Here is a 42,234-nt window from a genome sequence, read left to right as displayed (position 1 = left end):
GGCGTCACCGACCAGACGACGTAGTAGCCGACGAAGATCGCCAGCACGAAGATGGCGAAGCGGAAGACGAAGGGATCGATCGCGCCGCCGGAGAGCGCATGCGCGGCATTGCCCGCCGCGTCGGCGCCGCCTGGAGCGTTTGCCAGGTTCTGCACCGCCAGCCGGACGGCAGCACTTGCCTGGTCGAGCTGGTCGAGGGCTTTCTGCAGGGTCTGATCCATCACGCTGTGCCTTTCGACTTGGGCGACTTGGACGCGGGCGATTTGGACGCGGGCGATTTGGATGCGGCGGTTTTCCTGGGTGCGGACTTTTTCGGCGATGCCGAAGCGTCGGCGACCATGGTTGTGGCGGGGATCGCGGCCGGCTCGACGTAAGGCTGCTGGTCGGCCTTGGCGAACGCCGCATGGACGACCTTGCCGCCATCGGTCAGCATCGTTGCCTTGACCAGTTCATCGTCGCGCCTGATGGCGAGTGTTTTGCTCGTCTTGTCAACCAGCGTCTCGAGAAAGGCGAACAGGTTCCTGGCATAAAGCAGCGAGGCGGAGGCGGCGACGCGGCCGGGCACATTGAGGTGTCCGACGATCTTGACCCCATTGGCCGTGGTCACAACCTTGCCGGCTTCGGCGCCCTCGACATTGCCGCCGCGCTCGACGGCGAGATCGACGAGCACCGAGCCCGGCTTCATCGAGGCGACCATCGCCGCCGACACCAGCTTGGGCGCAGGCCGGCCGGGGATGAGCGCCGTGGTGATGACGATGTCCTGCTTGGCGATGTGCTCGGCGGTGAGCGCGGCCTGCTTGGCCTGGTATTCCTTGGACATTTCCTTGGCATAGCCGCCGGCGGTTTCGGCGGCCTTGAACTCGTCATCCTCGACGGCCAGGAATTTTGCGCCGAGCGAGGCGACCTGTTCCTTGGCGGCGGGGCGCACATCGGTGGCGGTGACGACCGCACCGAGGCGGCGCGCCGTGGCGATCGCCTGCAGGCCGGCGACGCCGACACCCATGATGAAGACCTTGGCCGCCGGCACCGTGCCTGCCGCCGTCATCATCATCGGCAAGGCACGATCATATTCCGAGGCGCCGTCGATCACCGCCTGGTAGCCGGCAAGATTGGCCTGCGAGGACAAAACGTCCATCGATTGCGCCCGGGTGATGCGCGGCATGAACTCCATCGAGAAGGCTGTGACGCCGGCCTTGGCCAGGGCGGCGACAGCGGCATCATTGCCGTAGGGATCCATGATGGCGATGACGGCGGCGCCGGATTTGTAGCTCTTCAGCTCGGCATCCGTCGGCCGGCGAACCTTCAGCACGACATCGGCCCTGACGACATCCTCGGCCTTGCCGATGGCAGCCCCTGCCTTGGCAAACTCTTCGTCGGGGATGCGCGACCTGGTACCGGCGCCGGTTTCGACAACCACATCGAAGCCCAGCCCCGCAAGCCGTTTCACCGTATCGGGCGAGGCCGCGACACGCGGCTCGTTCGCATCGAGCTCACGAGGGATGAAAACCGTCTGTCCCACCGCATGATCCTTTCGGCTGGAACCTGTCTGCGCAAACTGTCGGCCGGAGCGTCCGGCGACGTTAAGGCAAGAGGGTTTTGGAAAGTCTACCGCAGAATGAAGGCGCCGACGGCCATGATCAGAATGAACAGGATGGTCGCCGAGAAGAAGCCGCCCGCGAAGAAGCCGAAAGCCATCGCGATGAGAAGGCCAAGGCAGAAAAGCGATCCGTATTTGGCCAGCATGAGAAAGCCCGCATAGGTGCGGTCATGCTCGGCATAGTCCATCTTCGCGCCCAGCTCTACAGGACCGGTCGGCGTGTGATCAGCCATAGGAATACCCCTTCGAAGACATCTTTCAGGCACATAGCGAAAAGCCGGGCGGAGAGCAATGGCGCTATTGCCGCATTGGGGCCGATAACTGCCTCAAGGGAAAGTTGAAGATCGCCGGCCGATCCGTTGCCTGGGCGCTCTGCCGTCACCGGTCATCAGCATCATGTGTGAATCCCGTTGAACCAGCTGTGAGAATTTGGCGGTTTCTGACGGCGTCGCGAGGGATTATCGTCGCCGGATGAACACCCCCAGGTTGAAGCGCCATGATCACGCCCAGACAGACATTTGACTGGAACGGCGCGACCATCGCGTGGGGGACTGCCGGCTCTGGTCCTCCGATCGTGCTCGTGCATGGTACGCCGTTCTCCTCGCATGTCTGGCATCGCATCGCACCGGAACTGGCGCGCGGCTATACGCTGTATTTCTACGATCTTCCGGGATATGGGCGATCCGAGAAACGGGAAGGCCAGGATGTTTCGCTGGGCATCCAGAACAAAGCGCTGACGGCGATGCTGGACTTCTGGAGGCTCGACCGGCCCAAAATCATCGCCCATGATTTCGGTGGCGCCACGGCGTTGCGCGCGCATCTGATCGACGGCCGCGACTATGACAGACTGCTGCTGATCGACCCGGTGGCGGTGCGGCCCTGGGGCTCGCCCTTTGTCCAGCATGTCCGGCAGCATGAGGCCGCCTTCGCCGGAGTGCCGGACTACATACAGGTGGCGATCCTGAAAGCGTATGTTTCGGGCGCCGCGGCCAAGCCTTTGCCGGACCTTGACCTGGAACCCTACATCGCACCGTGGAGAGGCCCGATTGGCCAGCCGGCCTTCTATCGTCAGATCGCGCAGATGGACCAGCGCTTCACCGATGAGGTCGAACCGCTTTACCAGAAGTTCCGCTGCCCGGTGAGCTTGCTGTGGGGAGAGGAAGACCGCTGGATATCACCGGATAGCGGCGCGAAGCTCGCGGCCATGCTGCCGGATTGCACGTTGACGCTTGTCCCAGGCTCCGGCCATCTCATGCAGGAAGACGCACCAGAGGCGATCGTCGGCGCAGCCCTGCGCTTCTTCGCCGGCTGACAGCTTGCTTCAGCTGGCAAGGTGCGGGAAAAGCCCGAGCAGTCCAACGACGATCAGGTAGAGCGCGACAATGTAGTTCAACAGCCGTGGCATGATGAGGATCAGCACGCCGGCGATCAGCGAGATAAGCGGCGTGAGCGCGAGCTGGGAAATATGCATGTCCTGGTCCTTTCCTGAGGCGATGGCCCCCAACTTGCGGTGGTGCCGCCACCTACAACGCTATCAGGCCTGGAAAGCTCCATCGTGATCCATACTGCCCAAAAAGCGGTCTGGTCCGGGCCGGCGAGATGGGGGAGGCAAGCGGCCCGAAGACCGCATCAGGCTGCTTCGAAATATTTGGCGGTGGGCAAGATGGTCAGCGGCGCCAATTCGCCTCTCTTGGGACGTTGGAACAGCATGCGTTGCTCGAATGCCGTGGAGTTGAAGAATGGAAAGCGATCCAGCGTCGCCTGCATGTTCTCGGAGCATTTCGACTGGAACAGATGCACGGGCACGGTAAGTCCGGGATAATTTCGCGGAGGCACCGCTTGCTCCGACCGGAAGATGCGATGATAGAAGGCGGAATGCTCTTCCTTGATCGCCGTCAGGCAATAGGTCGGCTTGAAATGGCTGCAGGCAACCACCGCCAGCCTGAGGGTGACATATGGCAGCACGCGCAGACTGCTGGACCACTCAAGATCGGCCGCGAACCGGCTTGGGTCGACGAAAGTCTCGCCAGCCGCCAGGCGCCGCGCCAGCACGTCGCCAAAAACATCGGTGCTGGGTGAGACAGGATATCTTGCGCTGGCGTAGTGGATTCTGATGGTGCTGACGAGCGCGCCATCGAAGAAAACGCCAAAGCGATAGGAATTGGGCAGGTCGTCGAAGTCGTCTTTCACCATGCGGGAGGCATCCGGCTTCACCATGCCGGCGTGAATGTAGGAGTTGTAGCGAAGCCTGTAGATCGCCTCAAGATCCTCGGCACCGTCGCAAAGGCGATACTCCACATGCTCCAGAACATCCATGATGTGATCTGAGAACACCGAGGGGCGATTCTTGTCCCTGCCCGCAGCCGCCGCAACGGGTGTACCCAACAACTTGTTTTCCATTTTGTCCTCGCACTGCCGCACAACGACAATAGCGAAGCACAGTGGAAACCAGAAGCAAAATTCCGAGCGTTTTCGTTTACCCTAAATTAACGTTAACAAATGGTAAATTGCACCTACGGGGAGAAGCTGAGCTCGATGGCTGGATTTCAGGTGGCGGCGCGCTTTGCAGCCGGCTGCAATTCCGCGGCGAAGGGCCAGGTCGCATTGGACATGGTTTCGATGCCCGACGCGCTGAGCGCCGCGCCGAACAGGAAGCCCTGGACAAGATCCGGCTTCACCGAATGCAGCAGGATCTTGAGCTGCTCAAATGTCTCCACGCCTTCGATGGTGACGGTGAGGCCCAGGATACGGGTCAGGTTGACGACGCCCTTCAACAGCTCGAGCGAGCGTGGATTCTGGGTGACGTCCATCACGAACGAGCGGTCGATCTTGATCTTGTCGAGGGGCAGCTTGTGGAGGTAGCTCAGGCTTGAATAGCCGGTGCCGAAATCGTCGAGGGCGATGCGCACGCCGAGGTGTTTCAGTTCCTCGATATATTGGCGCGTCTGGGACTTGTCGTCGAGCAGGGCGGTTTCGGTGACCTCGATTTCGAGCCGGCCGGCGGCGAGCCCGGAAGCGTCAAGCGCATCGCGGACCTTGCGGATGACGTCGCCGTTGCGGAAATCCCTGGCGGAAAGGTTGACCGAGACGCTGGTCTGGTCGGGCCATTTGGCGCATTCGGCGCAGGCCGCCTGGAGTACGAAGGTGCTGATCTCGGAGATGATGCCCATCTCCTCGGCCAGCGGAATGAAGACGCCGGGCGAAATCGGCCCAAGATCGGGATGGTCCCAGCGGCACAGCGCCTCGCAGCTGGCGATGCGCATGGTGCTCATCGCCACGATCGGCTGGTAGACGACCCGCAGGCCCTTGCTTTCCACGGCGGTGCGCAAATCCGCCTTCATCAGCTGACGGTTGCGGAACGCGGCATCCATGGCGGCCTCGAACAGCCGCCAGCCGTTCTTGCCGAGCTCCTTGGCCTTGTAAAGCGCCAAGTCCGCCTTGACGATCATGGCATCGACATCGGTTTCTTCGACTTTGGACAGCACCGCGCCGGCGCTGGCCTGGATCCGCAACCCATGGCCCGCAACGTCGACCTCGCCCTGCAGGTCGGCGAAAATCTGGTCGAGCAGGCTGGCCAGGTGGCTTTCGTCCTCGATACGGTCGAAGAACATCATGAATTCGTCACCGCCGAAACGGCTGACGGTGATGCCGCGCCCGGCGATGGCCGCGAGCCGCTCGGCGACGGCATAGATCAGGCCATCGCCGACGGGATGGCCGAGGGTGTCGTTGACGCTCTTGAAATCGTCAAGGTCGACCACGGCCAGGCCGCACAGGCGATCACGTTCGCCGGAGGCCATCGATTCACCGACCAGCTCGTGGAAATAGGCGCGGTTTGGCAGGCCGGTGAGGTTGTCGTAGCGCGCCATGAAACGGATCTTGTCCTCCGCCTCGACACGCGCCGTGACGTCTTCAAAGGTGATGACGCCCAATTCCTGGTTGCCTTCGCGGGCAGAGAACTCGAAGTGCTGACCATTGGAAAAGGAAACCAGCACCTTGCGGTCGCGGCCCTCGCGCAGCGCACGCGTCAGCTGCGCCTCGACATAGCGGCAGTCCTTCGGCGCCAGCATGCCGCCGGCAACGCCGCGCAGCAGCAGTGAATGAATCGACCGTCCCAGCAATTGGTCCGGCGATTTGAGCGACATCAGACGCGCGGCCTCGGCGTTGCCGACGACCACCTTGCCGTCGGGCCCGAGCATGACCAGGCCATGCGACATGGTGTTGAGGGCGCGGTTGAAGCGCTGCGCGATCTGCCGCGCCTGCTTGTGTCCGACGACGGCTGAAAACAACACATTGCGGACATGGTCGGCGCTGCCCTTGATGATGAACATGAAGGGGATGATCAGCAGGCCAAGCACGACGTAGGGGATGTCGAACCGGAGAATGAGCGCCGCGGCGATCGGCCCGACGAAGGTGACCGCGAAGATCATGACCATGCGAGGCGAGCCGTAGTTTCGGCCGACCACAGTCACCAGGGAGGCCAGCGTTACCGACAGCGCCCCGATCTCGGCATAGGAGTCCGAGTAGACATAGATGGAAATGAAGCAAAAGAACCCCAGCAACGACCCTTGAAGGCTGCCCTTCAGGATGTATTCGCGCTCCCACTTCGTTGCTTCGGCTGCGTCGCGCATCTCGCCGCCCGAGCGATGGAACCGCCGCAGGCTGAAGTAGCGCCAGACGCCGATGCCGAGCAGCGCCCCGGCCAGAGCCAGGAAAATAGGCTGGCCGTTGCGCCAGTAGACCATGAGGCTGATTACAGCATGGCAAAGCGCGCCGATGACCAGCATATGCGCGTTGTCGAACAACGAGCGCACAAACTGGATATAGACATCCACTGGGATGTTATCGGTTTTTGTTTTGCCCATTACTGGCGCCCAATGAGCCCCAGCCTTGGCATAGTCCCATTAAAAAATCTTTAGCCTGGGCTGAAACGCCTGATTTTAGGCGCTTTTTGGATCATTCGGCGGCCTGAAGCTCGGGCCTTGCCGGCGCCGTCGCCAAGCGTTCGAGTAGCCTTTGACGCTCGCCCGCGGCCTTTTCGGCACTGGCTTGCCGGACATGGCCGTAGCCTCGGATAAGCGCGGGGACCGAAACAAGGCCGACCGCCGCCTCGGCCTTGCCCGGCGTCAGCGACTTGGCGACCAATTCCAGGTCGGCCTCATACTGCGCCAGCAATTGCCGTTCCATGCGCCGTTCGCCGGTGTACCCGAACGGGTCGAAGGCGGTGCCACGCAGCCCCTTCATCGCCGCAAGCAGGCGAAAACCCTTCATCATCCACGGGCCGAAGCTCGATTTCCTCGGCTTGCCGTCATTGCCGCGACGTCCCATGATCGGTGGCGCGAGATGGAATTCGAGTTTCTCGTAGCTCTGGAACTGCTTTCCAAGCTCGGCGGCGAAGGTGCCGTCGGTATAGAGCCGCGCCACCTCGTATTCGTCCTTGATCGCCATCAGCTTGAACAGGCCTTTGGCGGCCGCCGCGGTCACAACGGTTGAACCCGGCATGGCCTTCATCTCCGCCGCCCGCAGTGCGGAAATCCTGTCGGCATAACGCTTGCCGTAGGCGGCGTTCTGATACGCAGTCAGGAAGGTGACACGGCGGGCAATGATCTCGTCCAGCGTCTCGGCAATCGCAGCTGCCTGCGTCGCCTTGCCGGGCTTGGTGATGAGACCGCGCACAAAATCCGGCTGGTGTGCGGCGCGGCGGCCCCAGCGGAAGGCGGAGATGTTCATCGCCACCGCTTCGCCATTCAATTCGATAGCTTTTTCAATGACTTCCGCCGACAACGGCAGGCCTCCATGCTGGAAGGCAAAGCCAAGCATGAACATGTTGGCGCCGAGCGAATTGCCGAACAGGGTGGTGGCGGTGCCGGTGGCGTCGAAGAAATGCGCCTTCTCGTCGCCGGCGGCGGCACGGATCGCCTTCTTCAGCCGTTCGACCGGCAAGGAGAAATCGGCCGACCGGGCAAACTCGCCAGGCATGATCTCGGCGGTGTTGGCGAGGAAGATCGTATGTCCCTCGCGGACAGCCGTCAGCACTTTCTTGGCGCCCGACACCACGAGGTCGCAGCCAAGCACGAGATCGGCCTTGCCCGCGGAGACGCGGATGGCATGGATGTCGCCCGGCGTGCGGGCGATGCGGACGTGGGTGAACACCGAGCCGCCCTTCTGGGCGAGGCCGGCCATGTCGATCATGCCGCAGCCCTTGTCCTCGAGATGGGCCGCCATGCCGAGCACGGCACCCACGGTGACGACGCCTGTGCCGCCGACGCCGTCGATGATCGCCGCCCAGCCCTCTCCGCCCAGCGGGAATTCGGTGGGCATGGGCACGCCGTCGAGCGGATCGGTCTTGCCGGCCAAGCCTTCGGCCTTGCGGATCTTGGCGCCGTGCACGGTGACGAAGGACGGGCAGAAGCCGTTGACGCAGGAAAAATCCTTGTTGCAGCTCGACTGGTCGATCTTGCGCTTGCGGCCGAATTCGGTCTCGACCGGCTGGATGGAGACGCAGTTCGACTGCACGCCGCAATCGCCGCAGCCTTCGCAGACCAGTTCGTTGATGAAGACGCGCTTGTCGGGATCGGGAAAGGTGCCGCGCTTGCGGCGGCGGCGTTTTTCGGCGGCACAGGTCTGGTCGTAGAGCAGGATCGATACGCCCTTGACGTCGCGCAGCTCGCGCTGGACGAGATCGAGGTCGTCGCGGTGGTGAATGGTGGCACCAGCCGGGAATTCGGCCTTGCCGGCATATTTGTCGGGCTCGTCGGTGACGATGGCGATGCGGTCGACGCCTTCGGCCCGCACCTGCCTGGCGATCATGTCCACCGTCAGGCCGCCCTCATGCGGCTGGCCGCCGGTCATGGCGACAGCGTCGTTATAGAGGATCTTGTAGGTGATGTTGGCTTCGCTCGACAGCGCAAAGCGGATCGCCAGCGTACCGGAATGGTTGTAGGTGCCGTCGCCGAGGTTCTGGAAGATGTGGTCGCGCTTGGAGAACGGCGCCTGACCGACCCATTGCGCGCCCTCGCCGCCCATGGCCGTGAAGCCGAGGGTGTTGCGGTCCATCCACAGCGCCATGAAATGGCAGCCGATGCCGGCGGCGGCGATCGAGCCGTCCGGCACCTTGGTCGAGGAATTGTGCGGACAGCCCGAACAGAAGAAAGGCGTGCGCGAACCGATATCGCTGGCGTCCGCCAGCATCGCCTGGAACTGGCGCAGCTTCGCCACCCGCGCCGAGATCTCCTCGGACGCACCGATGGTTTTGACGATCCTCTCGCCAAGGGCAATCGCAATCTCGTTGGGGTCGAGCGCGCCCTTGGCCGGGAACAGCCAGTCGCCGCGCTCGTCTTTCTTGCCGACGATAACCGGCTGCGAGGCGGTGCCGTAGAGGCCTTCGCGCAGTTGCACCTCGATCAGCGAGCGCTTCTCCTCGACGACGATGATGGTGTCGAGGCCGCGTGCAAACTCCGCGATATGATGCAGGTCGAGCGGCCAGGGGCAGCCGACCTTGAACAGCCGCACGCCGGTGCGGTTGGCGGCCGCCTCGTCGATACCGATATCCTCCAGCGCCTGGCGGACGTCGAGATAGCTCTTGCCCAGCGTGATGATGCCGAGCTTCGGGTTGCGGCCACCCGAATAGACGATGCGGTTCAACCCGTTGGCATGGATGAAGGCGGAGGCGGCTGCGCGCTTGTATTCGTGCAGCCGTTCCTCCTGGCCGAGCATGTCGATTTCGTGGCGGATGTTGAGGCCGCCCTGCGGCATGTCGAACTCCGGCACGACGATGTTCAACCGCTCGAGCGAGGCATCGACCGAGGCCGTCGATTCGATGTTGTCCTTGACGCATTTGATCGCCGCCCAGGTGCCGGCGAAACGCGACATGGCAAAGCCATAGAGGCCGTAATCGATGATCTCCTGGACGCCGGCCGGATTGAGGATCGGCACCATGGCGTCGACGAAAAGGAATTCGGTGGCATGCGCATTGGTCGAGGATTCTGCCATATGGTCGTCGCCCATGAGCGCGAGCACGCCGCCATGCTTCGACGAACCGGCGAGATTGGCGTGGCGGAACACGTCGCCCGAACGATCGACGCCCGGACCCTTGCCGTACCAGACGGAGAAGACGCCGTCATGGGTGCCCTCGCCCAGCAATTCCGCCTGCTGGGAGCCCCAGCAGGCGGTGGCGGCAAGCTCCTCGTTGAGGCCAGGCTGGAAGACGATATCGGCCCCGGCGAGTTGCTTCTTCGCCTTCCACAGCTGCATGTCGAGACCGCCGAGCGGCGAGCCGCGATAGCCGGAAACGAAGCCGGCGGTGTTGAGACCAGCGCGGCGGTCGCGCTCACGCTGCATCAGGAGCATGCGGATGACCGCCTGCGCGCCGGACAGGAAGATACGCTCCTTCCCGAGGTCGAACTTGTCGTCGAGCGCGACATCATGCAGCGTCATCAGGCATTTCCTCTGCGAAGGCCGCGCGGGGCAGCAGCCAACGTCGGGATCGGATGACGCATCCTTTCTTCCCTTGCAAGGCAGGTCAAACAAAATCGAAGAGGCCAGGCAACGCGCAACAAACGGTCCGCAAGGCGCTGGACCGCGCACGAAACCGCCCGCCGGCATGGCCACGGCGCACGAAAATTCCGGCGAAAATCGATGTTGTCAGAGGATATCAGCCGGCTTTCGAGCAATCCGGCTTCGGCTCACCCGGCAGTTTGCCGTCGGGATGACCGGCAAGGTCGGGATTGGCCGTATAGAGCTGGTCGATGACCAGCGGCCGGTCGGGCAGGATCGACTGGTCTTCCGTCGACATAAGCGTGGTGTCGATCTTCTGCAGGACCGTTCCGTCGGCACCCTTGATGGTGATGGCGATGGCATAGGGCTTGTTCTTGACGATACAGGTCAGCGCCGGGCTCTCCAGGCTGACCTTGTCGAGCTTCGGCCAGACCTTCTGCTCAACCACGAAAGGCGCGCCGCCGGCAGGATTCTGGAAGCTGGCAACCGCTACCTGGCCCTCGCCCATCGGCTGCAGGGGCCGCAGCATCACCACATAGGTGGCCCTGGCGAGACGGTAGTTGAAGACGAATATCTTGCCGGAAACCTCGAACAGCTTACCCTCGCCGCTGGTATCGCGACAGGCGCCGAGCGCAACGGCGGCAACCAGCATGGCGCCGGCAACGATCGCACGCGCAAATCCTCTAGGCATCCTTGACCTCATTGGCCGCCATGCGGCGACGGCGATAGTGACGACTTGCCTTCTGGCGGTTGCCGCACACCGCCATGTCGCACCAGAGGCGGCTGGAATTGCGGCTTCTGTCGACAAACAGCCAGGTGCAGTTGGGACAAATCCTGAGCCTCGCGATCGTATCGTCACGCAGCAGCGAAAGCGCTGAAACCGCCAGCGCCGCCTCGAAGGCGATCGGCGTCGCGGGATTCCCGAAGGGCCTTCCCGGCGCACCGATCTCGGTGTGGCTGCCGGCCAGCCCCTCGGCGCAGGCCCGCAGGAATTGGGGCAAGTCGACCGTAGCGACCGCGCCCTTCGACACCGCGCCGCGAAACAGCCGGTCGGTCGCCTCGCGGATCGACAGCACGACGGGCGCGATTGCCACCGGCGAGGACACCGCCAGCCGCCTGTCGCCAAGCTCGGTGCCGCGAAAGCCGCTGGCCGCGTCGGCGAACCGGGCGATTTCAACCGGATCTTCGAAGCGATCGAAGGTGCGCCGCGGATCGCCGCGCAGCACGACGGTGTTCGCGGTGTCGAGCGCGAGCAGGCCGCCGGCGAAGCGGTGCGGGGTCCAGGCAACAGTCATCCTCAAAATCTAACCGATAAATCGCATTTGACAAGTTAGATTCGCCGATGCAAACCTCTGGTGCGATGGTATCGTCGCCTTTGGCTTGAGCATGTCGTTGTCCCAAAACCGCTTCGCAGTTTTGGGCGACATGCGCCTGTTGTTGTTAAGCATGTCGTTGTCCCAGAACCGCTTCACACTTTTGGGCGACATGCTTTGAGGGTCTTGCATGCTCTATTTCTTCCAGCAGGTGCTGAACGGGCTGCATTCGGGCGCCCTCTATGCGCTGCTGGCCTTCGGCTATGTGCTGACCAACGGCATCCTGCACCGCACCAACCTCGCCTATGGCGCGCTGTTTGCTTTCTGTGGCCAGACGATGATCCTGACCGTCGCCTTCGGCTACCAGGTGCTGTGGCTGACGGTATTGGCGTCGGTGCTGCTCGGCATCCTCGCCGCATTTCTCTATGCCGCGCTCATCAGCCATGTGCTGTCGCGGAGCGTCTTCGAACCGCTGGCCGACCGCTCGCCCAATGCCATCGTGGTGACCACGCTCGGCATCCTGCTCGTCCTGTCGGAAGCGAGCCGCATCGCCGCCGACACGCATGATCTGTGGCTGCCGCCATTGTTGGCCCAGCCCATCGTCTTCGCCGAAGGCTCCGGCTTCAAGGCGACGCTGACGCTGGTCCAGGTGCTCGACTGCGCGGTGGTCCTAGCGACGGTCGCGTTGGCCACCTGGGCGTTTGCGCGCTCCAACTTCGGCCGCTCCTGGCGCGCCGTTTCCGACGACCCGAGGGCCGCCGCCATGTGCGGCATCGACGTACGCGGCGTGTTCCGGCGTGCCGTCCTGTTTGGCTGTTTCTGCGCCGCGCTGGCCGGTGTCATGGCCAGTCTCTACTACGGCAATGTCGGCTTCGGCTCCGGCCTCGTCTACGGCCTGAAAATCCTCTTCGTGACGGCGGTCGGCGGCTATCTTTCGCCGCCGCGCGCCGCTGTCGGCGCAGCCGCCTTCGGCATGGCCGAATCACTGTGGGCCGGCTATTTCCCGGTCGAATGGCGCGATGCGTGGATGTATCTGTTCCTGGTGGCCATGCTGATCCTGATCGGCGCCGGCCGAGACGCTGGCAAGGTCGTCTGAGCCCATCAGACTTTGGTTGCATGACGCGGCGGCAGATTGCCGTCATCCGGGCTTGCCTCTCGTCCGGCGCCGCTTTGCGGCTCCTATGCTTGTTGACCCGTCTGGCCACGCACGGCATACCGTTAGGCCACGGGGCGTGACGGCAAAAGGGGAAGCCGACACGCCGCCGGTACAAGGGAGGGACTGCATGGAAGGACCGCTCGCTCTGTCGCGGGGCATCGACCGCCTCAACGAATTCATCGGCAAATCGGTGTCCTGGCTGATCCTGCTGGCAATCCTGGTGAGCGCCGCCAACGCCGCCATCCGCAAGGTCTTCGACATCTCGTCGAATGCATGGCTGGAGTTGCAATGGTACCTGTTCGGCGCGGCGTTCATGCTGGCCGCCGCCTATACACTCAAGCAGAACGAACATATCCGCATCGACATCGTCTACGGCCTGTTCCCGCGCCGCGCGCAGCACTGGATCGATCTGTTCGGCCACGTCGTCTTCCTAATGCCGTTCGTGACGCTGATGGTGTTCTATTTCGTGCCCTACGTGTCGCTGTCGTTCCACAGCGGCGAAATGTCGACCAACGCCGGCGGCCTGATCATCTGGCCGGCCAAGGCCATCCTGCTGGTGGGTTTCTTCCTGCTGGCGCTGCAGGGTGTTTCCGAGATCATCAAGAAGATCGCCATCATGCGCGGCGACATGGATGATCCCAATCCGTTCATATCGGCGCATGAACAGGCGGAACTCGAAGCCAAGGCGCTCGTGGAAGAGACCAAGGCGCTTGGCGAGGTGCGCTCGTGATCGAGTTCATCGCCCAGAACATGGCGCCGATCATGTTCGCCTCGCTGATCATCTTCCTCTTGGTCGGCTATCCCGTCGCTTTCTCGCTCGCCGCCAACGGTCTCCTGTTCTTTTTCATCGGCGTGCTGGTCTCGCCCTATTCGGGCGGCTCGATCAACCTCGCCTGGCCGTTGCTGCATGCGCTGCCGGACAATTTCTACGGCAGCCGGGTGATGTCGAACGACACGCTGCTGGCCATTCCCTTCTTCACCTTCATGGGCATCGTGCTGGAACGATCGGGCATGGCGGAAGACCTGCTCGATACGATCGGCCAGCTGTTCGGCCCGATCCGCGGCGGCCTCGCCTACGCGGTCATCTTCGTCGGCGCGCTGCTCGCCGCCACGACCGGCGTGGTGGCGGCATCCGTCATCGCCATGGGGCTGATTTCGCTGCCGATCATGCTGCGCTATGGCTATGACCGCCGGCTGGCGTCGGGCGTCATCGCGGCTTCCGGCACGCTGGCCCAGATCATCCCGCCATCGCTGGTGCTGATCGTGCTCGCCGACCAGCTTGGCCGCTCGGTGGGCGACATGTATGCGGGCGCGCTGATCCCCGGCCTCGTGCTCACCGGCCTCTACATGCTCTACATACTGATCATGTCGATCGTCCGGCCGAATTCGATGCCGGCGCTTCCGCTCGAGGCCCGCACGCTCGGCCATGGCGTGCTGTCGCTGCTGGCGGCACTGGTGGCTGCAGGGGCGATTTCCTACGCGGCCTACCGCTATCTCGAGCCGACCCATGGCGGAAATGCCGACATCCTCGGTGCCAGCGTCGGCGTGATCGTGATCTATCTCGTGGCGATCGTCGACCAGCGGCTCAAGATCAACATGATGTCGCGACTGGCGCAGCAAGTGATCATCGTGCTCATCCCGCCGCTGGCGCTGATCTTCCTGGTGCTCGGCACCATCTTCCTCGGCATCGCCACGCCGACAGAGGGCGGCGCCATGGGGGCGGTCGGCGCGCTCGCAATGGCCGCGGTCAAGGGCCGCCTGTCGCTCGACGTCGTCAAGCAGGCACTGGCTTCGACGACCCGGCTGTCATCCTTCGTGCTGTTCATCCTGATCGGCGCGCGGGTGTTCTCGCTGACCTTCTACGGTGTCAATGGCCACATCTGGGTCGAACATCTGCTGACCTCGCTGCCGGGCGGCGAAACCGGCTTCCTGATCGGCGTCAACATACTGGTCTTCGTGCTCGCCTTCTTCCTCGATTTCTTCGAGCTCGCCTTCATCATCGTGCCGCTTCTGGCGCCGGCAGCCGACAAGCTCGGCATCGACCTGATCTGGTTCGGCGTGCTTCTGGGCGTCAACATGCAGACCAGCTTCATGCATCCGCCGTTCGGCTTCGCGCTGTTCTACCTGCGCTCGGTGGCCGCGCGGGTGCCGTATCTCGATCGCCTCACCGGCAAGCAGATCGCGCCGGTCACCACCGGCCAGATCTATTGGGGCGCGGCGCCCTTCGTCTGCATCCAGGTGATCATGATCGCGCTGACCATCACCTTCCCGCAGATGGTGATGCACTACAAGGGGATCACCATCGATCCCGGCACCATCGACTACAAGGTGCCCGAAGTGCCCGGTCTGTCGCCACTCGGCGCACCGGCCGGCGGTGAGGCGCCTGCCAATGGCGGTGGCGCGCCGGCCGCGCCCGGCACGCCCGACCTGTCGCAGCCACCAAGTTTCGGCGATGCGCCGCCGGCCAAACCGGCGACACCGGCGCCGGACCTTTCGCAACCGCCGAGCTTCAACTGATGGGGATGGCGTCATGAAAGCGGTGCGGCTGGAAGCTGTGGGCAGCATTTCACTGCGTGATGTCGCCAAGCCCGCCCCTGGACCGGATGACCTCCTGGTGCGGATCGAAGCCTGCGGCGTCTGCGGCACCGACCGGCATCTTTTCCACGGCGAATTTCCCTGCAGGCCGCCGGTAACGCCCGGCCATGAATTTTCGGGCATCATCGAGGCGGTCGGCGACGCCGTGTCCGGTTTTGCGATCGGCGACCGCGTCACCGGCGATCCCAATATAGCCTGCGGTCGATGTCCGCATTGCCATGCCGGCCGGGTCAATCTCTGCCGCAATCTCAACGCCATCGGCATCCACCGCGACGGCGGTTTCGCCGACTATGTCGTGCTGCCGCAGAAACAGGCCTTTGTCCTGCCCGCCTGTTTGCCGCCGACACATGGCGCGTTCTGCGAGCCGCTTGGCTGCTGCCTGCATGGCGTCGACCTTGCCGAGATCAAGCCGGGTGGCTCGGTGGTCGTGCTCGGCGGCGGCGTGATCGGCCTGCTCACCGTGCAACTGGCGCGGCTGGCAGGCGCCACGACGATCATCCTGTCGACAAGGCAGGCCTCACGGCGCGCGCTTGCCGAGAGGCTGGGCGCCACGGCGACGGTCGATCCCACCACCGCCGATGTCATCGATGCCATTGCCGGGCCGACGGGGCTGGTGCCAGGCGGCGCCGATGTGGTGTTCGAGTGCGCGGGCGTGCGCGAAACCGTCGAGCAGTCGATGCAACTGGCAAGGGCCGGCGGCACGGTCGTCATCGTCGGCGTCACGCCGCAAGGCACGAAGGCGCAATTCGAGCCCTTCGACCTCCTGTTCCGGGAACTGAAGGTGGTGGGCTCGTTCCTCAATCCCTACACGCACCGCCGTGCCGCCGAGCTTATCGCGTCCGGCGCGATCGAGATCGACCAGCTAATCTCCAGGCAAGTACCGCTCGAGGAGGCCGCGACGGTGATCGCCAACCCGCCCGCGCCGGGTGAGGTCAAGGTGCTGGTGGTGCCCGGTCGAGGGTGAGGCGCTGCACGTAGGAATTCGCCTTTTGGCCCTACGTCGCGCCGCCCCTCATCCCCCTGCCGGGACCTTCTCCCCGTATAGTGACGGGGAGAAGGGGCTGGTCGCGACCTACAGCTTGCCGTTGCGTTGCTGCACCATCATGAAGGTGTCGTAATTGTATTCCGCCACCTGCGCCCAGAGATAGTGCTCCTTGCGGAAGCCCTTGATCGATTCCCAGATCTTCTTGAACGGCGCGTTGGTGGCCTCCATCTCGGCATAGACCTCGTTCGCCTTCTCGAAACAGGCGGACATGATGTCCTGACTGAACGGACGCAGCTTCGCGCCGCCAGCCACCAGCCGCTTCACCGCCGGCGGATTCACATAATCGTATTTCTGCAGCATCTCGGCATCGGCGGCTTGTGCCGCCGTGCGCAGAAGCGATTTGTAAGCCGGCGAAAGCTCTTCATATTTCGCCTTGTTGAACATCAGGTGGACGGTCGGGCCGCCTTCCCACCAGCCGGGATAATAGTAATAGGGCGCGACCTTGTAGAAACCGAGCTTCTCGTCGTCATAGGGACCGACCCATTCGGCGGCGTCGATGGTGCCTTTTTCCAGCGCCGGGTAGATATCGCCGCCGGCGATCTGCTGCGGCACGACGCCGAGTTTCTGCACCACCTTGCCGGCAAAGCCGCCAATGCGCATCTTGAGGCCGGACAGGTCGGCGACGGTGTTGATCTCCTTGCGGAACCAGCCGCCCATCTGCACGCCGGTGTTGCCGCCCGGCAGGCCGAACAGGCCTTGCGTGGCGAGAAATTCGTTGAACAGGTCGATGCCGCCGCCATGGTAGTGCCAGGCGTTCATGCCGCGCGCGTTGAGCGAGAAGGGAACCGCCGCGCCGAGCGCCCAGGTCGGGTCCTTGCCCCAATAGTAATATGCCACCGTGTGGCAGGCCTCGACCGTGCCGGCCGTGGTGGCGTCGGCGGCCTGCAAGCCGGGTACGAGTTCGCCGGCGGCGAAGACCTGGATCTGGAAATTGCCATCGGTGGCTTCCGACAGCATCTTGGAAAACACTTCGGCGCCGCCATAGATGGTGTCGAGCGACTTCGGGAAGGACGACGCGAGCCGCCACGTCACCTTGGGATTGGACTGGGCTATAGCCGGTGCCGCCAGAGTTGCCGCCGCCGCAGCGGCGCCGACACCGGTCACGCCGGCCTTGCGAATGAATGAACGACGATCCATGAAGTCCTCCCTTTTGGATCAACAGACCGATGCCGAGGATAAGCTTCGTATCCGGATCGGCCGGAACGAGACAATACACGGGCAAGAAGTCGAGTCCAGCATAGCGGAGGGATTTGACAGCGCAGGCGCGCGACCTTGCCACTATAGTCTAACGGGCTGCCTGCTGGCCTATCCGACACGCTGAAACTTGGCATGGAAAAAGGCCAGGGGATCGCCTATTTTGAGGGCAGGACATTCCTTGCCAGATGGAAAACAGACCCAAAATGCATCAGCCGCTCGTCGCCATATCGACCGACGTCCGCCAGTTCGACAACTACACCTGGCATGCCGCCCCGCAGCAATACCTGGAGGCGGCGATCGCGGGTGCGGGTGTGTTTCCCGTGCTGGTGCCGTCGTTCGGCGACAGGCTCGACATCGACGAACTCCTGTCGTCGGTCGACGGCGTCATGCTGACCGGCTCGAAATCCAATGTGCACCCCTCGCTCTATGGCGGTGACACCAGCGAAGCCAACGGTCCCTACGACCCGGCGCGGGACGCCACCACGCTGCCGCTGATCCGCAGGGCGATCGAGCGCGGCGTGCCGCTGCTTGCCATCTGCCGCGGCATCCAGGAGATGAACGTGGCGCTGGGCGGCACGCTGGCGACCGAGATCCAGGAGCGCGACGGTTCGCTCGACCACCGCGCACCGGTGAGCGACAATCAGGACGAGCGCTTCGGCATCCGCCAGAAGGTGACGATCAAGGCCGGAAGCTGCCTGGCCGGCGTGTTCGGCGAGGGCGACATCATGGTCAATTCGGTGCACCGCCAGGCCGTCGACCGGCTCGGCCCGAAACTGCAGCTCGAAGCCGTCGCCGCCGACGGCACGGTCGAGGCGGTTTCGGTCAAGGATGCCCGCGCCTTCGCGGTCGGTGTCCAGTGGCACCCGGAATATTGGGTCAAATCGGACAGCATCTCGGTCAAGATCTTCCGTGCCTTCGGCGATGCGGTGCGCCTGCACGCCACCGCAAAAGCCGGTGCAAGGGCCGCTGCGGAATAATCAGTCTTCAATCTTCCGATCGCCCGCCAGCGACAGCAAAGGTGCGGTCGGGGCGTAGGATTCATAGCCGTCGCCATCAGCCACGGCGAAGGTTACGATCGGATCGATGCCGTTCGCGCTGAAGGCGACCGCTCCGTCCTGTCCTTCGCGCCAGAATTTTGCCTGTTCGATGCCTGGCAGGAGCCGCCGGCAATTGGGCGCCACCGTCAACAGCGACAGGCCATCCGAGACCGGGGCACCCCGCGTGACCGCGCAGGCCCCTTCGTCGCCATTGGCGACCAGCCTATAGGTGTTGCCGGGCGCCGAAGCCTCTTCGGCGACGCTTGCCCCATTGCCGGCGTGAAACAGCTGAATGCCGCCAAACAGCGCGGCGACGGCAATCAGTGCGGAAAACACTTTCATTCTTTCTTCACCATGCGAACTTCTGGATTCAGAATGATTTCAAAGAGTTAAGCCGGCGTTAATAAATGCGGCGGCTTTGCCGCTCAGTTGCGAGCCTTCACATGCACGGTCTCTGGCACCGGTGTCAGCGGCCGGCGCTCGCTGAACCAGGACACCAGATTGTCGACGCACAGATCCGCCATGGCGCGGCGCGTATGCTCCGAGGCGGAACCGACATGCGGTAACAGCGAGGTATTCGGCGCATCAAGCAACGCCTTGGGCACATTCGGTTCGTCGGCGAAGACATCGAGCCCGGCGGCGGCGATGGTGCCGTTGGCAAGAGCTGCCGCAAGGGCCGTCTCGTCGACCGTGCTGCCGCGGCCGATGTTGACGAAGACACCATTGGCGCCGAGCGCCGACAGGATTTCGGCGTTGACGGCCTTCTGTGTCGAGGCACTGCCGGGCGCCACCGAGATCAGCGTATCGACCGCTTCGGCAAGGCCCTTCAGCGTCGAATGATACTGATAGGCAAGGCCTTCGACACGACGCCGGTTGTGATAGGCGACCGGCAGGCCGAACGCTTCCAGCCGCCGGGCAATGGCTTGCCCGATACGGCCCATGCCGAAAATACCAACGCTGCGACCACGCAAGGTAAGCCGGCTCAGCGGATAGTTGCTCTTGCGCACCCAGCTGCCGTCGCGCAGCCATGTCTCGGCGCGCGGCAGGTCGCGGATCGTGTTGATGAGCAGGCCGATCGTGGTGTCCGCGACTTCTTCGGTGAGGACGTCGGGCGTGTTGGTGACCATGATGTCCTTCGCCGCCGCATGGCCGACATCGACCGAATCGTAGCCGACACCGAAGGAGGCGATGATTTCGAGATTGGGCAATGCGTCCATCATCGCCGCGTCGATGCCGGCAAAGGAGGCTATGCCACGCACCGTGCGGCGCATCTCCTCGGTGACCAGCGCCGGATCGGTGCGACCTATGCCGACCCGCCTGAACGTGCGGTCGATGCGCTCGGCGGCGTGGCCGCTGAAGTCGGCCGGTACCAGAATGGCAACGGTATTGAGCTGTTCGGCCATGGTCATGCACGCTCCACCGGCTTGCCGGTCGACTGGCGCACATGCAGCTCCGGCTTGATCAATTCCTGCGAGGGCCGCACCATCTGCCCGTTGAGCTTGTCGAGCAGCGCGCTGGCGGCGCGGCGGCCGACCTCGCGCTGGCCGTTCCAGACGGTGGTCAGTGCCGGCGTGGCGATCGCCGCCTCTTCGAGATCGTCATAACCGGTGACGGAGATGTCGATGCCCGGCACGAGGCCGGCACGCGCAATGCCGTTCATCAGGCCGATGGCGACGAGGTCGTTCCAGCAGCAGGCGGCGGTCGGCTTGTCCTTCAGCGCCAGGAATTGCCCGGCGGCTTCGAAGCCGGCCTGCTTGGTGCGCGGCCCAGCGATGCGCCAGGACGGCCTGACTTCGAGCCCTGCCGCCTCCATGGCGTTGACATAGCCCTGGTAGCGGTCGCGGCCGGTCGAGGTCTGGTCGGTGCCGCCGATCATGGCGATGCGCTTGTGGCCGAGCGAGATCAAATGGTTGGTGGCAAGGCCGGTGCCGTAAGCATCGTCGCCGCGAAACACCGGCACGTCGGCTCCCTCGACCGTGCGGGCGATCAGCACCGCCGGCAGACCGTTCTCCTCGGCCATCAGGATATCGGAAGCCGGGGTGCCGATGGCCGGCGACATGATGACGCCGTCGGCGCCGAGCTGCAGCAGCGTGTCGATGAAGGTGCGCTGCTTCTCGAGCTGGTCGTAGTGGTTGGACAGGATGAAAGTCTGCCGGCTGCGGTCGAGCTCGCTTTCGATCGAGCGCAGGATTTCGGCGAAGAACGGGTTCATGATGTCGTGGACGACGACGCCGACAATGCCCGAGCGCGAGGTGCGAAGGCTGGCGGCGCGGCGGTTGTAGATGTAGCCGATGGCGCGCGCATGTTCCTTGATGCGATCGCGCGTGCTGCCGGCAACCAGCGGGCTGTCGCGCAGTGCCAATGACACCGTGGCGGTGGACACGCCGAGCGCATCCGCGATCGTCGAAAGCTTGATCTTCTGTGCCAGTGACCTGTGCTCCCCGACCGGCTTCAGTCCCTATGCATGTGGTTGTCCCGGAACCGGTTCCCACCTTTTGGGCAACATGCATTAAACAGTTTAAAGGCGGCCTTATGCCATCGATTGGGGGCAAATCAAAGTTTTTTTGCCAGCGCTTCGGCTTCGACATCGGAGACCGCTCGGCTCTGCAGCCGGAGCCGGTGCTCGCGGTGGACGATGTAGAGGCCGCTGGCGACGATGATGGCGGCGCCGACCAGCGTCCAGCGGTCGGGGAATTGGTTAAAGACGATCCAGCCGGAGAGGATCATCCACACCATCTGCGAGTAGGGATAGGGCGCCAGTGCCGTGGTCGTCGCCAACCGATAGGCCTGCACCAGCAGCCAGTGCCCGACACCGCCGAAAACCCCGAGCATGAGCAGCACGAACCAGTGCCAGCCATCATGCGGCAGCGAGAATGAAAACGGCAGCATCGGCAAAAGCAGCACGGCCGGCGCCAATGCCGAGAACAGGATCAGGCTTTCCGGCGTTTCGGTGGCCGACATGCGGCGTGTCATGATGACATAGAAGCTGTTGGACAGCATCGAGCCCAGCGCGAAGAGATGCCCGATGCCGAAAACGCCGACACCCGGCCTCGTGATGATCAGAACCCCGGCGAAGGCTGCGAGGATGGCCAGCCAGCGCCGCCAGCCGGCCCATTCGCCGAGCAGCGGACCGGCAAGTGCGGTGATCACCATCGGTCCGAAGAAATAGATCGACGTCGTCTCGGCCAGTTGCAGGGAGCGCAGGGCCAGGATGTTGCACATGGTCGAGCCGAACAGGAACACACCGCGCAGCACATGCGCCGGCAGGTTGACCGGGCGAAACCGCACCGGCTCGCGCCAGCCGCGCAGCAGCGCGCCGACAAGCACGACATGCACGGCAAAGCGCACCCAGGCAACGATCAGCGCGGAAACGCCGGCGAGGACGAGATATTTGCTGCTTGTGTCGAGGAAGGTGAAGAAGACGTAGGTCGCAAGCATGCACAGGATCGCCACCGGCGGCGTCGCGCTTTCGACATATCTTTGGGGAGCACTCACTTGCAGGCCGGGGATGCTGGGGCTGAATCCACCTTTGCGGCAATTATCGCCGGCCGGCAAGCCATTTGTCGGTTGCCGCGCCTCCCAATGACGGCTGGCACAACTACAGCCCGCCGGCAGGCTTAGCCCATCGTCGCGGGGTATCAGGCGTGCATGCGGGCGCCCTTGGTGATCTTGTCGGCGATCTTCTTCTCGGCGCGCAATGCGATGCCCACCACCTTGGCGTCCTCGGGCGCGAATTCGGAGAAGACGGCGCGGTTGGCAGCGTCGAAGCCGGTCGAGAACATCTCCTCGACATAGAGCGAGGTGGTCACGCCGCGCTCCAGCGCGCGCCGGTGGATCGTGGCGAGCGTCGCCTGATCGGCCGACAGCACGATGACGGGCTGGATCGACAGAGGATTGTAGAGATTGCCGGCGCGGTCGCGATAAGGCTCGCCGATAATGTCTGGAAACTGCGCGACGACGCCGCTGGTCAGGAAGGCGGTGACGTTGAGTTTTTGCCAGACAGGCAAGTCTTCCCGCAGGACGATTGCAAACTTCGTATCGAACATGAGAAAATGGACCATTCGAGAATTAGGCCCCGATTGCGAGGCTGAAGGAGACGATGTCGTTCGAACTAGACCGCCAGGCCTTCGCGGGTCTTGGACGTTTGTGCGCCGGCGCGGCCGAAAACTGCATCATCTCCGCTCCCGACCCTGCCGGCATGGAGCGGATCGAGGCGCGGTTTCACGGCAGCGCCTTCGATCTGCACCGTCACGACACTTACGCGATCGGGGTGACGCTGCAGGGTGTGCAGACCTTTCGCTATCGCGGTGCGACGCGACTAAGCCTGCCCGGCCAGATCATCGTGCTGCATCCCGACGAATTGCATGATGGCGGCGCCGGCACCGAGGACGGGTTGCGCTACAGAATGCTCTATCTGGAACCGTCACTGATGCTTGATTGCCTTGGCGGGCTATCCCTGCCCTTCGTCAGGGATGCAGTGGTGAGGGACGATGCCTTCTGCGCGACGCTGCTTTCGGCGCTGGGGCCGTTGCAGCAGGAACTCGACGAGTTGTTCGTTGACGATTTCCTTGCACAGCTGATGCACAGCCTGTCGCGCCATGCCGGCCAGCCGGCTAAGCCGATGGCCAGAACGGCGTGGCGGGCTGCAGCGCTGGCGCGCGACTATCTCAGGGAGAACGCCACTCGCCCCGTGACCTCCGGCGAACTGGAAGCTGTCACCGGGCTCGACCGCTATGCCCTATCGAGGCATTTCCGCACCGCCTTCTCGACCAGCCCGCATCGTTTCCTGGTGATGCGTCGGCTCCAGCGCGCGCGGCGGATGATCGCCGCCGGCGAACCCCTGGCGCAGATCGCAGTCGAAGCGGGCTTCACCGACCAGAGCCACTTCAACAGGCAGTTCAAAAAGGCGTTCGGCATGACGCCGGGACGCTGGTCGTCGCTGATCCGGGACTCGATACCGGCGGCAGCCTGATCGCTAGAATCAGTCGTCCGACTCGGCGTCGTCGTCGATCAAGACCAATTCCGCGTTGGAGAGATTGGCCTCGATGCGGGCAAGCAGCTTGAACAGCGACTTCTGGTCCTTCTTGTCGAGGCCCTTCAGCGCCTGCTTTTCGGTCTTCTTCACCGACTTCTCGATGGCGCGAATGGTTTCGCGGCCGGTATCGGTGAGGAAGATATGCGCCTGACGGGCATCGGACTCGGAGGCGCGCTTTTCCAGAAAGCCCTGGGCCTGCAGCCGGTTGATGGTCTTGGTGATGGTGGGCGGGCGCACGCCGAGGCGACCGGCGAGGTTGCCCGGCGTCTGGCCGTCCTCGCGGTCGAGCGCCAGCATGATCTGATCCTGGCCGGCATAGAAGCCATGCGCCAAAAGCCGCGCCGCAAGTGCCGTTCTTGCCAGCCTTGCCGCCGAATGCAGCCGGCTCATTGTAGCAGTCTTGTCCGCCTTGGCCATGGTCATCCCTCTTCGGCCGTACCGGCGCGCATAGCATAGACGCAGCCGGCCGGTTGGCAATCGACGATCGAAAAAGATTCCGGCGCCCCAACAGCTTTGCCGGCAAGCATTGCGGTGTCCGCCGTGGCTAATGCCAGATGTTTATTTCAGTTAGATGACAAACGAGTTTCCGGAGCCTCGGATCCACGGCGACGACGACGATGAGGACGAGGACGGCGGCCGCTGCGACGATCGGCGACTCCTGCCAAGATGCCCTCTTTGCCGTCCTATCGCAGAAGCGGCGACACTTTCCGCCACCATCACCACAGGACAATCCCGGCCGGCCGCTTTGGCCCATTGGTTTGCCCCGTGCAAAAGCCCGGCACACATCCTATATGGAACCGACAATCCCTTTATTCGGCCTGGATTTCCAGGGCCCAGTCATTTCGAGGCAAGCCATGAGCGACGCACAGACGCAGATTCCCGTAACCGTTCTCACCGGCTATCTCGGCGCCGGCAAGACGACGCTGCTCAATCGCATCCTGTCGGAAAACCACGGCAAGCGTTACGCGGTCATTGTCAATGAATTCGGCGAGATCGGCATCGACAACGACCTCATCGTGGAGTCGGACGAAGAAATCTACGAGATGAACAATGGCTGCGTCTGCTGCACGGTGCGCGGCGACCTGATCCGCGTTGTCGAAGGCCTGATGCGCCGGCCCGGCCGCTTCGACGCCATCGTGGTCGAGACCACCGGCCTCGCCGATCCGGTGCCGGTGGCGCAGACCTTCTTCATGGACGATGACGTGCGCTCCAAGACCAAGCTGGACGCGGTGGTGGCGCTGGTCGACGCCAAGCATCTGCCGCTCAGGCTCAAGGATTCCAAGGAAGCCGAGGACCAGATCGCCTTTGCCGACGTCGTCGTGCTCAACAAGACCGACCTTGTCACCCCCGAAGAACTCGCCAAGGTCGAGGCGACGATCCGCGCCATCAATCCGGCGGCGAGGATCCACCGCACGACGCGCGCCGGCGTCGCCCTGTCGGAGGTTCTCGACCGCGGCGCCTTCGACCTTTCCAGGGCGCTGGAGAATGATCCGCATTTCCTCGAAGCGCATGACGATCACGATCATCATGACCATGATCATCACGACCACGATCACCATGATCATGATGGGCACGATCACGATCATCACCATGACCACGCACACCCCTCCGACATCCATGACGTGACGGTGAAGTCGGTGTCGCTGCGCGGCGGCGAGATGGATCCGAAGAAGTTCTTCCCCTGGATCGAGAAGATCACCCAGATGGAGGGTCCGAACATCCTGCGTCTGAAAGGCATCATCGCGCTCAAGGGGGATGATGAGCGTTACGTCATCCAGGGCGTGCACATGATCATCGAGGGCGACCACCAGCGCGCCTGGAAGGACGGCGAAAAGCATGAGAGCCGGCTGGTGTTCATCGGCCGCGAGCTCGATGCCGAGCGGCTGAAGAAGAGCTTTGACGCCTGCCAGGCGTAGACCTGGCCTCACGGCGCCTTAGCGGGTTGAATATCTCACGATGTACACATAGTATGTGTACATCGACACTGGGAAAATATCTATGCCTAGATCAGCCGACAACAAAAGCGAGCGCTTCCAAATCCGCATTCCTCCAGCACAAAAGGCGATGATCGCCCGCGCCGCAGCACTGTCGCACAAGGACATGACCGATTTCATCCTCGACAAGATCGTGCCCGAAGCGCAGGCCGTGATCGAAGCCGCCGAGGTGACGACGGTATCCGGCCGCGATTTCACGCGCATCCTTAACCTGTTGGAACACCCGCCAAAACCCAACGCCAAGCTCCGGGCAGCGATCGCCACTTTGCCGGATACACTGTGACGCTTCCGCCTTGGCACGAGGAGCCGATCGCGAAAGGACACGATCGGCCGTCTTTCGATTGCGGCGACAGGCAAATGAACGACTTCCTGCGAAGGTTCGCGCGACAGAGCCACGATCAGAATGCAGCCAAGACTTTCTGTGCGATCGATGACACAGCTTCGGAGCGTATCCTCGGTTTCTATACCATCGCGCCGTCTGCCGTGGCTCATGAAACCGTGCCCGAAACAATGACGAAGGGCCTTGCGCGACATGAGGTTTCCGGTTTCAAGCTTGCCCGGCTTGCAACCGACCGCACCGTTGCCGGTCATGGGCTTGGAGGTCAACTGCTTGCCGCCGCCGCGTTGCGCTGCCTGCGGCTCGCCGGCGAGGGTGGCGGCATCCTGCTCATCATTGATGCCAAGAACGAGCGGGCCGCGAGGTGGTACGCCAGCTATGGAGCCGAGCGCGTGCAAGGGCGGGAATTGACCTTGGTGATGCCCTTGGCAACGTTCGCGTCCGGCCTGCGCGCCAAGGGATTGCTTTGATGACCCCTTGGCGAGCCTCCTGGTTGCCCGAACCGCAAACGTCGAGTAAGCCGCCTCTGTAATCTCATCCCGTTGAACAAAGATAATCATGCCAACCGTCGCCCCGCTTGATCTCGAAGGCCATTGCGTCGCCGCCCTCTTTCTCGGCGATGTGCCGCATTTTGCGCTGGCCGATGGCGCCATTCATCGGCTCGACAACGGCCACCAGACCGTCCAGACCAATGACGGATTGCTCAGCGCCTTCCATGACGCGGCCAATGACCGGCTGATTACCGGCGGCGAGGACGGCAAGGCGTTCGCCGTGAAGACCGGCGGCGAAGTGACCGAATTGGCGAGCGCCGGCAAGAAGTGGATCACCAGCGTCGCCGCCGGGCCGCAAGGCACCATCGCCTATGCCTCGGGCAAGACCGCCTTCGTGCGCTTTGCCGACGGCAAGACCAGGGAGTTCGCCCATCCGCGTTCCGTAGAGGGGCTGGCGTTCTCGCCCAAAGGCATGCGCTTCGGTGTCGCCCGCTACAATGGTGCGACGCTGCATTTCCCGGCCGCCGAGGGCAAGCCGGTCGAGCTTGAATGGGCCGGCGCCCATACCGGCATCACCTTCTCGCCCGACGGCGCCTTTCTGGTTACGACCATGCAGGAAAACGCCTTGCATGGCTGGAAGCTGGCCGACGGCAAGCACATGCGCATGAGCGGCTATCCCGGCAAGGTCAAAAGCCTTTCATGGAGCGTGAAGGGCAAATGGCTGGCGAGTTCCGGTGCGCCGGCGGCGATCGTCTGGCCGTTTTCCGGCAAGGACGGGCCGATGGGCAAGGCGCCGCTGGAGCTCGGCACGCGCGGCAACGCCATGGTGACTTGTGTGGCCTGCCACCCGAGTCAGGACGTCGCGGCTATCGGCTACGATGACGGCATGGTCATGGCGGTACGCTTCGCCGACGCCAAGGAAGTGCTGCTGCGGCGGCCGGGCAAGGGCGCCATCACCTCGATGATGTGGGACAAGGAAGAACGCCGCGTCGCCTTCGGCAGCGCGGCCGGCGACTGCGGCGTCATCGACATCACGGCCTGAGGGAATAAGGCAGTATGTACCGGACCTGGCCGGGAAACTGCCTCCCTACTGCCCTACTGCCCTACTGCCCTACTGCCCTACTGCCCTACTGCCCTACTGCTGAACCAATGCAGAACAGACGCGCGGCCAATTGCGGCCGCGGAGGTTGATTGGCTAAGAGGAACCTATCAGAGGGGGTTTCATGCACAGCAGCGACAGTTCCAAGACGTCCATCGGCGGCATCGGCCGTGACCGCATCGCCGAACTGCGCGAGAGCGAGGCCGAGGCCTTCCGCAAGGCGCGGCCGAAATCGCACGCCAAGGCCGGCAACGGCCTGCCCGGCTTCTTCGGTGGCGTGCCGATGCACTGGATGAACGACTGGCCGACGCCGTTTCCGATCCTGGTCGACAGTGCCAGGGGCGCCACGATTACCGACATAGACGGCAACAGGCTCGACGATTTCTGCCTGGGCGACACCGGTTCGATGTTCGGCCATTCGCCACCGCCGGTGGCGCGCGCCATCCGCCGTCAGGCCGGTCGCGGCTTGACCTATATGCTGCCTTCCGAGGACGCGCTCGCCATCGGGCCGCTGCTGCAGCAGCGTTTCGGCCTGCCATTCTGGCAGATCGCGACCACCGCGACCGACGCCAACCGCTTCGCGCTGCGCGTTGCCCGCGCCGTCACCGGGCGGGAGAAGGTCCTGGTCTTCAACGGCTGCTATCACGGCTCGGTCGACGAGACGATGGTGCGGCTGATCGACGGCAAGCCGGTCAACCGGCCCGGGCTGGCGGGCGAGTTCCGCGACCTGACCCGCACGGCCAAGGTCATCGAGTTCAACGACGTCGCCGCGCTTGAAGCCGCGCTCAAGGACAAGGATGTGGCCTGCGTCATCGCCGAGCCGGTGCTGACCAATTCCTGCATGGTGCTGGCCGATCCGGGCTTTCATGACGCGCTGCGCAAACTGACCCGCGCAGCCGGCACGCTGCTCCTGATCGACGAGACGCACACGATCTCGACCGGCCCCGGTGGCTACACCGGGAAATACGGACTGGAACCGGACTTCTTCGTGCTGGGCAAACCGATCGCCGGCGGTGTGCCGGCAAGCGTGTGGGGCATGAGCGACGAGGTCGCCTCGCGCTATGCCGGCTACAACCGGACGAAAGAGCCCGGCTATTCCGGCATGGGCACGACGCTGTCGGCCAATCCGCTGCAGTTCGCCACGATGCGCGCCACGCTCGAAGAGGTGATGACGCAAGAGAATTATGACCGCATGGATCATCTGGCGCGGCGGCTCGATGCCGGACTGACCGGGGTGATCGACCGCTACAATCTGCCATGGCATGTCGCCCGTATCGGCGCCCGCGTCGAGTTCATCTGCGCCCCCGGCCCGTTGCGCAACGGCGCCGAGGCGGAGACCGCGCATGCGCCGGAACTGGAGGCCGCCATCCATGTCGCGCTGGTCAATCGCGGCGTGCTGATCGCGCCGTTCCACAACATGATGCTGATCTCGCCGGCAACCCGCGCCGCGCAGGTGGACCGGCTGATCGCCGCCTTCGGCGCGGTTGCGGCAAAGCTTGCGGCATGAGACAAGCGGCCCAGCCAAACCCGAGTGCCATCATGATTTCACCTTCGGGCTCCTCGCCCACCGAGGCGCAAGCCTTTCTCGACGCCCATCCCGAGATCGAGGCCTTCGACATCGTGCTGACCGACGCCAATGGCGTCGGCCGCGGCAAGATCGTGCGCCGGCACGAGCTGAAAAGCATCTTCGAGGGCGGCCGGCACATGCCGATCTCGATCCTTGGGCTGGACATCACCGGCGAGGATGTGCACGAGACCGGGCTGATCTGGACGACCGGCGACGGCGATCTCAGGGCATGGCCGATCCCCGGCACGCTGGTGCCGCTCCATGGCACCAGCCCACCGCGCGGCCAGGTGCTGATGGCGATGTATTATCTCGACGGCCAGCCAATGTCGTCGGACCCGCGCCTGGCGCTGGCCCGGCAGGTCGACATATTGGCCTCGAAGGGGCTCTATCCCGCCGGTGCCTTTGAGCTGGAATTTTTTCTTCTCGCCAATGAGCGCGACGCCGACGGCAAGGTCCAGCCGGCACGCGCGGTGCTGGACGGCCGCGTTTCGGGCAAGACGGAGGTCTATTCGGTCGACCATCTGCACGGCATGGAGCCGCTGTTCTCCGACATCTATGCCGCCGCCAAGGCGCAAGGCATCCCCGCCGAGACGGTGATCTCCGAGTATGCGCCAGGCCAGTACGAGTTGACGCTGAACTACCGCAAGGATGTGATGCGGGCCGCCGACGACCTTGTCATGCTGAAGCGGCTGGTGCGGGCCCAGGCGCGCCGGCATGGCGTCACCGCCTGCTTCATGGCCAAGCCGATCGAGAAATATGCCGGGTCCGGCATGCATTTCCATGTCTCGCTGCAGGACAAGGACGGCAGGAACGTCTTTTCGGAAAGCCCCGGCGAGAGTTGGTCGTTGCCGCTGCTGCGCGGTCTCGGAGGCCTGATCCAGACCATGGCCGAATCGATGCTGGTGTTCGCGCCGCACGCCAACTCCTGGCGCCGCTTCGTCTCGCAATCCTATGCGCCGGTGGCGCCGACCTGGGGCGTCAACAACCGCTCGGTGGCGCTGCGCGTGCCAGCGGGCGACGCCAGGAACCGGCGCATCGAGCATCGGCCGTCGGGCGTCGACGCCAATCCCTATCTGATAGCAGCGACGGTGCTGGCCGGCATCATCAAGGGTCTCGACGAAGCGCTCGACCCCGGCCCTGAGACCACCGGCAATGGCTATGAAGCGGAGGTGACGCGCACGACCATGCCGGCCGACTGGCGAGCCGCCATTGAAGCCGCCAAGGCGTCCAGCTTCCTGAAAGGGGCGCTCGGCGAAGACCTGCACCGCACCTTCGTGGCGATCAAGCAGTCGGAGTACCTGCGCGTGGCGCGCACGGTCAGCGAGCTGGATTATCATCTCTACCTGCACGAGGTGTGACGACCTGACGATGGGCGGCGATCACTTTTTTTCGCCGCCTGCCTCAAAAGAGGTAGCGTAGCGACGAATTAGATCGTGAACGGATTAGTGCTCTCACCATCCGTGAAAAGCTGGCGATCGGGCCGGGCGCCGCCAAGGGTGCGCGCCGGCACAGGATGATATCGAGGCGCTGTGGCGCACCTATTCGAGAACATCTTCAATCCGGCGCGGCTGAGGTGAAGGCCATGCAGAAGGAGATGCCGAAAAAATATTGGCGGAACCTTCCAGAGGCTTCGCTCATTCCAGATCTAATCGCAGGAGCGGACAAGGCCGCTATAGCCATGATCGCCAGGATGCCGACAACGCCCGCGCCGCATCACGCCAAGGTGCAGGCGAAGCATTGGCCAAAACGCCAGCCGGCCGAAGAGCCTGAGGACGATGGTGCGAGCACCGTCTCCGAGTTGCGCGAAGTCGCGAAGAGTTGTCGCCGCTGTCCCTTGTGGCACGATGCGACACAGACCGTGTTCGGCGAAGGGCCCGACAACGCCAAAGTGGTGTTCGTCGGCGAACAGCCCGGCGACCAGGAGGACCTCACCGGCAAGCCTTTCGTAGGCCCCGCCGGCAAGGTGTTCGACGCCATCCTGGACGACGCGGGCGTCGACCGCCTGAAGGTCTATGTCACCAACGCGGTCAAGCACTTCAAGTTCGAACCGCGCGGCAAGCGGCGCATCCACTCAAAGCCCAATGCCGGTGAAGTCCAGGCCTGCCGCTGGTGGCTCGACAGGGAGTTCGCGCTCATCAATCCAAACCTCGCCGTGGCGCTCGGTGCCACGGCTGCATTGTCGTTGCTGGGCAAGGCGATCCCGGTGACCAAGATGCGCGGCCAGGTGATCGAGCGAGAAGACGGCTTGCGCGTCTTCATCACCATCCACCCTTCCTTCATCCTGCGCATCCATGAGCCAGCCGACAAGGAAGCCGAGCGCGAACGGTTTCTGAAGGATATGAAGCAGGTGAAGAAGCTGATGGCTGCCTGATGATGGTCGGCGCCGCCCCTCATTGTCCTGCCGGACATTTCTCCCCGTATAGTGACGGGGAGAAAGGCGCCGTACCTGCCGCTTTCGCCAATCGTCAACGTCGCAGGAGCGCCAAGGCGCGGCTAGCTTCCTTCTCCCCGTCACTATACGGGGAGAAGGTGCCGGCAGGCGGATGAGGGGCAGCGCTCACGCATCTTTTGGTGCGACGCGCCTACCGAACGAGGATCGCCCTCAAATCGTTGACATTCGTGCCAGTTGGGCCAGGCGCGAAAAGATCGCCGACGGCGTTGAAGGCCGTCCAGGCATTGTTGCCGGCCAGCATCGCCTTGGCGTCGACGCCGGCGGCGCGCATGCGTGATACGGTCGAGCCGTCGGCGAAAGCGCCGGCATTATTTTCCGAGCCATCGATGCCGTCCGTGTCGGCGGCCAGGGCATGAATGCCTTCCACGCCGTTGATGCCGAGGGCGAAGGCGAGCAGGAATTCCGAGTTGCGGCCGCCCTTGCCTTTTGCCCGCAATGTCACGGTGGTTTCGCCGCCCGACAGGATCAGTACCGGCTTTCGAAACGGCCGGTCGCGCGTCGCCACTTCGCGCGCGATGGCCGCATGAACACCGCCGACCTCACGCGCTTCGCCCTCGATGGCATCGGAGAGGATGAAGGCTTCGATGCCCCGGCACCTGGCTTCCGCCGCCGCGGCTTCCAGCGAGACGCCGGCCGAAGCGATCAGATGCACCTCATTGCGCGAAAAGCGCTGATCATCGGGATTTGGCGCGTCGGCCGCCGGCGACTTGATGTGCGCGATCACTGCCTCCGGCAGGTTCATGCCGTAGGCAGAGATCGATGCCAGCGCGTCTTCGCGGCTGCCGATGTCCGGCACGGTCGGCCCCGATGCGACAAGTGCTGGATTGTCACCGGGAATGTCGGAGACAACCAGCGACACCACCTTGGCCGGCCAGGCGGCGGCGGCCAGCCGGCCACCCTTGATGGTGGAGACATGCTTGCGGATGGTGTTCATCGCCGCGATCGGCGCCCCGGAAGCGAGCAGCGCCTCGTTGACGGCGATCTCATCGGCCAGTGTCAAGCCCTCGACCGGAGACGGCAGCAGTGCCGAGCCGCCGCCGGAAATCAGCGCCACGACCAGATCGTCCGCCGTGAGGCCGTGGACTTTTGCGAGCAAGCGCCGGGAGGCTTCGAGGCCAGCGGCATCCGGCACGGGATGCGCCGCCTCGATGATCTCGATGCGCTCGCATTTGGCGCCATAGCCGTAGCGGGTGACGACCAGCCCTTCGATCGGCCCGTCCCAGACCTTCTCGAAAGCAGCCGCCATCTGCGCCGAGCCCTTTCCGGCGCCGATGACGATGGTGCGGCCCTTGGGCTTCTCCGGCAAATGATCCCTGATGGTCCGCTCCGGATCGGCGGCTGCGACGGCGGCGTTGAAGATCGAGATGAGGAAGGGTTTGGGGTCGAGCACGGTCATATCTGGCCGCCATGTGCGGTTTGCGAACTTTTGAAAAGTTGGCGCTGCCCCTCACCCTTACCCTCTCCCCGTGAAGAACGGGGAGAGGGCGTCGCTGGCGTCGCGATCAGCGCCCTTCTCCCCGTCCCTATACGGGGAGAAGGTGCCGGCAGGCGGATGAGGGGCGGCGTCAACGTCACGAATTTGTTTCCGGCGGCAATGCCAGTCCGCTTTGATTTATCTTCAAATATTCGCACAGCGCGTCGATCACCACGCCATGATCCTCGCGCTCCGGCAATCCGGAGACGGCGATCACGCCAATGACGCCGGCGCCCTTGACGGTGACGGGAAAGCCGCCGCCGGCGAGCACGTAGTCCGAGATGTCGAGCCCCTCACCGACCTTGAAGGTGCGATCGGGGCGCTGCTGCTCCAGCACCATGCGGTAGGTGCTTCTCAGGAACCGTCTGACGACATTGATCTTGCGCCGCGCCCAGTCGGGATTGGAGGCGTTGGAACCGGGCATTGCCGCATAAAACAGCGGCCGGTCCCACAGCCTGATATCGACGATGATGGGCAGGTTTTCGGCGAGAGCGCGGTCCCGGATGGCCGAGCCGATCGTGAAGGCAACGGCTTCATCGAAGGCGGCAAAGACAAGGGTTTCTTCCTGTCTCTTGATCAGAGCGATGTCGTCAGCAACGGCCATGTCGTTCCCCTGTCAACTTCGCCGCACGCTTTGACCGATGGCTGCCGCCGGGTCAAGCAAGCAACGCACCGTACCGCTCTAATTCGCTATGTCACTCTTGGCGGGCCGCCCCGCGACATAGACCTCGCGCACCGTGCGGTCGTCACCCAGCGTCTGCAGCAGAAACAATTCCTGCGCCAGCGTCTCCGCAGTCTCCATCCTGAGCCGCATCGCGGGTGTTGCCCTGGCATCCAGCACGACGATGTCGGCATCGGTGCCTTCATCCAGCGTGCCGATCTTTTCCGCCATCGACAGCGCCTCGGCATTGCCGCGCGTGATCTGCCAGAAGGACTGGAACGGGTTCAGCTTCTCGCCGTTCAGCGCGATCACCTTGTAGCCTTCGTCCATGGTGCGCAGCATGGAATAGTTGGTGCCGCCGCCGACATCGGTGGCCGCCGCGATCCTCAACGGTTTTCCGCGACGGCGGTAGCGCTGATAGTCGAACAGGCCGGAACCGAGGAAGAGATTAGAGGTCGGGCAGAACACCGCCACCGAACCGCTGTCGGAAAGCGCATCGGCCTCACGTTCCCCGAGATGGATGCAGTGGCCGAACAGGCTCTTTTTCCCCAGCAATCCATAGTGTTCGTAGACGTCGGTGTAGTCGCGCGACCAGGGGTAGAGCTGCTTCGTGAACGCGATCTCGGCATGATTTTCCGAAAGATGCGTCTGCATGTGCAGGCCGGGATGTTCCCGGCACAAGGCTCCAGCCATCTCCATCTGCTCCGGCGAGGAGGTGATGGCGAAGCGCGGGGTGATGGCATAGTGCTGGCGGCCCTTGCCGTGCCATTCCGCGATCAGCGCCTTGCTGTCGTCATAGCCTGATTGCGGCGTATCGAGCACGCCCTCGGGGGCGTTGCGGTCCATCATCACCTTGCCGGCGATGTTGAGCATGCCGCGCGCATGGGATTCGGCGAAGAAGGCCTCGGCCGACGCCTTGTGCACCGAGCAATAAGCCACCACCGTTGTGGTGCCGTGGCGGACCGTCTCGTCAAGGAACAGCCGCGCAATGCGGCGGCCATGCTGCGCGTTGGCGAATTTCGTCTCTTCCGGGAAGGTGTAGGTATTCAGCCAATCGAGCAATTCGGCGCCATAGGAAGCGATGATCTGCATCTGCGGGAAATGCACGTGCGTATCGATGAAGCCTGGCAGCAGCAGATGCGGCCGGTGATCGATCTTGTTTGTCCCCTCACCGGCTTGTTTCTCGACATCGGCATAGGCGCCGGCAGCGACGATCCTGCCGTCGCGGATCAGCAGGCCGCCATCTTCCTCGTAGCGCCAGGCGGAATGATCATCGATGGCTTCGGGCCAGCGCACGAAGGACAGCGTGCGGCCGCGCAGAAGTGTCGAGCTCATGCCTATTTCCCCGCGCCTTCGAACCAGGCCACCAGCAGCGCCCGTTCCTTGTCTGATATCTGGCTGACATTGGCGGGCGGCATGGCGTGGCTGCGGCCGGCCTGCAGATAGATCTCGCGGGCATGATTGGCGATGTTGGCGTCGGTGTCGAGCATCACCCCCTTGGGCGCGTGGTAGATGCCTTCATAGACAGGTTCGGCCGCGTGGCACATCGAGCAACGGCCGAGCACGGTGTCGCGCACAGCCGGGAAATGCGCGGAGGCGATATAGACTTCCGCCGAGGCGGCAGCCTTCGGTTCGCCGGTCAGCACCTTTGGCGCGGTCGACAGCCAGATGATGATCATGAACAGGACAAGGGCGCCGAGCCATATCCAGTGCGGGTTGCCGGCACGCTTGTGCACGGTGTTGAAATAGTGCCGGATCAAGACGCCGATGATGAACACCAGCGAGGCGATGACCCAGTTGAATTGAGTGCCGAACGCCAGGGGATAATGGTTCGACAGCATCAGGAACAGCACAGGCAGTGTCAGGTAGTTGTTGTGAAGCGAGCGCTGCTTGGCGATCTTGCCATATTTGGGGTCCGGCTTGCGGCCGGCGATGAGGTCGGCGACGACGATCTTCTGGTTGGGGATAATGACCATGAAGACGTTGGCCGACATGATCGTCGCGGTGATGGCGCCCAGATGCAGGAAAGCGGCGCGGCCGGTGAACAGGTGCGTCAGCCCCCAGGCGATGAAAACCAGCACGCAGTAGAGAACCAGCATCAGGCCGGTGTCGCTTTTGCCGAGCGGCGAGCGGCACAGGAGATCATAGACCACCCAGCCGACGCCGATCGTTGCCACCGACAGCAGGATGCCGACCGGCACCGACATGGGCAGCACATTGGGATCGATCAGGAACAGGTCCGCGCCGGCATAGTAGACCACGCAAAGCATGGCGAAGCCGGACAGCCAGGTGGCGTAGGATTCCCATTTGAACCAGGTCAGGTGCTCCGGCATCTCGGCCGGCGCCACCAGATATTTCTGGATGTGGTAAAAGCCGCCGCCATGCACCTGCCATTCCTCGCCGAAGGCGCCGACAGGCATGCCCGGACGCTGGCGCAACCCGAGATCGAGCGCGACGAAATAGAATGACGAGCCGATCCAGGCGATGGCGGTGATGACATGCAGCCAGCGCACGGCGAAGCTCAGCCAGTCCCAGAAAATCGCGAAATCCATCATTGAAGTCGTCCCTGCCGATTGGGTGACTTTACGGTGTGGCGCGCAAACGAAAAGAGGCGAGGTGTGCGATGACTTTCAAAAAAAAATGGAAAATACTAGGTTGGCTATACGCAGCCGCATGAAAGCCACGGAACCGCATGGCCTATCTCGACAACATCGCCGTCTTCGTCCGCGTCGTCGAACTCGGCAATCTGTCGGCGGCGGGGCGCGACATGCGCATTTCGCCGGCGGTCGCCTCCAACCGCATCAAGGAATTGGAGAAGCATCTTGGCGTGCGGCTGTTCAACCGCACCACACGACAGTTGATGCCGACCGAGCACGGCACGGTGTTTTATGCCGGCGCCAAGCAGGTGCTGGAGGCGATCACCGAAGCTGAGGCGGCCGTCTCGGCGCTCTCCGGCCAGCCGCGCGGCACCATCAAGGTGACGGCGCCGCTCGGCCTCGGGCGCCGGCTGGTGGCTTCGGGCATTCCCGATTTCCACGACAAATATCCAGATATCGAGGTGCGGCTCAGGCTCTCCGACCACAATGTCGATATCATGAAGGAAGGCATCGACGTCGCCTTCCGGTTGGGCATCATCGAAGATTCCAGCCTTCGGATGCGCGGCATCATGGACTGCGAACGTGTGCTGGTGGCCGCGCCGAAATATCTGGAAGCGCGCGGCGAACCGGCGGAGCCGCAGGAACTGATCGGCCGGAAGCACGACTGCCTGATGCTGCGCTATTCCGGCGCGCGCGAATATGTCTGGACCTTGCAGACCCCGACCGGGCCGCAGAAATTCGAGGTGCACGGGCCCTACGACACCGACGATGGCGACGTGCTGACCGGCTGGGCACTGTCCGGGCGCGGCATCATCAACAAGCCGCGCTTCGAGGTCGAACCGTTCATCCGCGACCGGCGGCTGAAGGTGATCCTCGCCAACACGCCGCCGACGCCGGTGCAATTCGCCGCCGTCTATCCGCACAAGAAACTGCAAGACCCGAAGGTGCGGCTGCTGCTCGACTTCATGGCGGAGCGCTGCCAGCGGCTGATCAAGGATATTCTCGCCGGGAAATAGAGCTGGCCGGCGAGTGACCGCCCACTGGCCCACCCGAAGGGGCTTGCCTTGCCAGAGGACGAACTTAGCTTCGTCCTCTGCGCGGTTTGACCCGGGCAATCCGCCCCTTGGACGAGGTACGAGCAGCCGATGGCCAACACCACGACAATGCATCTCGCCGTCTCCCTCGATCTCACATCCATGCCAACGGCGGACTTCGCCCTTGTTGCCGGCCTTGCCCGCAAGGCGGAAGAGGTCGGCCTGGACATGATTATCGTTGCCGATTCCGGACCTGGCAGCGCCCTTTCCATTAGCCCATTCGAGGCGACGACACTCTTGGCGGCGCTGGCAACTGCAACCAGCAGGATCGGGCTGGTCGCCGGGGCCTCGACCGTTGCCCACCAGCCCTACAATCTGGCGCGTCGTTTCGCGTCCCTGGACATCGTCAGCCACGGCCGTGTCGGCTGGAACGCATCGCTGACACAAAACCCGCGCGAGGCCGCCAACTTCAGCAGGCCCGAAGGATTTTCGGACGAGGATTTTCGACGCCGTGCGGAGGAATTCATCGGCATCGTGCAGGGCCTGTGGCAGGGCTGGGATCCGGACGCGCTGCTGTTCGACAAGAGCGGCGGCCGCTTCCATGATCCCGAAAAAATGCATCTGCTCGACCACAAAGGTGAGTTCTTCTCGGTGCGCGGACCCCTGAACGTCGCGCGCTCGCCGCAGGACATGCCGGTGCTGGTGCTGTCCGGCCTTTCGGAGCCCGACATGGATATCGCTGCCCGCACCGCCGATGTCATCCTGCTGGACGACGGGCCGGCAGAAGGCGCGAAGGCACGCTTTGACGATCTGAAGCGCCGCGTCATGGCGGCCGGGCGCGATCCGGACGCCGTGCGGGTGCTGATGAATGTCTCGCTCGCCGCCGGTGATGGACCTGACGCCATCGCCGACAGGCTGGAGGAACGGTTCCGGTCAAGGAGTTGCGACGGGTTCAACATCCTGATGCCGGCGCGGGGTCCGGCGCTCGACGATTTCGTCGATCGTGTCGTGCCGGAGTTGCGGCGGCGCGGCCTCGTTCGAGGGGGCTATCGTGGGACAACCTTGCGCTCGCATCTTGGACTTGCCGGCGGAGGTGACCAATGACCGCGTCCCGCCAGATGAAGCTCGGCGCCTTTCTGTGGGCGACAGGCCATCACATCGCCGCCTGGCGCCACCCCAAGGCGCATGTGACGGCCGGCGTCGACATCGACCATTACATCCAATTGGCGCGCACGGCCGAGGCGGCCAAGTTCGACATGATCTTCTGCGAGGATGCCGCCGGCCTGCGCGAGGCCAATGTCAACATCGCCAGCCAGACGTCCCGTTCGATCGGCTTCGAGCCGGTCAGCCTGCTTTCGGCGCTCGCCGTCCAGACCGGCCGCATCGGCCTCGTTTCGACGGCATCGACGAGCTATAACGAGCCCTACGGCCTGGCGCGAACCTTCCTTTCGCTCGACCATCTGAGCGGCGGCCGGGCCGGCTGGAACCTGGTCACCTCAGCCAGCCCGATCGAAGCCGCCAATTTCGGCGCCACGGGCCTCAAGCCGCATGCCGACCGCTATGAACGGGCGCGTGAGTTCGCCGAAGTGGTCACCAGGCTATGGCAAGGCAAGGCTTCCGACCACGATGGCCAGAGTTTTTCGGTGCGCGATCCGCTCGACCTGCCGCGTTCGCCCCAGGGCGCGCCAGTGATGGTCCAGGCCGGCGCCTCGGATGTCGGCCGCGACCTTGCCGCCCGCACCGCCGACGTCGTGTTCACGGCGGCACAGACCTTCGAGGAAGCCAAGGCCTTTTATGACGACCTCAAGGGGCGCATGGCGGCCTATGGACGTGAGCCGGACGACATCAAGATCATGCCGGGCGTAGCACCCGTGGTGGCAGAAACCGAGGCCGAAGCTCGCGAGAAACATGAGGAATTGCAGGAGCTGATCCCCGACGATGTCGGCGTGGCGCTGCTGTCCAGCTATCTCAGCATCTCCGATCTGTGGCGCTATCCGATCGACGGGCCGCTGCCCGAACTGCCGGAAAGCGAGGGGATGAAAAGCCGGCAGGCCCTGATCGTCGAGCAATCGCGCCGCGACGGTCTCTCCATCCGTCAGCTTGCCCGTCACTTCGCCGGCGCGCGCGGCCATTGGCGTATCGTCGGCACGGCGGCGCAGGTCGCCGACGAATTGCAGGCACGGTTCGAAGGCGGTGCGGCCGACGGCTTCAACGTGATGCCGTCTTACTTCCCCGGCGAACTCGATGTCTTTGCCGCGCTCGTCGTGCCGGAGCTGCAGCGGCGCGGCCTATTTCGCAGGGACTATGAGGGCCGCACGCTGCGCCAGCATCTGGGCTTGAAACGGCCGGTTTAGTCGCGCCGCAAGCTTAGCTCGCCATCACCTTGTCATGGGGACGGTCGCCACTTAAGGCCGCCCCGTGCACGACCAGCGCCGTCATGATCTCGGCGGCGGCGAGTGCGGCGATGACCGGCGGGCGCTTGTCCTTGACGGCATCGCCGCCGATCGGCGAGACGAGGCGAGCGAATTCGGCCTCCGCGCCATCCGCCGACTTCAGGAACCAGTTCCTGAATGTGGCTTTCTTGGTCTTCGAGCCGATCATGCCGACATAGGCCGTGTCGTCGCGTTTCAGCGCTTCGGCGACGATCAGGAAATCGAGCGCATGGTCATGGGTGAGGATGGCGAAGGCGGTGCCGGCCGGGGCGTTGCGCACCTCGGCCTCGGGCATCGGGGTCAGCCGAGTTTCCACGGTTTCCGGCATGCCTTCCAGCGCCTCGGCGCGTGTCTCGATGACGACGCCGTGTACGGGAAGAAGCGCTACCGTCGACGCCAGCGCCTGGCCGACATGGCCGCCACCGAAGATATAGACATGCGGCAGATGCGCCTCCTCGGCTTCGGCGGCCGCCACCAATTCGGCGGCGAGTGCGGCATCGACCAGCCGGATCAGCACCTCCACGCGCCCGCCGCAGCATTGGCCGATCTCGGGCCCCAGCGGCACATCCAGCGTAGCGCAGACTTCGTCGACTTCGATGCGGGTTCCCCTCCCCCTCGAGGGAAGGGTGGCGGCGAAGCCGCCGGGTGGGGTCGTCGCGGCGCGGCCTCTCTCCCCCCTTGAGGGGGAGATGTCGGCGAAGCCGACAGAGGGGGTCGTTGCAGCAGTGCTCGACGTAGCGGTGGTGCCTCCTGCGAGGACCCCCTCTGGCCGCTTCGCGGCCATCTCCCCCTCGAGGGGGGAGAGGAGCATCTGCCGTGCCCTGTCGATCGCCATATATTCGAGTTGGCCGCCGCCGATCGTGCCAAAGATCGCCGTTTGCGAGACGAGCATGAAAGCGCCCTTCTCGCGTGGCGTCGAGCCTTTTGTCCCGGCTACCTCGACCAGGGCAAGCCGGCCGGCGCCGCCGAGAAAGGCTTTCAGGCTTTGCACTTTCGAGTTCATGGCTCACGTTCCCGCACAGGGAATACAGGGAATATAGGGTTTTCGGCTGGGATTGCACGTTTGCCGGGCCTTCACTCGCCGGTCTTGACCTCGTTCTTCAGCCGCTCGATCGCCATCAGCACGCGCTCCGGCGTTGCCGGCGCATCGAGACGCGGGCAGATCTTATGGTCAGCGACGCTGGCAACCGCGTCGGACAGCGCGTGCAGGACCGCCATGCCATGCGGCAGCGGCGGCTCGCCCACCGCCTTGGAGCGATGGATGGTCGGCTCATAGGCTTGCGACCAGTCGGTCAGCGCCACGTTGAAAATCTTCGGGCGATCCGACGCCAGCGGGATCTTGTAGGTCGACGGCGCGTGCGTGCGCAGCCGGCCCTTGTCATCCCACCACAATTCCTCCGTCGTCAGCCAGCCCATGCCTTGGATGAACCCGCCTTCGACCTGGCCGATGTCGATGGCCCGGTTCAACGAACGGCCGCAATCGTGCAGGATGTCGGCGCGCTCGACGACATATTCGCCAGTCAGCGTGTCGACCGACACTTCCGCGCAGGCCGCGCCATAGGCGTAGTAATAGAAGGCGTGGCCCTGGCCCTTGCTACGGTCCCAATGGATTTTCGGCGTCTTGTAGAACCCTGCGGCCGAAAGCTGAACACGCGCAATATAGGCCTGCTTGACCAGATCGTTGAAGCTGATCTCCTGGTTGCCAATGCGAACACGGTTGGGCAGGAACACCACCTGGTCGATCGGAACCTGGTATTTTTCCGCGGCGAAGTCGGTCAGACGCTGGCGAATCTGCCGGGCGGCGTTCTGCGCCGCCATACCGTTGAGGTCGGCGCCCGAGGACGCCGCCGTCGGCGCGGTGTTCGGCACCTTGGCGGTGGTGGTGGCGGTGATCTTCACCCGGTCGAGGTCGATCTGGAATTCTTCCGCAACGACCTGCGCCACCTTGAGGTGCAGGCCCTGGCCCATTTCGGTGCCGCCATGGTTCATGTGCACCGAACCGTCGGCGTAGACATGGACCAGCGCGCCGGCCTGGTTGGATTCTGTCTTGGTGAAGGAGATGCCGAACTTCACTGGCGTCAGCGCCAGGCCGCGCTTGATGAAACGGCTGTTGGCGTTGAAGGCCGAAATTTCGCGCCGGCGCCGCGCGTAACCGGCACTTTCCTCGAGCTCGGCGACGATGCGCTGGATGATGCAGTCCTCGACCTTCTGGTGATAGGGCGTGACGTTGCGGCTGCCGATCGCCTCCATCGGGTCATAGAAATTCAGCTTGCGGATCTCGAGCGGATCCTTGCCGACCGCGAAAGCCACCTCGTCGATGACCCTCTCGGCGCCGACCATGCCTTGCGGGCCGCCGAAACCGCGAAAGGCGGTGTTGGAGACGGTGTTGGTGTAGAGCGGCGCTGATTTGGCCAGCACGTTCGGATAGAAATAGGCGTTGTCGCAGTGGAACAGCGCCCGATCGCCGACAGGCCCGGATAGGTCGGCCGAGAAGCCGCAGCGCAAGGCGTAGGTGAAGTCGACGCCGAGAATATTGCCCTCGTCGTCGAAGCCGACTTCATAGTCGATGACGAAATCGTGCCGTTTGCCGGTAGCGGTCATGTCCTCGTCGCGGTCGAGGCGGATCTT

The 42,234-nt window shown here is 63.7% G+C and carries 38 protein-coding genes and 1 pseudogene (1 of these 39 running past the window's edge); 17 read left to right on the top strand and 22 right to left on the bottom strand.

Annotation, left to right across the window (positions count from 1 at the left end; all coding sequences use genetic code 11):
• From FJ958_RS17200 to FJ958_RS17190, 3 genes and pseudogenes are all read right to left on the bottom strand, one after another.
• Positions 1-224 (bottom strand): annotated as a pseudogene (locus tag FJ958_RS17200) (NAD(P) transhydrogenase subunit alpha); the annotation flags it as partial.
• Positions 221-1,519 (bottom strand): Re/Si-specific NAD(P)(+) transhydrogenase subunit alpha, encoded by a 1,299-nt coding sequence (locus FJ958_RS17195; RefSeq protein ID WP_140744387.1) that lies wholly within the window; start codon positions 1,517-1,519, stop codon positions 221-223. The gene FJ958_RS17195 and the pseudogene FJ958_RS17200, both read right to left, overlap by 4 nt.
• A gap of 86 nt (positions 1,520-1,605) precedes the next feature.
• Complete coding sequence (locus FJ958_RS17190) at positions 1,606-1,830, bottom strand: aa3-type cytochrome c oxidase subunit IV (RefSeq protein ID WP_140606760.1); 225 nt, start codon at positions 1,828-1,830, stop codon at positions 1,606-1,608.
• 263 nt (positions 1,831-2,093) lie between these two features.
• Here FJ958_RS17190 and FJ958_RS17185 point away from each other — a divergent pair, with 263 nt between their 5' ends.
• Complete coding sequence (locus tag FJ958_RS17185) at positions 2,094-2,909, top strand: alpha/beta hydrolase (RefSeq protein ID WP_140744386.1); 816 nt, start codon at positions 2,094-2,096, stop codon at positions 2,907-2,909.
• Between the two features lie 9 nt (positions 2,910-2,918).
• Here the strand turns inward: FJ958_RS17185 and FJ958_RS17180 are convergent, their stop codons facing one another.
• The 6 genes from FJ958_RS17180 to FJ958_RS17155 form a co-directional block, all read right to left on the bottom strand.
• A complete protein-coding gene (locus FJ958_RS17180; protein ID WP_140606758.1) occupies positions 2,919-3,068 on the bottom strand; it encodes a DUF3096 domain-containing protein in 150 nt (49 codons plus the stop codon).
• Between the two features lie 158 nt (positions 3,069-3,226).
• Complete coding sequence (locus tag FJ958_RS17175) at positions 3,227-3,997, bottom strand: hypothetical protein (protein ID WP_140744385.1); 771 nt, start codon at positions 3,995-3,997, stop codon at positions 3,227-3,229.
• A gap of 146 nt (positions 3,998-4,143) precedes the next feature.
• Positions 4,144-6,459, bottom strand: coding sequence for an EAL domain-containing protein (locus FJ958_RS17170; protein WP_140744384.1), 2,316 nt, complete (start codon positions 6,457-6,459; stop codon positions 4,144-4,146).
• A 91-nt stretch (positions 6,460-6,550) separates the two neighbouring features.
• Entirely contained in the window at positions 6,551-10,030 is a 3,480-nt protein-coding gene (locus FJ958_RS17165) for an indolepyruvate ferredoxin oxidoreductase family protein (RefSeq protein WP_140744383.1), read from the bottom strand.
• 217 nt (positions 10,031-10,247) lie between these two features.
• Positions 10,248-10,781 (bottom strand): hypothetical protein, encoded by a 534-nt coding sequence (locus FJ958_RS17160; RefSeq protein WP_140744382.1) that lies wholly within the window; start codon positions 10,779-10,781, stop codon positions 10,248-10,250.
• Positions 10,774-11,385: a CGNR zinc finger domain-containing protein gene (locus FJ958_RS17155; RefSeq protein ID WP_140744381.1), complete on the bottom strand. Its 612-nt coding sequence runs from the start codon at positions 11,383-11,385 to the stop codon at positions 10,774-10,776. The genes FJ958_RS17160 and FJ958_RS17155 overlap by 8 nt, the downstream gene beginning before the upstream one ends.
• 208 nt (positions 11,386-11,593) lie before the next feature.
• On the opposite strand from FJ958_RS17155, the gene FJ958_RS17150 reads away from it, so the two are divergent.
• The 4 genes from FJ958_RS17150 (at position 11,594) to FJ958_RS17135 (ending at position 16,118) form a co-directional block, all read left to right on the top strand.
• Positions 11,594-12,499 carry a branched-chain amino acid ABC transporter permease gene (locus FJ958_RS17150; protein WP_140744380.1) on the top strand — a complete coding sequence of 302 codons (906 nt, stop codon included), beginning with the start codon at positions 11,594-11,596 and terminating at the stop codon, positions 12,497-12,499.
• Positions 12,500-12,686: 187 nt separating this feature from the next.
• Positions 12,687-13,289: a TRAP transporter small permease subunit gene (locus FJ958_RS17145; RefSeq protein WP_140744379.1), complete on the top strand. Its 603-nt coding sequence runs from the start codon at positions 12,687-12,689 to the stop codon at positions 13,287-13,289.
• On the top strand, positions 13,286-15,076 hold the full coding sequence (locus FJ958_RS17140) for a TRAP transporter large permease subunit (RefSeq protein WP_181176413.1): 1,791 nt from the start codon (positions 13,286-13,288) through the stop codon (positions 15,074-15,076). Before FJ958_RS17145 ends, FJ958_RS17140 begins: the two co-directional genes overlap by 4 nt.
• 13 nt (positions 15,077-15,089) lie before the next feature.
• Positions 15,090-16,118 carry a zinc-dependent alcohol dehydrogenase family protein gene (locus FJ958_RS17135; protein ID WP_140744378.1) on the top strand — a complete coding sequence of 343 codons (1,029 nt, stop codon included), beginning with the start codon at positions 15,090-15,092 and terminating at the stop codon, positions 16,116-16,118.
• 108 nt (positions 16,119-16,226) lie between these two features.
• Here the strand turns inward: FJ958_RS17135 and FJ958_RS17130 are convergent, their stop codons facing one another.
• The gene (locus FJ958_RS17130; RefSeq protein ID WP_140744377.1) at positions 16,227-17,336 is read right to left on the bottom strand and encodes a TRAP transporter substrate-binding protein; all 1,110 of its coding nucleotides are present in this window, start codon (positions 17,334-17,336) and stop codon (positions 16,227-16,229) included.
• A gap of 263 nt (positions 17,337-17,599) precedes the next feature.
• Here FJ958_RS17130 and FJ958_RS17125 point away from each other — a divergent pair, with 263 nt between their 5' ends.
• Positions 17,600-18,373, top strand: coding sequence for a gamma-glutamyl-gamma-aminobutyrate hydrolase family protein (locus FJ958_RS17125; protein WP_140744376.1), 774 nt, complete (start codon positions 17,600-17,602; stop codon positions 18,371-18,373).
• Here FJ958_RS17125 and FJ958_RS17120 read toward each other — a convergent pair whose 3' ends face one another.
• The 5 genes from FJ958_RS17120 to FJ958_RS17100 all read right to left on the bottom strand — a co-directional run bounded on the left by FJ958_RS17120 (position 18,374) and on the right by FJ958_RS17100 (position 22,479).
• A complete protein-coding gene (locus tag FJ958_RS17120) occupies positions 18,374-18,775 on the bottom strand; it encodes a hypothetical protein (protein ID WP_140744375.1) in 402 nt (133 codons plus the stop codon). It lies immediately after the preceding gene.
• A gap of 83 nt (positions 18,776-18,858) precedes the next feature.
• On the bottom strand, positions 18,859-19,842 hold the full coding sequence (locus FJ958_RS17115) for a 2-hydroxyacid dehydrogenase (RefSeq protein ID WP_140744374.1): 984 nt from the start codon (positions 19,840-19,842) through the stop codon (positions 18,859-18,861).
• Complete coding sequence (locus FJ958_RS17110; protein ID WP_140744373.1) at positions 19,839-20,861, bottom strand: LacI family DNA-binding transcriptional regulator; 1,023 nt, start codon at positions 20,859-20,861, stop codon at positions 19,839-19,841. The genes FJ958_RS17115 and FJ958_RS17110 overlap by 4 nt, the downstream gene beginning before the upstream one ends.
• Before the next feature lie 125 nt (positions 20,862-20,986).
• A complete protein-coding gene (locus FJ958_RS17105; protein ID WP_181176412.1) occupies positions 20,987-21,871 on the bottom strand; it encodes a DMT family transporter in 885 nt (294 codons plus the stop codon).
• A gap of 200 nt (positions 21,872-22,071) precedes the next feature.
• Complete coding sequence (locus tag FJ958_RS17100; RefSeq protein WP_140744391.1) at positions 22,072-22,479, bottom strand: DUF2000 family protein; 408 nt, start codon at positions 22,477-22,479, stop codon at positions 22,072-22,074.
• A gap of 53 nt (positions 22,480-22,532) precedes the next feature.
• Here FJ958_RS17100 and FJ958_RS17095 point away from each other — a divergent pair, with 53 nt between their 5' ends.
• Positions 22,533-23,405: an AraC family transcriptional regulator gene (locus tag FJ958_RS17095; RefSeq protein WP_140744371.1), complete on the top strand. Its 873-nt coding sequence runs from the start codon at positions 22,533-22,535 to the stop codon at positions 23,403-23,405.
• 9 nt (positions 23,406-23,414) lie between these two features.
• Here the strand turns inward: FJ958_RS17095 and FJ958_RS17090 are convergent, their stop codons facing one another.
• The gene (locus tag FJ958_RS17090) at positions 23,415-23,885 is read right to left on the bottom strand and encodes a MarR family winged helix-turn-helix transcriptional regulator (RefSeq protein ID WP_140744370.1); all 471 of its coding nucleotides are present in this window, start codon (positions 23,883-23,885) and stop codon (positions 23,415-23,417) included.
• A gap of 437 nt (positions 23,886-24,322) precedes the next feature.
• Between FJ958_RS17090 and FJ958_RS17085 the strand changes: the two genes are divergently transcribed.
• The 7 genes from FJ958_RS17085 to FJ958_RS17055 all read left to right on the top strand — a co-directional run bounded on the left by FJ958_RS17085 (position 24,323) and on the right by FJ958_RS17055 (position 31,327).
• Entirely contained in the window at positions 24,323-25,384 is a 1,062-nt protein-coding gene (locus tag FJ958_RS17085; RefSeq protein ID WP_140744369.1) for a GTP-binding protein, read from the top strand.
• Positions 25,385-25,466: 82 nt separating this feature from the next.
• On the top strand, positions 25,467-25,745 hold the full coding sequence (locus tag FJ958_RS17080) for a DUF1778 domain-containing protein (protein ID WP_140606738.1): 279 nt from the start codon (positions 25,467-25,469) through the stop codon (positions 25,743-25,745).
• Complete coding sequence (locus FJ958_RS17075; protein ID WP_140744368.1) at positions 25,742-26,269, top strand: GNAT family N-acetyltransferase; 528 nt, start codon at positions 25,742-25,744, stop codon at positions 26,267-26,269. Before FJ958_RS17080 ends, FJ958_RS17075 begins: the two co-directional genes overlap by 4 nt.
• Before the next feature lie 88 nt (positions 26,270-26,357).
• Entirely contained in the window at positions 26,358-27,332 is a 975-nt protein-coding gene (locus FJ958_RS17070) for a WD40 repeat domain-containing protein (protein WP_140744367.1), read from the top strand.
• A 181-nt stretch (positions 27,333-27,513) separates the two neighbouring features.
• On the top strand, positions 27,514-28,896 hold the full coding sequence (locus tag FJ958_RS17065) for an aspartate aminotransferase family protein (protein ID WP_140744366.1): 1,383 nt from the start codon (positions 27,514-27,516) through the stop codon (positions 28,894-28,896).
• Between the two features lie 32 nt (positions 28,897-28,928).
• Positions 28,929-30,314 carry a glutamine synthetase family protein gene (locus FJ958_RS17060; RefSeq protein WP_181176411.1) on the top strand — a complete coding sequence of 462 codons (1,386 nt, stop codon included), beginning with the start codon at positions 28,929-28,931 and terminating at the stop codon, positions 30,312-30,314.
• A 224-nt stretch (positions 30,315-30,538) separates the two neighbouring features.
• Positions 30,539-31,327: a UdgX family uracil-DNA binding protein gene (locus tag FJ958_RS17055; RefSeq protein WP_246679612.1), complete on the top strand. Its 789-nt coding sequence runs from the start codon at positions 30,539-30,541 to the stop codon at positions 31,325-31,327.
• A gap of 211 nt (positions 31,328-31,538) precedes the next feature.
• Here the strand turns inward: FJ958_RS17055 and FJ958_RS17045 are convergent, their stop codons facing one another.
• From FJ958_RS17045 to FJ958_RS17030, 4 genes are all read right to left on the bottom strand, one after another.
• Positions 31,539-32,804 carry a glycerate kinase gene (locus FJ958_RS17045; protein ID WP_140744363.1) on the bottom strand — a complete coding sequence of 422 codons (1,266 nt, stop codon included), beginning with the start codon at positions 32,802-32,804 and terminating at the stop codon, positions 31,539-31,541.
• Positions 32,805-32,979: 175 nt separating this feature from the next.
• Positions 32,980-33,486 (bottom strand): heme-degrading domain-containing protein, encoded by a 507-nt coding sequence (locus FJ958_RS17040; RefSeq protein ID WP_140744362.1) that lies wholly within the window; start codon positions 33,484-33,486, stop codon positions 32,980-32,982.
• A 78-nt stretch (positions 33,487-33,564) separates the two neighbouring features.
• On the bottom strand, positions 33,565-34,878 hold the full coding sequence (guaD, locus tag FJ958_RS17035) for a guanine deaminase (protein ID WP_140744361.1): 1,314 nt from the start codon (positions 34,876-34,878) through the stop codon (positions 33,565-33,567).
• Between the two features lie 2 nt (positions 34,879-34,880).
• Positions 34,881-36,098: a urate hydroxylase PuuD gene (locus FJ958_RS17030; protein WP_140744360.1), complete on the bottom strand. Its 1,218-nt coding sequence runs from the start codon at positions 36,096-36,098 to the stop codon at positions 34,881-34,883.
• 137 nt (positions 36,099-36,235) lie between these two features.
• On the opposite strand from FJ958_RS17030, the gene FJ958_RS17025 reads away from it, so the two are divergent.
• The 3 genes from FJ958_RS17025 (at position 36,236) to FJ958_RS17015 (ending at position 39,528) form a co-directional block, all read left to right on the top strand.
• Positions 36,236-37,156 carry a LysR family transcriptional regulator gene (locus FJ958_RS17025; protein ID WP_140606729.1) on the top strand — a complete coding sequence of 307 codons (921 nt, stop codon included), beginning with the start codon at positions 36,236-36,238 and terminating at the stop codon, positions 37,154-37,156.
• A gap of 129 nt (positions 37,157-37,285) precedes the next feature.
• A complete protein-coding gene (locus tag FJ958_RS17020; protein ID WP_140744359.1) occupies positions 37,286-38,278 on the top strand; it encodes an LLM class flavin-dependent oxidoreductase in 993 nt (330 codons plus the stop codon).
• A complete protein-coding gene (locus tag FJ958_RS17015; protein ID WP_140744358.1) occupies positions 38,275-39,528 on the top strand; it encodes an LLM class flavin-dependent oxidoreductase in 1,254 nt (417 codons plus the stop codon). Before FJ958_RS17020 ends, FJ958_RS17015 begins: the two co-directional genes overlap by 4 nt.
• Before the next feature lie 13 nt (positions 39,529-39,541).
• On the opposite strand, the gene xdhC is transcribed toward FJ958_RS17015, so the two are convergent.
• Complete coding sequence (gene xdhC / locus FJ958_RS17010; RefSeq protein ID WP_140744357.1) at positions 39,542-40,609, bottom strand: xanthine dehydrogenase accessory protein XdhC; 1,068 nt, start codon at positions 40,607-40,609, stop codon at positions 39,542-39,544.
• A 71-nt stretch (positions 40,610-40,680) separates the two neighbouring features.
• On the bottom strand, positions 40,681-42,234 hold the 3' portion of the coding sequence (gene xdhB / locus FJ958_RS17005; RefSeq protein WP_140744356.1) for a xanthine dehydrogenase molybdopterin binding subunit. The gene runs 810 nt beyond the window's last position; 1,554 of the gene's 2,364 nt are visible here — the last part of the coding sequence; its start codon lies beyond the right edge, outside the window; its stop codon occupies positions 40,681-40,683.

The organism is Mesorhizobium sp. B2-3-5 (genome assembly GCF_006442395.1).
Taxonomy (GTDB): Bacteria; Pseudomonadota; Alphaproteobacteria; order Rhizobiales; family Rhizobiaceae; genus Mesorhizobium.
This window is presented reverse-complemented; position numbering and strand designations above follow the sequence as displayed.

Coding starts and splice junctions, on each gene's coding strand:
- FJ958_RS17190 (WP_140606760.1), bottom strand. CDS start 1,830: ATGGCTGATCACACGCCGACCGGTCCTGTAGAGCTGGGCGCGAAGATG.
- FJ958_RS17185 (WP_140744386.1), top strand. CDS start 2,094: ATGATCACGCCCAGACAGACATTTGACTGGAACGGCGCGACCATCGCG.
- FJ958_RS17180 (WP_140606758.1), bottom strand. CDS start 3,068: ATGCATATTTCCCAGCTCGCGCTCACGCCGCTTATCTCGCTGATCGCC.
- FJ958_RS17175 (WP_140744385.1), bottom strand. CDS start 3,997: ATGGAAAACAAGTTGTTGGGTACACCCGTTGCGGCGGCTGCGGGCAGG.
- FJ958_RS17170 (WP_140744384.1), bottom strand. CDS start 6,459: ATGGGCAAAACAAAAACCGATAACATCCCAGTGGATGTCTATATCCAG.
- FJ958_RS17165 (WP_140744383.1), bottom strand. CDS start 10,030: ATGACGCTGCATGATGTCGCGCTCGACGACAAGTTCGACCTCGGGAAG.
- FJ958_RS17160 (WP_140744382.1), bottom strand. CDS start 10,781: ATGCCTAGAGGATTTGCGCGTGCGATCGTTGCCGGCGCCATGCTGGTT.
- FJ958_RS17155 (WP_140744381.1), bottom strand. CDS start 11,385: ATGACTGTTGCCTGGACCCCGCACCGCTTCGCCGGCGGCCTGCTCGCG.
- FJ958_RS17150 (WP_140744380.1), top strand. CDS start 11,594: ATGCTCTATTTCTTCCAGCAGGTGCTGAACGGGCTGCATTCGGGCGCC.
- FJ958_RS17145 (WP_140744379.1), top strand. CDS start 12,687: ATGGAAGGACCGCTCGCTCTGTCGCGGGGCATCGACCGCCTCAACGAA.
- FJ958_RS17135 (WP_140744378.1), top strand. CDS start 15,090: ATGAAAGCGGTGCGGCTGGAAGCTGTGGGCAGCATTTCACTGCGTGAT.
- FJ958_RS17130 (WP_140744377.1), bottom strand. CDS start 17,336: ATGGATCGTCGTTCATTCATTCGCAAGGCCGGCGTGACCGGTGTCGGC.
- FJ958_RS17125 (WP_140744376.1), top strand. CDS start 17,600: ATGCATCAGCCGCTCGTCGCCATATCGACCGACGTCCGCCAGTTCGAC.
- FJ958_RS17120 (WP_140744375.1), bottom strand. CDS start 18,775: ATGAAAGTGTTTTCCGCACTGATTGCCGTCGCCGCGCTGTTTGGCGGC.
- FJ958_RS17115 (WP_140744374.1), bottom strand. CDS start 19,842: ATGACCATGGCCGAACAGCTCAATACCGTTGCCATTCTGGTACCGGCC.
- FJ958_RS17105 (WP_181176412.1), bottom strand. CDS start 21,871: ATGCTTGCGACCTACGTCTTCTTCACCTTCCTCGACACAAGCAGCAAA.
- FJ958_RS17100 (WP_140744391.1), bottom strand. CDS start 22,479: ATGTTCGATACGAAGTTTGCAATCGTCCTGCGGGAAGACTTGCCTGTC.
- FJ958_RS17095 (WP_140744371.1), top strand. CDS start 22,533: ATGTCGTTCGAACTAGACCGCCAGGCCTTCGCGGGTCTTGGACGTTTG.
- FJ958_RS17090 (WP_140744370.1), bottom strand. CDS start 23,885: ATGGCCAAGGCGGACAAGACTGCTACAATGAGCCGGCTGCATTCGGCG.
- FJ958_RS17085 (WP_140744369.1), top strand. CDS start 24,323: ATGAGCGACGCACAGACGCAGATTCCCGTAACCGTTCTCACCGGCTAT.
- FJ958_RS17080 (WP_140606738.1), top strand. CDS start 25,467: ATGCCTAGATCAGCCGACAACAAAAGCGAGCGCTTCCAAATCCGCATT.
- FJ958_RS17070 (WP_140744367.1), top strand. CDS start 26,358: ATGCCAACCGTCGCCCCGCTTGATCTCGAAGGCCATTGCGTCGCCGCC.
- FJ958_RS17065 (WP_140744366.1), top strand. CDS start 27,514: ATGCACAGCAGCGACAGTTCCAAGACGTCCATCGGCGGCATCGGCCGT.
- FJ958_RS17060 (WP_181176411.1), top strand. CDS start 28,929: ATGATTTCACCTTCGGGCTCCTCGCCCACCGAGGCGCAAGCCTTTCTC.
- FJ958_RS17055 (WP_246679612.1), top strand. CDS start 30,539: ATGCAGAAGGAGATGCCGAAAAAATATTGGCGGAACCTTCCAGAGGCT.
- FJ958_RS17045 (WP_140744363.1), bottom strand. CDS start 32,804: ATGACCGTGCTCGACCCCAAACCCTTCCTCATCTCGATCTTCAACGCC.
- FJ958_RS17040 (WP_140744362.1), bottom strand. CDS start 33,486: ATGGCCGTTGCTGACGACATCGCTCTGATCAAGAGACAGGAAGAAACC.
- guaD (WP_140744361.1), bottom strand. CDS start 34,878: ATGAGCTCGACACTTCTGCGCGGCCGCACGCTGTCCTTCGTGCGCTGG.
- FJ958_RS17030 (WP_140744360.1), bottom strand. CDS start 36,098: ATGATGGATTTCGCGATTTTCTGGGACTGGCTGAGCTTCGCCGTGCGC.
- FJ958_RS17025 (WP_140606729.1), top strand. CDS start 36,236: ATGGCCTATCTCGACAACATCGCCGTCTTCGTCCGCGTCGTCGAACTC.
- FJ958_RS17020 (WP_140744359.1), top strand. CDS start 37,286: ATGGCCAACACCACGACAATGCATCTCGCCGTCTCCCTCGATCTCACA.
- FJ958_RS17015 (WP_140744358.1), top strand. CDS start 38,275: ATGACCGCGTCCCGCCAGATGAAGCTCGGCGCCTTTCTGTGGGCGACA.
- xdhC (WP_140744357.1), bottom strand. CDS start 40,609: ATGAACTCGAAAGTGCAAAGCCTGAAAGCCTTTCTCGGCGGCGCCGGC.